The organism is Marinobacter gudaonensis, from assembly GCF_900115175.1.
In the GTDB taxonomy this organism is placed as follows: Bacteria; Pseudomonadota; Gammaproteobacteria; order Pseudomonadales; family Oleiphilaceae; genus Marinobacter; species Marinobacter gudaonensis.
This window is the reverse complement of the sequence record NZ_FOYV01000002.1, coordinates 1-55,893: the sequence shown is the minus strand read 5'-3', so window position 1 is coordinate 55,893 and position 55,893 is coordinate 1. Positions and strand designations below refer to the sequence as shown.

Here is a 55,893-nt window from a genome sequence, read left to right as displayed (position 1 = left end):
CTGCTGAGCGTGGCGTTGCCAGACGGAGGCTACTCCTATCTTCGCTTTTACTCTCCAAGGCAGCTTCGCCGCCTCATGTTAGCGCTCAATGATCAGGAGCGGGAGCGCTTCAGTGGGCCGGTCCGTGAGTGGTTGGCGTTTCAGCCAGAGGGAAACTGGCATTCTTTCCGGACGGGGACTCCGCAGCCGGCAATGACTGCCTCGGATGAAGGCTGGTTTGCGCTCACTGACAGGCACCTGGAAGCGTTGGCGGAAGACGCCCGGGAGGAGTTTCTGGGTAGACTTGGGCGCTTCCTCTCTATCAATGATCGACCTCGGCTGGCCAGACTGTTGCAGGAAGCAAACGAGCTGGGCTTTCGCTCGGAAAAGGATGTCAGCCGGTATGCGGAGCTGGCGGTGTTTCACGCCGAAAGGATTCGGCTGCCCGAATGCCGGGCAATTCTCTCGAATCCGAATCTAAGGGTCGCCGCGCGCCTGGCTGAACTGGATCAACATCTGGCCTACGGGTTGGCACAAGGAGGTGCCTGATGACGTCTGAATACACGGTTCGCTCCGGCGACACCTTGAGCGCAATCGCTCAGCGCCACCAAACCACGCTGACCAGCCTGCTAAGGCTGAATCCCGGCATCGAAAACCCGGATCGCATCTTCCCGGGACAGTTGCTGAAACTGCCGGCGGCCAACGATTCCGGGTTCTCCAGCTGTGAAGCCGGCGAGGTTGTGCAGGCACCCTCCTGTGCCGAGGAAATTGTGGAGGTGGTCCACGTAACCGGTTCCGACGAACTGATTCTCCTCACCGAGGACGAGCTCTCCGAATGGCTGGAGGAAGAAGAATTCGTTTGCAGGCCTATCAACGACTTCTACAAAAAGCTGGAAGGCCTTGATGATGGGGAAACCGACTCGGAACTGGCCGCAACCGAAGGTGAAGGGAAGCTGCTGACTGAGGTGCAGCAAGAAAAGGAACGACTGCTGACGGAGCTTGAGGCACGTTCCGTGTTGACCAATGACATGCAGACCCTGCCGCCCATCACCGAAATCAAAAGATTGGCTGGCGACAAACACGTCACCTTTGTGCGCTCTGACAAGATCGCGAATTCCCGTCGCCGTTATTCGATGGCATCGCGAGATAGGGATCGCAGCAAGGGTTGGTTAACCGACACCGGCGTTGATCCGGGGAGGCTGAGAGACGCTATCCGAAGCGAATTGAACATCAAGTTCAATACAACGCTCTGGGAGCCGGATAAGAATGGCGCGCTGATGACGACGTTGAACAAACTCTACGATGAGGCATCCTGGTCCATCTGGGGGGACGCCGAAGCCCGCCAGAAAGCCGTGGATGAGACCGGTTTTGATGCCTCCGCAGAAGCACAGTTAATGCGCTTCGCAGCCGGTGCGACAGCGTCTGGTGAATTCGATCCACGAAAGGGGATGGTGCATTTCCAGGCAAAAGCTGAGGCCCAATACGCGCTGGCTCAAGGCAAGGTGGGCATCGAACAGGCGTTCCCGGTTAACAACCGTTCGGAAATACGTATTCCATACCGTGTTGGAGGATGGAATGGGGAGCGAAAAATTGCATCGCTGGGGCATTTTCAGGCTGCGATTAATGCCGTGCTCTCAGGCTTTGCGGGTGCTTCTGCTCTTATCGCGGGAAATGTTCACGTGTCCACGAAGGATGGCCTCCCCACTCTCAAGGGAATTGCGTCGAGGAAAAGTAAGAGTGGACAGAGAGCAGGGGGCGAGGCGGGAGTATTTGCAGGCATTCGTGGCGGCTGTGAGGTGGCAGGTGAGTTGCGCTGGAAAGACGTGCTGACTGAGAAGCGTGAGTGGGAAAGGCTCTGTCGTGTAGGTAAGAAGGTCGAGGCGGCGTTGGGGGTTGGGGCCGAAGCCGAACTCAGGCTGTTATTCAGCCCGACGACTGGCAAATTTTATTTAAACGTACATGCCGGGCTTGTGCTGGGCGTGGGACCATCCGGGAGCTTCCTATTGGAAGTCGAAACTCAGAAAGTCATGCGGATGCTCCATTTCGTCTACAACGCACTATTGGATGTGGATTTCAGATATTTGGATCTCTTCGATCAACGTACCGACGCTTTCGAGTGGTATAAACGGATGGGGCTTTATGCTTTGGCGAGAGGCTTATCGGCATTTGAAGCTGCTAACGAGTTTGCTGGTCCTATCGCAAAGGAGCTGGCTACATACGTCGAGGAAGTTTTTGTCAATCGTTACCGAGAAAAGCAAAGCACTGAGATCGCGCAAAACGTACTCACTGATCTGCAATTGAAAGAGAGTTCCGTTTTTTTGCATTCCCCACCTGAGGTCAAAGGCACGGTTCTGGACAATATTCTTTATGACTGGTGGCTGACACCCGATCTGTTTGGTGACGATGACATCAAAATTACGGCTGTTAAGCAGATAATGGAAACCTTCCAGGGGTGGCGCGATTTTGAGGAAACCGTGACGCGAATGAACCCGGAAGGTTTTGCGAGGCAAGAGGAGTTTGACTCTAACGTTGAACGCCTTTTTGAGTTTATCGGAAAAAATAAAGCGGATCAGCGCATGTTCATGCTCGGGCTTCAAGGTCAAACAGCAATAGCGGGAAGGCCCGTGAAACTGGATCCTTTCGACGTCTGCCGTATTTGTCGGATTGGCTAGGGAAAACCACATATGTTTCCGAATAATGGTGTGCAACTAGGGTTGGTGCTGGTGCTTGCAACCTCATTAGCGGCTTGTGAGAGATTTGGTAATGGCTCGGCCGATCCGGTTGCGCGAATCAAGCAGAGAGCGATTGATAACCTGGTCTTTGTCGAGGGAGGTACTTTCAAGTTGGGTGATGTGGGACACCCGAATGGTTCACCATATGTCGTTTTAACTGAGCACGCTCGACCGGCAGTCGAGGTCAGCGTCGATAGCTACTCCATATCCAAATACGAGACAACTTGGGGAGAAATGCACGCCTACTACGAGAAAGTTGGACACATTTCCCTGTATGAGGGTTCAGTGTATGACGAGAAATTTATTGCTGAACCAAGTGAAGATCCCTTGTCTCCGTATTTTCATCTGAAACCTGCCAGAACGCCAAACTACCATGAAGCAGAAGGCTATTGTGCCTGGTTAGCTGATCAAACCGGGTTACCCTTTGCGTTGCCAACGGAAGCTCAATGGGAATTCGCTGCTCGAAGCCGGGGTAGAAATGTTCCCTTCGCCACAAATACTGGTACTGAAGATAACGATACATATTTGCAGAGGCCCAGGCAGTATATCGATCCAAGTATCCCTCCTTCCGGCAACATGCTAAGCCATTCTTCTCTAGTCATGGAGCGGAGACCGGTTGGTAGTTACCCCTCCAACCCGATAGGACTTCATGACATGTCTGGAAACGTTGCGGAATGGACTCAAGACTGGTTTCAGAAAGACTACTACCAGCATGCGCCACGCAACAATCCGAAAGGTCCCCAAAAGCCCATGGATCCAGATAGTCCGGAGAAAACTGTAAGAGATTGGGCTGGCCATGGAGACCACGTGGGTGGCAACGCTACAGTATTTGCGCGATCCGGCATGCCTGTTTCCAGTGGCGGCAACGGCTTCCGCTGCGTCGTCAATCATCCTGAGCCGATAAACTAAAGTGAGGTCAGATAGTCCTCGATAAAATCGAAGAGCCCAGTTGGGGCAAATTGACCGGCAGCCAACTAACCGTCTCTGCCTTTTATCATGATTCAAGGAGGAAAATTATGAATGACATGGAGTTGAAAGCATCCGCGCAAAAGAACCGCTTGCTGGCACTTTTTCTTGCAGGTTTCCTTGGGCTTTTCGGCGCGGATCGGTTTTACCTTGGTAAGTGGAAATCGGGCGTTGGAAAAGCTTTAACATTCGGGGGGCTGGGTATCTGGTGGTTCATTGACTGTGCTGCAATGCTGATCGACGCGTTTCTTCACTCGCTGGGCAGGGATACTGGCTTTGTGAAGGATGCCCGGGGGCTCGATCTGCGTTATGGCCTTTCAATGTACAGATTGAAGGACGGTCGTCTGCAAAGGGATTGGTTTACAGGCTAAACGTTTGATTTTCGATACTGTGGCTTTTGTTTCTAGTGAACCCCCCGTAACCCTCTCACGGGTGCACCCGTGCATTGGTGAGGGTAGACTGATCGCTAAAAATGCTGGCCCGGATTCTTCCGGGTCAGTTTATTTTCACGGTATTCAGGGTTCATCATGGACGGGCGAGCTACAGATAACGAACCGGCGGATAAAAACAAACGCCCACTGATTTCCTCAGATCTCGCCACGCCCATCTACGGCCTGTTCGGGCTTGGCATCCTCTACACCCTGTATGTGGCTCACCAGATTGTCCTGCCCATTTTGCTGGCGGTTCTGACCAGCCTGTTGCTGTCGCCGCTGGTCAAAAAGGCCTACGTGAAATGGCGGGTGCCCAGGATGGTGAGTTCGCTGGTGTTCGTGTTGCTGGTGCTGGCCGGTATCGTGGGTATCACGGTGGCGGTCGCGACGCCGGCGCTCAAGTGGGCGGAGGAGGTGCCGCAGGGTATTTCGCGTCTGTTGGTTGGCGAGAGTGAGATCAGCCGCCAGATCGCCCGGGTAACGGAGTCTGCCGAGCAGGTAGAGAAATCGGTTGAGGAACTGTCCGATTCGGAACGGCCGCAGCCCACCGCGGTGGTTCTGAAGACGGATTCCTGGCGCAGCCAGTTGATGAACAAGGTCCAGAACGGGGTTGCGGGGCTGGCATTGGCGTTGGCATTGACCTATTTCCTGCTGGTGAGCGGCGATCGGCTGATCAAGAACTTTGTGCGCCAACTGCCTATCGACCAGCGCAAGACGGTGCTGCGTATCACGCACGATTCCCAACATCAGATTGCCCAGTACCTGGGCGTGCTCGGTTTGAGTAACCTGTCCGTTGGGACCATCACCGGTCTGATCTGCTGGGCGGTGGGGCTGCCGGATCCGGCAGTCTGGGGGCTGGTTGCCGGGCTTGCCCGGTTCATTCCCTACCTCGGGGTGATTATTTCCATTTCCATGCTGGCGACCATTTCGGCCATCAGCCTGGACGAACTCTGGATGATGGCCATCGCCCCGCTGGGGTTTCTCGGGCTGACCACTCTGGTGGGGTTCTTCATTGAGCCGTGGATTCACGGTTTCCGCATGGCCATCAATCCGGTGATCATCTTTGTGTCGATCTTCTTCTGGGGTTGGCTGTGGGGGCCGGTAGGGGTGCTTCTGGCCGTTCCCCTGATGACCGTGATCCAGGTGGTGCTTAAACAGATCCCGAAACTACGGCCGGTGTACAAGGTCATCGCGCGATAGCGGCAGCGAAAACCTGCAGGGCTTCGCCTGTTGGGTAATGGATACCCGTAACACGCACTGACACCTTCCTGAAACTCACCTATCCTCTCTGAATACCCACACTTCAGGACGCAGGGAGGACTATCAGCCCATGTATCCCACTACCATGAAAGCCATGGTTCTGACCGGTCACGGTGGTATCGACAAGCTCGAATACCAGGACGTGCCGGTGCCCGGCCCGGGGCCTGGTGAGGTGCTGGTTCAGGTAACCGCGACGGCGAAGAACAATACTGATCGCAAGGCGCGGGAGGGGCTGTATCCCACCAAAAAGGGCGAGATGACCTCGTTCCAGATGGGTGGAAAGCCCACGCTGGTTTTCCCGCGCATACAGGGCGCCGATATCGCCGGTCGTATTGTTGCGGTTGGCGAGGGTGTGAGCGAATCCCGTATTGGCGAGCGTGGCCTGCTGGACTTCAACATATACGCCAACGATCGTCGCGACATCAACCTCACGCCAGATTACTACGGCCACGGCGCTGACGGTGGCTACGCGGAATACGTGGTGTTGCCCTCGGATCAGTTTCACCACATTCCCAACCCGGAGTTGGCCGATGCCCAGGTAGCGGCCATGGGTATGTGTTCCTACCAGACCGCCATGCACATGCTGACCTCTGCCGGCGTCAAGGCAGGAGAGCGTGTGCTGGTCACCGGTGCCAGCGGTGGCGTGGGCACCGCCCTCATTCAGCTCTGCCGCATCATGGGCGCCGTTCCCTATGCACTGAGCAAGCAGGATAAAGCCGAGCCACTGCTGAAGCTGGGTGCCGAGGCGGTGCTGGACCGTTCCGATATGGGCAGTTTCGTTGAGCGGGTGAAGGCGGAAACCGGCGGCAAGCCCATCGACGCGGTGATGGATCTGGTGGGCGGTGAGATGACCGACGTCTTCATCGACACCATGATCTTCGATATGAACGCCCGCAATACCTACCCGCGCCTGAGCATTGCCGGCGCCAGTGGTGGCAACATCAGCGAGATCCTCTGGACCCGGATCTACCTCTACCAGGTGCAGATCTTCGGTGTTTCCCATGGCACCCGGGAGGAGGCCGAACAACTGATGGCCTGGATCCGTGGCGGTCAGTTGAAGCCGGTTCTGCACGGGGCCTTCCGGCTCTCCGACCTGCACCGGGCGGAAGAGTACTTTGTCGACCGGGGCAGCAACTATCTCGGCAAGATCGTGATTGTTCCCGACGCCCAGTGGGAAGAACACGGCCAGCCCTGGTCTCTGGAGAATGCCCGATGAAACCGGAACTGACCATTCAACTGATGGACACCCACGCCGGCGGTGACGTCAGCCGGATTGTCACCGGCGGCATTGATCTGCTGCCCGGCGACACTGTGCGCGCGCAGATGGAGTACCTGCGCGACGATGCCGATGGCCTGCGCCGGCTGCTGCTGGAAGAGCCCTACGGAGTGCCGGAGATGTCTGTGGATCTCTTGGTGCCACCCACCGATCCCCGTGCGGCCGCCGGCTACATCATCATGGAAGTCATGGGGTATCCGATCTACTCGGGCTCCAATACCATCTGCACTGCAACGGCCGTGCTTGAGCTGGGTATCGTTGAGAAACAGGAAGGCAAGCAGAACTTTCTGCTGGAATCTCCCGCTGGCCTGGTGCAGATCGAGGCGACCGTAAACGACGGCGTGGTTGAGGCGATTACCTGCGAGGGCTTGCCGAGCTATATCCACACCTACAAAGCCACCATCGACGTGCCCTCGCTGGGCGAGATTACCTACAGCGTTGCCTACAGCGGTGGCTTCTATGCGCTGGTAGATGCGGCCAGCCTCGGGTTTGATCTTACCCTGGACGAGGAGCGCAAGCTGGCGGAGGCGGCCCACGCCATTGTCGAGGCCATCCAGGCGGAAGGCGGTTTCTCCCATTACACCCTCGGCGATGTCGGTCCGCTGCCGTTCCTGCACTTCATGGGGCCTGTCGAGCATGTGGCGGAGGGTTACTACCGTTCCCGGTCGGCTACCTATGTCCACCCTGGTGTCATTTGCCGCAGCACCACCGGCACCGGCACCTCTGCCCGCCTGGCGCTGATGAACTATGAGGGCAGTATTCGCCCCGGAGACAAGCTCGAAACCATCTCCCTGAGGGAAACCGGTTTTATCGGGGAGTTCACCTCGGTGGAGCAGGAAGGCGAGTACGAAGTGATCAAGAACAGTATCACCGGTAAGAGCTATGTCATCGCCCGCTCCGATATCGTGGTGAACTGTGACGATCCCATGGTGGAATGCGGTTCACTGCACCACATCCTGTCGAGCCGGCACACCAGCAAAATCACGCCGAAATCCTGAAATCTTCCCCGGCGCCGCCGACCGGTCGCGCCGGTTTCCCTGCCTCATAAAACGCCGCTGATTACTTCCGTTTTGGTCTAAAGTTTACCTTTACGTAAAGTGAAGCCTGTGCTAAACCTTGACCCGTGCTTTCAATGACAAAAACAACAGGAGTTGAAAATGGGTCTTCCGGAATACACCGACGTTTATAACAACTTCGATCCTGCTGCTCTGGAAGCGGACATCCTGGATGGACGTCTGGATAGCGGGCTCAACGTATGCCACGAGATCTGCGACAAGTGGGCGAATGACCCCAGCCGGGTCGCGCTCTACTACGAGAAGGAAGGCGGCGGCGATGGTGTACTGACCTTCGCGGAGCTCAAAGAGGCGTCGGCCCGCTTCGCCAACTACCTGAAATCAAGAGGGATTGGCAAAGGCGATCGGGTCGCTGCCCTGTTGCCGCGCACCCCTGAACTGCTGATTGTGATTGCCGGTACCCTGCGTGCGGGCGCGGTCTATCAGCCGCTGTTCACCGCCTTTGGATCGGGTGCCATTGAATACCGCTTCGAGCGGGCCAGCACCAAACTGGTGGTGACCAACCCGGAGAATTACCCCAAGCTGAACGACGTGAAGGTGTGCCCGCCGGTGTTGGGTGTAAACGCCAGCCAGATCAACGGTGACATTCCCGATTTCGAAGAGACGCTGGCGGCTCAATCCAGCGAATTTGAGCCGGTGATGATTACCGGTGCCGATCCGTTCCTGCAGATGTTCACCTCAGGCACGGTGGGCAAGTCCAAGGGCGTGGCCGTGCCGGCAAAAGCGCTGCTGGCGTTCTACGTGTACATGAAGTACGCCATCGACCTGCGCGATGACGACAAGTTCTGGAACGTGGCGGATCCGGGCTGGGCCTACGGCCTGTACTACGCCGTGGTGGGGCCGCTGCTGATGGGCCATGCCACTCACTTCAACCCGGGCGGTTTCACACCCGAAACCACCTACGACATGATCCGCAAGTACAAGATCACCAACCTGGCGGCCGCGCCCACGGCCTATCGTCTGCTCAAAGCGAACGATCACGTGCTGCCGGAGGGTGAGAATCTGGGCCTGCGTGTGGCCAGCAGTGCCGGCGAGCCTCTGAACCCGGAAGTGGTGAACTGGATCCGCAATCGCCATTTCTGTCCGGTGAAGGATCACTATGGCCAGACCGAAACCGGTATGACCTGCTGCAACTTCCACGGTCTTGAGCATCCGGTACGCCCGGGCTCCATGGGTTATGCCTCGCCGGGCCACAAGGTGGTTGCCCTGAACGAGAAGAACGAGGAAGTCGGCGAGGGCGAAGTCGGCCAGCTGGCGGTGGACGTGAAAGCCTCTCCGCTGTTCCATTTCGACGGCTACACCTGGGGTGAGAAAGACCCGTTCGTGAACGGTTACTACCTCACGGGCGATATGGTCATCAGCCATGGTGACGGTTGCTTCTCGTTCAGCGGCCGGGACGACGACATCATCACCACCGCCGGTTACCGTGTCGGTCCTGCGGATGTTGAAAGCACGTTGCTCGAGCATGCCGCGGTGGCGGAATCCGGTGTGGTGGGCAAACCCGATGAAAAGCGCGGCTCCATCATCAAGGCCTACGTGGTGATCAAGGGCGACTACCCGGTCGGTGACGAACAGGCCCTGAAGGATGAGCTTCAGGAACTGGTTCGCCGGCGCCTCTCCACCCACGCCTTCCCCCGGGAAATCGAATTCGTGGACGAGCTGCCGAAAACGCCCAGTGGAAAGATCCAGCGCTTTGTCCTGCGCAACCAGGCCAAGGACGAAGTCGGCGCATGATCATCACGTTCGAAGAGCTGCAGGCCTTCCTGGATGAGCAGTTTCCGCAGGGGGCCGCCTACGGCACCCTGCAGAAGCTCGGGGACGGCTGGGCGGAAATGAAACTTGAGGTGGATGAAGAGCACCTGCGGCCCGGTGGTACCGTCTCCGGGCCGGCCATGATGGGGCTGGCGGATGTGACCCTCTATGCGGCCCTGCTCAGCAAAATCGGGCTGGTACCGCTGGCGGTTACAACCAATCTCAACATCAATTTCCTGCGCAAGCCCGCGGCTCACAAGCCGATCTGGGCGAGGGCCACGATGCTGAAAGTGGGCCGGACCATGGGGGTAGGCGAGGTGTTTGTCTATTCGGAGGGTGGCGACGAGCCTGTGGCCCATTCCACCATGACCTATTCAATTCCTCCAGCAGATCGAAGGTCGTGAGATATAGCAAAAATACTATAATTAATTAGTATTAGCTTTATATATAGTTCTTGACCATCTAGGGTGAGTCCCGCTAGATTCAGGAATAAATGAGTTTTACAACAATAATGCAAGAGTAGCCCAAGTGAACATTCGCGATTCCCTGGTGCCGGTAGGCGACGGGGTGGTACTGGAGGCAAGGCAGATTCTGCACACGGATTCCCGGGGGCCGGTACTCGTGTTCCTGCACGAATCCCTGGGCAATATTGATCTGTGGCGGGCCTTTCCGGAAAAACTCGCCCGGGCAACCGGATGCGATGCGCTGATCTACAACCGGCTTGGCTATGGCCAGTCGTCCAATGAGCGCTTGCCGCGCCCCCATGACTATCTTGAGACTGCCGGCCACACCTGGCTGCCCCGGCTACTGGATGCGCTGGATATCGAAAACGTGGTTCTGGTCGGTCACAGTGACGGCGGCTCCATCGGCCTGATTGCTGCTGCCGCTCTCGGGCAGCGGGCCAGGGCGCTGGTCACCATGGCGGCGCACATCTATTCCGACCCTCTGACCCGGGCCGGAATGGATGAGATGGCCCGGCGGTTCCGCGAAACCGATATCGGTGACCGGCTGCGGCGCTATCACGGCGACCGCACCGACGAGCTGTTTACCGCCTGGCAGACGGTCTGGCGTGACGAAGGTTTTCTGGCGGCCATGGACTTCGGCCCGTGGCTCTCGGACATTCGCTGTCCGGCGCTGATCATCCAGGGGGAGAACGACGAATACGGCGTGCCCGAGCAGGTCACAGACATTGCAGCGGGTATCGGAGCCAGTGCAGAGGCCCTGTTTATCGAGGGGGCCGGCCACTCGCCGCACCTGGAAAAGCAGGACGAGCTGGTGGGCATTCTCTACGACTTTTTGTGCAGGGAAGTGCCGGGAATAAATTAAAATTAGATATTGACGTTTACGTATACGTCAATCTACTCTGTGAAGACGACAAAACGCACAACAATAACAAAGGTAAATTGGCTCATGAGTGAACAGTACGTTCTGGAGACCCGTAACCTTGTCAAAGAGTTCAAGGGCTTTGTTGCGGTCGACGACGTGAACCTGCAGGTTCAGAAAGGCCATATCCATGCCCTGATTGGCCCGAACGGTGCCGGCAAGACCACGGTCTTCAATCTGCTCACCAAGTTCCTCATTCCTACCCGGGGTCAGATTCTGTTCAAGGGCAAAGACATCACGCCTCTGAAATCGGCCGCCATCGCCCGCGAGGGTATTGTCCGTTCGTTCCAGATTTCCGCGGTATTCCCGCACATGACCGCCCTCGAGAACATCCGGGTGGCGCTGCAGACCTTCGAAGGCTCCTCCTTCAGCTTCTGGAAATCCGGCAAATCCCTGAACAAGCTCAATCAGCGTTGCATGGAGTTGCTGGACGCCGTGGGCCTGGCTGAGTTTGCCAACACCACCACCGTGGAGCTGGCTTATGGCCGTAAGCGGGCACTGGAACTGGCGACCACGCTGGCCATGGAGCCGGAAATTCTGCTGCTCGACGAGCCGACCCAGGGCATGGGCTCGGAGGACGTGGATCGGGTGGTGGAGCTGGTTCGCAAGGCTGCCCACGGGCGCACGGTCCTGATGGTGGAGCATAACCTGAGCGTGGTCAGCAAGCTCTGCGATCGCATTACTGTGCTGGCCCAGGGTGCTGTGCTCACCGAAGGCGACTACGCCGCCGTGTCTGCCGACCCGAAAGTCCGGGAAGTCTACATGGGAAGCGATGGCAGTGGTGAGCGTGGGTCCGCCGACAGTGAGCAGAAGGAGACCACACAATGAGCGCGAATCCGGATCGCGAATACGAGCAGTTGCGCCTGTCGGGCCTCCACGCGTTCTATGGCGAATCGCACATATTGCACGGCATCAACATGGTCGTGAACCGGGGCGAGCTGGTTACCTTGCTGGGCCGCAACGGCGCGGGCCGAAGCACCACGCTCAAAGCCATCATGAACATGGTGGGCCGGCGCACCGGCTCCATCATGATCAACGGTGAGGAGACCATGTCGTGTGCGCCTCACCATATTGCCAGGTTGGGTGTCGGGTATTGCCCCGAACATCGGGGCATTTTTTCCTCACTCAGCGTGCAGGAAAACCTCACCCTGCCGCCGGTGGTACGCAGCGGCGGCATGAGCCTGGAAGAAATCTACAACATGTTCCCCAACCTGTACGAGCGCCGTTTCAGCCAGGGCACCAAGCTGTCCGGCGGTGAGCAGCAGATGCTGGCCATGGCACGAATTCTGCGCACCGGGGCGAACATGCTGTTGCTGGATGAAATCACCGAAGGCCTCGCCCCGGTGATTGTGGAGAAGCTGGGAAAGGTCCTGGTCGCGCTCAAGAAAAAGGGGCTGACCATTGTCCTGGTAGAGCAGAATTTCCACTTCGCGGCACCGCTTGCCGACCGCCACTATGTGGTGGAGCACGGTCAGATTGTGGAAGAAATCAGCGCCAATGAACTGAGTGCTAAGCAGTCGGTGCTGGATCGCTATTTGGGGGTCTGATCCCGGATAGAACGAAAGCAGAAAGAGCAACAATAACCCGAACCAACGCAAGACAGTAGCGGAGATACAACAATGACAATGATGAAAAAGCTTCTGACATCAGCCGTTGCATCAGCCATGATGGTGGGTGGCGCCCAGGCGGCAGTTTCCAATGACACGGTCAAGATCGGTTACCTGGCAGACATGTCCGGCACCTACCGCGATCTGGCCGGTCCCAATGGCCTGGCGGCCCTGAACATGGCCATCAAGGATTTCGGCGGCACGGTTAACGGTGCCAAGATTGAAGTGGTCAGCGCCGACGACCGTAACAGCCCGGACACCTCCTCCAGCACCGTTCGCCGCTGGGTGGAGAACGAGAATGTCGATCTGGTGGCCGGCATGGTGGCTTCCTCGGTTTCCATCGCAGTGAGCAAGATCCTCGAGGAAAACGACAAGCTGGGTATCATCTCAGGCTCTGCCGCTTCCAGCATCACCAACGAGCACTGCACCCCGAACCACATCCACTATGTGTACGACACCTATCCGCTGGCCAACGGTACCGCCAGTGCTGTAGTCAAGGAAGGGGGCAAGACCTGGTACATGCTGACCGCAGATTACGCCTTTGGTCACGCCCTGGAAGGGGACGTTCGCCGCGTGGTTGAGGCCAATGGTGGTGAAGTGATTGGTGCCGTCCGCCATCCGTTCCCGACCCAGGATTTCTCTTCCTTTATCCTCCAGGCCCAGGCTTCCGGAGCTGACGTTATCGGTCTGGCGAACGCCGGTGCCGACACCACCAACGCCATCACCACCGCCAGTGAGTTCGGTGTCACACAGTCTGGCCAGACTCTGGCAGCCCTGCTGCTGTTCCTCACCGACGTGCACGCGTTGGGCGTCGAGACCGCCCAGGGCATTCAGCTCACCACTGGCTGGTACTGGGACATGAACGAGGAGACCCGCGCCTGGTCCGATCGCTTCCTCGAAGAGACCGGTGTTCGTCCCACCATGGTTCATGCCGGTATCTACTCCAGCACCATGCAGTACCTGAACGCGGTCAAGGCCACCGGCTCCGATGACGCCCAGACCGTCCGCAAGCAGATGATGGAAACCCCCATCAACGACATGTTTGCCAAGAACGGCAAGATCCGTGTCGACGGCCGCATGGTGCACGACATGTACCTGGCGGAAGTGAAGACACCGGCGGAATCCTCGGGTGAGTGGGATCTCTACAAGATTCTGCGGACCATCCCGGCCGATGAAGCCTACCGTCCGCTTTCCGAGAGCAAGTGCAAGCTGGTGAACAACTAAGACCAGCCTTCGGGCTCACCCGGCAACAGGGCAGGGTGAGCCCGTTCATCGGCAAAGTGAGAAAGAACAACAAACAACCCCTGTGCTGCTTCTGGAGTTAGCCCAATGTCCATGATTTTCGGCGTCCCTGTAGCTGTGCTCTCCGGCCAGCTCCTGATCGGAATCATCAACGGCGCCTTTTACGCCCTGCTGAGCCTTGGGCTCGCGGTCATCTTCGGTCTGCTGAAGATCATCAATTTTGCCCACGGTGCCATGTACATGCTGGGCGCCATGACCACGGTCCTGATGTTTGACTACCTCGGCGTCAACTACTGGGCAGCACTTCTGCTGGCGCCGCTGCTCGTCGGCGCTTTCGGCGTTGTCATCGAATATTTCCTGCTCCGTCGCATTGCCGGACAGGACCACATCTACAGCCTTCTGCTGACCTTTGGTATTGCCCTGATCATCACCGGCGTGCTGGTGAACTGGTTCGGTGTTTCCGGCCTTCGGTACACCATGCCAGACACGTTCAAGGGCGGCGTCAACCTCGGCTTCATGTTCCTGCCGTATTACCGGGCGTGGGTTATCGTGGCGGCGCTGGTGGTGTGCTTCGCTACCTGGTTCATCATTGAAAAAACCAAGCTGGGTGCCTACCTGCGTGCGGGTACCGAAGATTCACAACTGATGCAGGGCTTCGGGATCAACGTGCCCCTGCTGATCAGCCTGACTTACGGCTTTGGCGTCGCGCTCGCCGCGTTCGCAGGCGTGCTGGCTGCGCCCATTTACTCGGTGACGCCGGTCATGGGGTCGGCCACCCTGATCACCGTGTTCGCGGTGGTGGTGATTGGTGGCATGGGCTCCATCGGTGGCGCGATCATCACCGGCATTCTCATGGGGGTGATCGAAGGCCTGACCAAAACGTTCTACCCGCCGGCTTCCTCGGCGGTCATCTTCCTGGTCATGGTTCTGGTGCTGATGTTCCGGCCCAGTGGCCTGTTCGGTAAGGAGGCATAAGCATGAACCAGCCGACACAATCTACCGACATTCACAAGGCCATTGTGGAACAGCAGGCGGCCCAGGATCGCAAGAAGATGATGCTCAACGGCGTCCTGTTGCTGCTGTTGCTGGCCGCGCCGTTTGCGATCTATCCCGTCTTCCTGATGAAGATCCTCTGTTTTGCCCTGTTCGCCGTGGCCTTCAACCTGCTGTTTGGCTTTACCGGCCTGCTGTCCTTCGGTCACGCAGCGTTCCTGGCCACCGGCGGCTACACCACCGGTTACCTGCTGAGTAACTACCCGGGACTGACCACGGAGATGGGCATCATCGCCGGTACGCTGGCGGCAACGGTTCTGGGCCTCGGCTTTGCGCTGCTGTCCATTCGCCGCCAGGGCATCTACTTTGCCATGGTGACCCTGGCCCTGGCGCAGCTGGTGTTCTTTTTCTTTGTGCAGTCGGAATTCACCGGCGGAGAGGACGGCATGCACGGTATCCCACGGGGTCACCTGCTCGGCTTCATCAATCTCGAAGACAACCTGAACATGTACTACTTCGTACTCGCGGTCTTCATTGCCTGCTACCTGCTGGTGCAGCGCACCGTCAACAGCCCTTACGGTCAGGTGCTCAAGGCCATCAAGCAGAATGAACCCCGTGCGGTATCGCTGGGCTACAACGTGGATCGGTATAAGGTGCTGGCGTTTGTTATCTCGGCGGCACTGGCCGGCCTGGCCGGATCCATGAAGTCGGTGGTGTTCCAGCTTGCCTCCCTGAACGACGCGCACTGGCACATGTCGGGCGAAGTGATCCTGATGACCCTCGTCGGTGGCATGGGCACATTGCTGGGCCCGGTGGTTGGCGCCACCTTCGTGGTGAACATCGAGTACCAGCTGTCCCAAGGCGCGCTCCGGGACTGGGTAGATCCGATTCTCGGCGGCGTCTTCGTACTGACGGTACTGGCGTTCCGCAGCGGTATCGTGGGCGAAATCCAGAAGTTCATGAAGAAGAACCTGGGCTAAGCCATCGGCCCGGGGTGTTCCTCAAAAGGCCTCCTTTTCAGGAGGCCTTTTTGCTGAATACGAACGCATCCATGGCCAGCACGCCATGCTCAATGCCGCCCTCAATCAATGAGCCCGAACAACGCTCGCCTGCGGCGCCCGCGGCCACCAGCAGGGGCAGGAAGTGCTCGCTGGTGGGGTGCGACCGTTGGGCATGGGGTGCCGTTTCCAGGGCTTTTATCAGCTCCTGGTGGGCACCTGCCTGAACGCGTGAGCGAATCCAGTCGGTAAACTCCTGAGCATAGCGCGAGGCGTTTTTGTCACCCCAACGTACCTCGTACAGGTTGTGCGTCAGGCTCCCGGATCCAACAATCAATACGCCTTCCTGTTGAATGGGGCGCAGTGATTCACCCAGTTGCCAGGCGGATTCGGCATCAAGATCCCTCGGCATTGAAACCTGAAACACCGGCACCGAGTGATCGGGGAATAGGTGCATCAGGGGCACCCAGGCACCGTGGTCCAGTCCGCGGTTCGCGTCTGCCTGGGCCGGCCATCCATCCACCTCCAGCAGGGCCAGGGTCATTGCCGCCAGTGCCGGATGTCCCGGCGCCGGGTAGCTCAACGCGTAAAGCTCGGAAGGAAAGCCCCCAAAGTCGTGCAGGGTTTCAGGCTGCGCCGAGGTGCCTACCCGGATGCCTTCGGTCATCCAGTGGGGCGACACTACCAGTACCGCCTCGGGTCTGGGCAGTTGCCTGCCCAGCCTGGTCAGAGCCGGGCCAGCGAGGCCCGGCTCCAGTGCAAAGGTGGGAGCGCCGTGGGATACGAACAGACTCATGGCAGACACCTCCGGTTGGCCGTGTTTATCGGGCTGCGAGGGCCCGATCGATGGAAGCCCGGCCGGCACCGCTGAACACCAGTGACACAGATACCGCCAGCAGGGCCAGGCCAAACTCGTAACCATTGTTACTCATGAACAGGCCGTTGCCGATATGCACGCTGAAGATCGCGATGAGCATGGCAAACGCCAGTACCGCGCTGGCGGGGCGAACCAGCAGGCCGACAATCAATGCCAGGCCCCCGAAGAACTCCGCTCCACCGGCCAGCAGCGCCATCAGGTAGCCCGGGCTCAGGCCGATGGAGTCCATCCACTGGCCGGTGCCTTCCAGGCCGTAGCCGCCAAACCAGCCAAACAGTTTCTGGGCGCCGTGGGCGGCGAAAATAATGCCAACGGGAATGCGAAGGGCCAGGGCGCCCCAGCCTGCGTCGGTGGCGATCAGTTTGTTCAGGAATGCGTTGTTCATGGTCAATCTCCTTGGGTGTGTTTGAGCATGGAGATACTTTACAAATATCAAAAATCGGGATAAACGTGTCTTTAATAAATTAACTGTTGCAGATAGTGAAACAATGGATCGATTGCTGGAAATGCAGACGTTCTGCGCGGTGGTGGACGCCGGCAGCTTTGTGGCGGCCTCCGAGAGCCTGGGCATGTCGAAAGCGGCGGTTTCGCGGTATGTCAGCGAACTGGAGGGTCGGCTCGGGGTGCGGTTGTTGCAACGCACCACCCGTCGCCTGTCGCTGACGAGTGAGGGCGAGGTGTTCTATGTTCGCTGCCGGGAGCTGTTGGCGGGTGTGGAGGAGGCCGAAGCGGAAATCACCGCCCGCAATGAGGTGGCCAAGGGCATGCTTCGCGTGAACGTGCCGGTGAGCTTTGGAATCAGCCACCTGGCGCCTCTATGGGGCGAGTTCCATGCCCGCTATCCGGAGGTGGAGTTGTCGGTGGACCTGTCGGACCGGCTGGTGGATATTGTTGAGGAGGGTTTTGACTTGGCCATCCGCATTGCCACCCTGCAGAGCTCCACGCTGGTCAGCCGCAAGCTTACCTCCACAAGGCTGATGGCCTGCGCGTCGCCGGCCTACCTGGCGGCCCGGGGTATCCCGACTGCCCCGTCGGATCTGGCCAGTCACCGCATCATTGGCTATAGCAATTTCACCACGGGCAACGACTGGCCCTTCGACGGCCCCGAGGGAGCCACCAGCGTGCGGGTTCGGCCGTGGATGTACGCCAACAACGGCGAAACCTGCTGCGGCGCCGCCCTTGCGGGCCAGGGGATCGTGTTGCAGCCCGGGTTTCTGGTAGCCAAGCATCTGGCCGCCGGCGAGCTGGTGGAACTGATGCCGGGGTATCGGTCCACCGAGCTTGGGGTGTACGCGGTTTACCCCACCCGCAAGTTTGTCTCGCCCAAGGTGCGTGCTTTGGTGGATTTCCTGATCGCGGCCTTCCCGGCGTCGGTGTGATCGGCACCGGAAAGGCACAACCGGTCAGGCGTCTGGCTTCTCCAGCCGTTTGTGTTCGGCCCGACGCATCAGATACCAGGCAATGAATGCAATCAGCGAGACCGCCAGGATAATCAGCGTGGCCAGGGCGTTGATTTTCGGGGAAACGCCCATGCGCACGGAGGAGAACACCACCATCGGCAGTGTGGTGGCGCCGGGGCCGGACACGAAGCTGGCAATCACCAGATCGTCCAGGGAGAGGGTGAAAGCGAGCAGCCAGCCGGACACCAGCGCCGGGGCAATCACCGGCAAGGTGATCACGAAGAACGTCTTCAGGGGCGTGCAGCCCAGGTCCATGGCCGCCTCTTCGATGGAGCGGTCCACCTCCTGCAACCGCGCCGACACCACCACCGCCACGTAGGCACTGCAGAAGGTGGTATGGGCAATCCAGATGGTGGCCATGCCCCGGTCCGCCGGCCAGCCGATGGTTTGCGCCATCTGCACAAACAGCAGCAACAGCGACAGGCCGGTAATCACCTCGGGCATCACCAGCGGTGCGGTAATCATGCTCGAGAGCAGGGTACGGCCACGCATCTTCTTGAACCGGGTGATCACGAACGCGCACAGGGTGCCCAGGCACACCGCCATGCTGGCGGCGTAGAAGGCAATCCGCAGGCTCATCCACACCGCCGACAGGATTTGCTGGTCGCGGAACAGCTCGCCGTACCAGTGGGTCGAGAAGCCCGCCCACACCGACACCAGTCGGGAGGCGTTGAACGAGTATACGATCAGCACGAACATCGGCAGGTACAGGAACAGCAGGCCAAGTACCAGCATGGTCTTGGAGAAACCGGGCGTCCTGAGCTTAACCATTCTTTTCCATCTCCCGGGCCTGGAAGCGGTGGAACAGCACAATCGGAACCAGCAGCAACGCCAGCATCACAATCGCCAGCGCTGAGGCCACGGGCCAGTCGCGGTTGTTGAAGAACTCCTCCCACAACACCTTGCCGATCATCAGGGTATCCGGCCCACCCAGAAGTTCCGGAATTACAAATTCGCCCACCGCCGGAATGAACACCAGCATGGAGCCGGCCAGGATGCCTGCTTTGGACAGCGGCAGGGTGATCGCCCAGAAGGTGGTCAGGCTGCGGCAGCCCAGATCCGAGGCGGCCTCCAGAAGGCGCACGTCGAGCTTCACCAGGTTGGTGTAGATGGGCAGCACCATGAACGGCAGGTAGGCATAGACAATGCCCAGAATCACCGCGAAATTGGTGTTCAGCATTTTGAGCGGCTCATTGATCACGCCCAGCCACATCAGCAGGCTGTTCAGCAGGCCCTGGTTGCCGAGGATGCCCATCCACGCGTACACGCGAATCAGGAACGACGTCCAGGACGGCAGCATTACCATCAGCAGCAGTACCAGTTGCCAGTGTCTGGGCGCCCGGGCCATGGCATAGGCCATGGGGTAGCCAATCAGCAGGCACACCACGGTCGCCAGGAAGGCGGTTTTCACCGAGCCCCAGTAGGCGGCGATGTACAGGCTGTCGGAGGCCAGGAACAGGTAGTTGCCAAAGTTCACGACGACCGTGAGCGAGTTCTCCACCCACCGGAACACCGGCTCATAGGGCGGAATAGCCATCACGGCTGACGTCAGGCTGATCTTCAGCACCAGGGCGAAGGGCAGCAGGAAGAACAGCAGCAGCCACAGGAACGGAATGCCGAACACGGCCCGGCGATGGAACAGCACGGCACGCACGCGCTCGGTTATCGGCGCGGGCAACAGGCGTCGCTTCATGGGCTCAGTTCCACAACAGGATCGGGCTTGAGGCTTCCCAGGAAACGTAGACCCGGTCGCCCCAGGTGGGCCGCTCGCCCCGGCGTTCCACGTTGGCCATGGTGGCCTGCACCCGTTTGCCGCTGGCCAGCTTCACGTAATAGGACGTGATGTCGCCCAGGTAGGCAATGTTGTCTACGATGCCGCAGCTCCAGTTGTGCTCGCTTTCGGGCTTGTCCGCCGTGAGATAGATCTTTTCCGGGCGCAGGGCAATCAGGGTCTCGGTGGTCTCGGCGGGGGTGGTAACACCCCGGTCGATAAACACCGGCGCGTCCAGAAGGGCGCTGGACAGGGTAACGCTGTCGGCCTCATCCTCGCGGATGTTGGCCTCGAAGATGTTCACCGAGCCGATGAACTCTGCCGTCATCCGGCTGTTCGGGCTCTCGTAGATATCCACCGGTGACCCCACCTGGGCAATGCGTCCGTGGGACATGATGGCAATCCGGCTGGCCATGGTCATGGCCTCTTCCTGGTCGTGGGTGACCATCAGACAGGTGGCGCCTACATTCTCGAGGATGTCCACCAGCTCCAGCTGCATCTCGGTGCGCAGCTTTTTGTCCAGGGCACCCATGGGCTCGTCCAGCAACAGCAGCTTCGGGCGCTTGGCCAAAGAACGGGCCAGAGCCACACGCTGCTGCTGTCCACCGGAGAGTTGCTGGGGTTTGCGCCGGGCGTAGGGCTCCATCTTAACGAGTTTGAGCATGGCCGCCACGCGCTCGCGGATTTCGTCTCTCGGCAGTTTGTCCTGCTTCAGGCCCATGGCAATGTTCTGCTCAACCGTCATGTGCGGGAACAGGGCATAGGACTGGAACATCATATTGGTAGGGCGCAGGTACGGAGGCAGGCCTGTGATGTCCTGTCCGTCCAGTACGATGCGACCGGCGTTCGGTGTTTCGAAGCCGGCCAGCATCCTCAGCAGCGTCGACTTGCCTGATCCGGAACCACCCAGCAAGGCGAAGATCTCGCCCTTGTGAATGTCCAGATTGACATCGTCCACGGCCAGCGTGCTGTCAAAGCTTTTGGATAGACCCCGGATGCTGAGAAGCACCTCCGCTTGCGCGGAGGTGTTGTTGCCGTTTTCCACCGCTCAGCGACCAGACTTCACGCTGGTCCAGGTGCGGGTCATCAGGCGCTGGGCGTCCTGAGGCCGACCTTCCATCACATACAGCTTTTTCAGCACTTCCTCGGTGGGATAAATGCTGGTGTCGCTGAGGATTTCCGGGTTTACAAACTCATCGGCCGGCTTGTTGGGGTTGGCGTACCACACGTAGTTGGTAATGTCCGCGATGATTTCCGGACGCATCAGGAAGTTCATCAGCTTGTGTGCATTTTCCACGTTCGGGGCACCGGCCGGGATGGTCATCATGTCGAACCACAGCACCGCGCCCTCTTTGGGGATGGTGTAGCGAATGACGTTGCCGTTGCCGGCTTCTTCGGCGCGGGCAGCGGCCTGCAGGATGTCGCCGGAATAGCCGGCGGCCACGCACAGGTCACCGTTGGCCAGGTCGCCAATGTAACGGGACGAATGGAAGTAGGTGATGTTCGGGCGCACGGCCTTGATCACCTCACCGCCTTTTTTGATGTCGTCGGCGTTGTTGCTGTTCGGGTCCAGGCCGATGTAGGCCATGGCCGCACGCACCATCTCCTCGCCGGAATCCAGCATGGCGATGCCACAACCGCCAGCAGCCAGTTTGCCGGTGACTTCGGGGTCAAATACCAGGGCCCAGGAATTGGTGGGGGCGCTGTCCCCGAGGATTTCCTGAATGCGGCCTTCGTTATAGCCATAGCCGTTGGTGCCCCAGAGGTAGGGCAGTGAGTACTTGCTACCCGGGTCCACCTTTTCCAGGTCGTCCATCAGGTCCGGGTTCAGGTTGCTCATGTTCGGCAGTTTGCTGTGGTCCAGCGCCACGAAAGCGTTGGCAGAAATCTGCTTGGCCACGTAGTGGTTGGAGGGCACCACAAGATCGTAGCCGGAGCGACCAGAGAGCAGGGCGGCTTCCAGGATCTCGTTACTGTCGTAAACGTCGTAGATCACCTGAATGCCGGTCTCCTCGGTGAACTTCGCCAGGGTATCCTCGGCGATGTAGTCGGACCAGTTATAGACACGCACCTCTTCGGCCGCCATGGCAGAAGACGTACCCAGTGACACAGCAATAGCGGCAGCCAGTGCCGCGGGCTTACACAACTTCAACATCGGTGTTGTCCCTCACTTAAAAGGGATGGATACAAAGCGTGCAGGACGCACGCGGTGTTGTGCAGGTCTGCTGAGGGTGGCCGGAGGTGGCAGGTGGCCTTGCAGGGCACCGGACTGCCGCCTTTTGACTCCTTTAAGGCTTGTCCTGGAAACGGTGGTGGAGAACCGACCGTGTTCGCGCGATATTTATCACGAGTTTTCGGCCGGCGCTACAGATATTTTCCAGAGCCGCTTAGGGGGATGTGCTTATGCCGTCCCGGGCATTTAGAGGAATCATCTACTACAGTGAGGGGTGTCAGCTTTTCACGTTGAACATTCGGGAGCAGAAACCTCGTCATGAGTATCAAGCTCAAGTTGTTCAGTATCACCGCCGTCGGTTTGTTTGTCCTGGCCACCATCGGTGGTGTGGGATACTGGGGGAACCAGCATCTGGGTTCCGCCACCGCCGACATGGGCCGCAACACGTCCATCCTCCGCAATCACCTCACCGCCGATATGATGCACGACGCGCTCAGTTCCGATGTGATGACAGCGCTTGTGGCCGGCGGCAGAAACGATTCAGACATGCTTGCCGAAGCACGGGCAGCGCTGGAGGAGCACTCCGGGACCTTCGTTGAGATGCTGGAGGCCAACAGGGAACTCATTCGGCAGGATGAGATTCAGGTTGCGTTGAACCAGGTTCTGCCGGCGCTTAACGGCTATATCGCATCCGCCACCAACATTGTGGAACAGGCAGGTGAAGACAGGGCCGCCGCGCTGGGGGCATTGCCAGGCTTTCGCGATGCCTATGAAGAGTTGGCGGTCAGAATGGAAAGCCTCACCGAGCTGATCGAGGCCCGCAGCGCCAGTGTCTCGACCACGGCCCAGACTGTGAGCGCACGTGCCAACCAGGTAATCGTGACTGCCACGCTCGTGGGTTTGCTGGTCCTTGCTGGTATCGCCTGGAGTATCAGCACCGGAATCACCCGGGCGCTCGGAGAACTGGTCGAAGGTGCCCGTTCAGTGGCGGACGGCGACCTGACGCAGGCGATGACCGTCCGGGGCAATGACGAAATTGCCCAGACCGCAGATGCCCTGGAGACCATGCGAAAGAACCTCAGCAGTATGGTCGCATCCATGGACGCTTTGGCTGCCCGTTTGGGTGAGGCATCGGACAGCCTGATTGCCGTGTCTCGGGAGACTCACGATGGCATGGTAGAGCAGGAATCAGAGACGGCGCAGGCGGCAACGGCCATGCAGCAGATGGCGGCCACCGCGCAGGATGTCAGCCGGAACATAACACAGGCGGCGAATGCGGCCTCGCAGGCCCACACCTCCGCGTCTGAGGCCAATACCGTCGTGGAAACCTCCATTGCGGCGATGAAGAAGCTGGCAGTGCAGATTCAGCAGACCTCAAATGTGATCAACCAGCTGAACTCCGACAGCAGCGAAATTTCCCAGATTCTGGATGTCATTAACAGTCTTGCCGAGCAGACGAACTTGCTCGCATTGAACGCGGCCATCGAGGCAGCCAGAGCGGGCGAACAGGGCCGCGGCTTTGCAGTAGTGGCCGACGAAGTGCGCAACCTTGCCGCCCGAACCCAGGAGTCTACGGACCAGATCAAGCAAACCATTGAAAAGGTTCAGACCGGTTCGGGATCGGCGGTCGATTCCACGCAGGCAAGTGAAAGTCACTCAAAAGAGGTCGTTGAAAAGGTCCGTCAGGCTGGCGAGTCCCTGGCCTCGATTAGGGCCAGTGTTGATGATATCAACGGCATGAACAGCCAGATTGCCAGCGCGGCCGAACAGCAAAGTGCGGTAGCGGATGACATCAGTAGATCCCTGGAGGCCATCAAGGACCGGACCCGGTCCACCACGCAAAGTACCGAGCGAACCTCCGAGGCAGCGGGCGAGGTGGCCGACATCTCGGGTGAGCTGCAAAAGGCAGTGAAGCGCTTCCAGGTAGGCTCCTGACAGGCGCCTGTCCATTCCTTCAGGAATCGGGCAGGCAAACCCGTTTGCTCTGGTCGGAGAGCGCCTGCCATTTCTGTGGATCGCTGGCGCGCACCCGCTTCAGATACTGCACTACGTCCGCGAAGTGCTGTGGCTCCGCCTGTAAACGCCGGGCCGCGGTGCGGTGCATGCCGGAGAGGTATTCGAGTGCCTGGTATTCATCTCCATCCTTGTCCAGCGATTCACTGACCACCGCCAGGTGCGAGGCGCAGAAAATATGCAGATTGCGCTGGTCGTAATCGATGGTTTGCGCCAGGCCCGCCGGGCTGAATGCAAGCAGGCAAAGCGACAGGCATAGGGAAAATTTCATGGGGACTCCCGAGCACGACGGTGAATTGCGTTTTCCGAGCCGAAGTTCAACCATACCGTTTATGGCCGCACGTCTCCATGGCTTTCCGGCGCTTGCCCGGGGCTCATACGGTATATGCCTATCTTGCAAAACACCCGGAAAAACAGGATAAAGGAGCGATCGGTCCTCCTGTGCCGGCCCTTCGCCACAGGCCTGACGGAGTTTTTGTAAGGCGTTCCCTATGGATTCTGGTTTTGCTGGCGCTGAGGCATTCCTGCAGGCGCACCCCGAGCTGCAGTTTATTGATCTTCTGATCCCGGACATCAATGGCATTGTCCGCGGCAAGCGGGTTGATCCTTCCACTCTTGCGAAGGTCTTCGAACGGGGCGTTGCCATGCCCGCCTCCATCTTTGCCCTGAATATTCAGGGCACAACGGTTGAGGAGACTGGCCTGGGTCTGGATATTGGCGAGGCTGACCGGGTCTGCCTGCCCATCGAGGGCACACTCACCATGGAACCCTGGCAGAAGCGGCCGACCGCCCAACTGCTGCTCACCATGTATGAGCTGGATAGGGAAACGCCGTTCTTCGCAGATCCCCGGGTGGTGCTGCAGAACATCGTCGAGCGCTTCAGGGAGTTGGGGCTGACACCCGTGGCGGCTTTCGAGCTGGAGTTCTACCTGATTGACCAGGAAAACCTCTCGGGTCGCCCGCAGCCGCCCAAGTCACCGATTTCCGGCAAGCGGCCCGCCGGCACCCAGGCCTACTCCATCGACGATCTGGATGAATATGCCGAGTTCCTGGCCGACGTTCTGGATGCCGCCCACGAACAGGAGCTGCCGGCGGATGCGCTGGTGGCCGAATCGGCGCCCGGGCAGTTCGAGGTTAACCTGCATTATGTGAACGACGCGGTGCGCGCCTGCGACCACGCCACCCTGCTCAAGCGGTTGATCAAGAACATGGCCTACGACCATGAAATGGACACCACCTTCATGGCCAAGCCCTACCACAACCAGGCAGGCAGCGGCATGCATCTGCACGTGAGCCTGGTGGACAGCGAGGGCCGCAACGTGTTTGCCGGCGACGCCGAGCAACCCAACGATATGCTGCGCTGGGCCGTGGGCGGTCTGGTGGCCACCATGAACGACGCCATGGCGCTGTTCTGCCCGAACATCAACTCTTACCGGCGCTTCAGCCCGGAGTATTACGTGCCCAGTGCCGCGACCTGGGGCGTGGATAACCGCACCGCGTCCTTGCGCCTGCCGGGCGGCGATCCCGATGCATTGCGCATCGAGCACCGGGTGGCCGGTGCCGACGCCAACCCCTACCTGCTGATGGCGGCGGTGCTGGCGGGCATCCACTACGGCATTTCCAACCGGATTGAACCGCCCCCTGCCACTGTGGGCAATGCCCATGAGCAACACGAGGCCACCCTGGTGAACAACCTCCGGGATGCGTTGCGGGAGCTGGGGCAATCGGCGGTGATGGCGGACTACTTCGGCAGTGCTTTCCTGGATGTGTTCGTCGCCTGCAAGGAGAACGAGCTGAAGGAATTCGAGATGACCATCTCGGATCTGGAATATCTGTGGTACCTGCACACGGTGTGAGCGCGGCGGTTATACGCTAACCGGATACAAAAACGGCGCCCAGTGGGGCGCCGTTTTTCGTTCTGGCGTTTATTCCAGAACCAGCCAGGTGGCCTTCAGTTCGGTGTACTTGTCGAAGGCATGCACGGACTTGTCCCGGCCGTTGCCGGACTGCTTGAAGCCACCGAACGGGGCAGTCATGTCGCCACCGTCGTAGTGGTTGATCCACACGCTGCCGGCGCGCAGGGCTTTGGCCACCTTGTGGGCGGTATTGATGTTGGCGGTCCACACCGCCGCTGCCAGGCCATAGATGGAATCGTTGGCAATGGCGATGGCCTCATCCATGGTGTCGAACCCGATCACCGACAGCACCGGGCCGAAGATTTCCTCAGAGGCAATCCGCATGCGGTTGTTCACCCCGTCAAACACCGTGGGCTGTACGAACAGGCCGCCGGTTTCCTCCATGATGCGCTGGCCGCCTTCCACCAGGGATGCACCCTCGGACTGGCCGATGCCGATGTAGTCGATAATGCGGTCAAGCTGGGCCTGGTCGACGATGGCGCCGCAGGTGGTTGCCGGGTCCAGCGGATGGCCAGGGCGCCAGGTTTTCAGGGCCTCGCAAATCAGCCCGACGAACTCGCCGCGAATGCTGTTTTCCACCAGCAACCGGCTGCCCGCCGTGCACACTTCGCCCTGGTTGAAAGCAATGGCGCTGGCAGCCTCGGCGGCGGCCTTCTTCAGGTCTGGGGCATCGGCAAAGACGATGTTGGGACTCTTGCCGCCGGCCTCCAGCCACACCCGTTTCATGTTGGACTGGCCAGCATAGATCATCAGCTGCTTGGCCACGTTGGTGGAGCCGGTGAACACCAGACAATCCACGTCCATGTGCAGTGCCAGGGCCTTGCCCACCGTGTGGCCGTATCCGGGCAGCACGGTGAACACCCCGGAGGGAATGCCCGCTTCCTCGGCCAGGGCGGCCAGGCGAATGGCGGTAAGTGGCGATTTCTCGGAGGGCTTGAGAATCACCGAGTTGCCGGTGGCCAGGGCCGGGGCAATCTTCCAGGACGCCATGATCATCGGGAAGTTCCAGGGCACGATGGCCGCCACCACGCCCACCGGCTCCCGGGAGATCATGCCAATCTGGTTGTGGGGCGTGGGTGCCAGCTCGCCGTACACCTTGTCGATGGCCTCGGCGGTCCAGCGGATAGCTCGGGCCGTGGCCGGCACATCGACCGATCGGGCATGAGAGATGGGCTTGCCCATATCCAGGGTTTCCAGCAGAGCCAGCTCATCGCCGTGGGCCTGTATCAGGTCAGCAAACCGCAGCAGTACCGCCTTCCGCTTGCCGGGGGGCAACTGGCTCCAGACACCGCTTTCGAAAGCCGACTTTGCCGCCTCAACGGCCAGGTCAGCATCGGCGTCATCGCAGCTGGCGATGGCGGCAAGCTCCCGTCCGTCAATCGGGCTCACCGAGGCAAAAGTCTCACCCCGGGCGGCCCATTGATAGGCACCGTTGATGTAGGCCCGGCCTTCGATGGTGAGCTTTCCGGCCAACGCCTGCCAGTCGGAAGTGGAGGAGGGCGTTGACGAACTGAGGGGTTGGTTCATGTGTGTCTCGCAGGCAAGGTGATGGCCCCATCATAGCAGTACTTTCAGCCACAATCGCCCGTACGGCAGGCGATGGGCTATAGGTAGAAGAACGTGTCTTCCCGAACGCGAGACCTGGCATAGACTCTGTTCTGCGAGCGCCCGCGCAGCGCCTTTGCTGCGTTCCCGCGAAACCAGAGGAAGCCCCCACGATGCAGTATCCCCCGGTCCCGTCCTATTACGCCGCCTCGGCCAATCCCGCGCCCGTACGCCCCGCGTTGCGCGGAACCTGTGAGGCGGATGTCTGCGTTGTCGGTGCCGGCTATACCGGGCTGTCCACGGCCCTGTTCCTGGCGGAAGCGGGATTCCGGGTGGTGGTGCTCGAGGCGGCAACGGTGGGTTGGGGCGCCTCTGGACGCAACGGCGGACAGATCGTCAACAGCTTCAGCCGCGATCTGGACCACATTGAACGCCAGACCACACCGGACCACCTGAACCTGCTGGCCAGCATGGCCTTCGAGGGCAGTCAGATCATCCGTCAGCGGGTGAAAAACTACCACATCCGCTGTGACCTGAAAGAGGGCGGTATCTTTGCTGCCCTCAATGCCCGGCAGCTGGACCATCTGGAGGGTCAGCGGGCGCTCTGGCAACGCTTCGGCTACGAGCAGCTCGAGTTGCTAGATCGGGATGGCATCCGGGAGAGGGTTGGCACCGACCGGTATGTGGGCGGCGCCATTGACCACACCGGTGGCCATATCCACCCGCTCAACCTGGCGCTGGGCGAGGCCGCGGCCATTGAATCCCGCGGCGGCGTGATTCACGAACACTCACCGGTGGTAAAAATTGTGCCGGGCAAGATCGCCACGGTGCAAACCGAACAGGGCGAGGTGAAGTCCCAGTACGTGGTGCTCGCGGGCAACGCCTACCTGGGCGGCCTGGTGCCGGCGCTTGGCGCCAAATCCATGCCCTGTGGCTCGCAGATCATCGCCACCGAGCCACTGAACGAAGCGCTGGCTGCAAAGCTTCTGCCGTTCGACAACTGCGTTGAGGACTGCAACTACCTGCTGGATTACTTCCGGCTGTCCGCCGACAAGCGCCTGATCTATGGCGGCGGCGTAGTGTACGGCGCCCGGGATCCGGCCAACATCGCGCGGCTGATTCGTCCCAAGATGCTGAAAACCTTCCCGGAGCTGGCCCGGGTAAACATTGATTACGCCTGGACCGGCAACTTCCTGCTCACGCTGTCGCGCCTGCCGCAGATGGGCCGTTTGCAGGACAACGTGTTCTACTCCCAGGGCTGCTCCGGCCATGGTGTAACCTTCACCCATGTGGCCGGCAAAGCGCTGGCGCTGGCGGTCCAGGGCCAGGCGGAGCGGTTTGATGCCTTCGCCAGCCTGCCCCATTACCCGTTCCCGGGTGGCCGGGCCTTCCGGGTGCCGTTCACGGCGCTTGGCGCCTGGTACTACGCATTGCGGGACCGACTCGGCGTTTAAAAAATCAGTGTGCGTGCGGGCTGCCGTATATCGACAGCTCGCGGGCATGGCGCTCCGGCTTCGGATCATCAATGGATGACACTGCCTCAATCCAGGCAATGTAGTCCGCGGGTAAGCCGTTCTCTCTTGCACCGATCAGCACATGATCCTTGTACCAGTGAAAGGGCTTCAGCGTCTTGTCGATGCGGGTGGCGTAGTACATCCAGGCCTCGATCATCCCATCTGACGTGTTCAGCGCCACCGGTTTCTCATCGTAGCCGAACCCCAGCGCCTCGTGCCGATCCAGCTCGGGCTTTTCGGCATCGTCTATCTCGTAAACGACACCGATCACCCGATCGCTCGGGTTGCCGGTTTCCTGTGCATCGCACTTGGCAGAGCCGTCGCCCGCCGCTTTATGGAACCGGAGTCGATGCCCGGGTAGTTCTGCCACGGCCACGAAGCGGGCAGAGGGCACCCGAGCCTGGATTCTGCGGGCTGACATGTTTGATCCGTAGCTGAAACAGAGCATGGCGGGTGTTGAATCTCCGTCGGAGGGGAGTTATCCGTAAAAAACTGTGAAATGGCTCGCGCTTGAACAACGTTTTAATTTGTAATCAGAGGCCGGGCCATTGGGGCGCTGCGCCCGAATCCATTACCAGCCTAGTTCACAGTAGCCCGAAAAAACAACGCCTTAAGCCTCTGTTCATGGTGGCGACGCTGTTACCTTCCATCACAACGTGTATCTCTCCGTAAACGACAAATTCCTGACGGATTTTGCAGAAAAATCCGGAACCAGAGCGCATATAACCAAAAACCGCCGCTGTAAGATTTGCCCATCGTAGTCAAATAATTGGTGCAAAAAGATGTCATATCGCGGCAAAAAAATGTCTAAGCAGGGAGTGCTGATGTTGTCCATGGCGCTGCTGCTGTCAGGCTGCGGCTTTGACTTATCCGAAAAGGATACCAGCGCCAACAGCACGACGGCCGATCCCGGTGTCCAGATCGCAGGTTCGGCGGTAAAGGGTGTGATTCAACGGGGCCTGGTGGTGGCCAATCGTCTGATTGCCGACAAGGACGGTTACTATGCCCCTCAGCGCCAGGCCTCCAAGCCTGTGTTGACTGCAGACGACGGCAGCTACACCTGGCAGCTTCGTGGCAAGGCCGACGGCTGGGCGCTGGTGGAGCTTACCGCGGATAATAACACGCGGATGATCTGCGACGTCGTGCCCGGCTGTGATCAGCCCGGCGGCGAGACGGTCGCCTTCGGCCAGGGTATGCCGGTGGACAGCAGCTTTGCCCTTCGCGGTGCCGGGGACCTGAAACTGGAAACCGTTAACCTCACCCCCTTGACCCACCTGGCAGTGACCCTGGCAGAGCGTGGCGCGGACGGTCTTTCTCCGGGAGCTATCTCCGGCGCCTATACCACGGTAGAGAACTGGTTTGGCCTGCCCGCCGGCGCCCTGCGGCTGACGCCGCCGGATCTGACCCGTCTTGACGAGATGACCAGCGTTTCCGCCGACGCCATCCAGGTGGCCATTGCGAACGCCGCCTTCCTGGCCCTGGTCAACGACAACAGTCAGTGGAATTCCATTTCCGACGTACTTGCGGATGTCACCAGCCAGATCCGCGCCACCGGTCAGATCAGCATTATGGGCGACGGTACCAACGTGGCGCTGGCCGACCTGATCAGCGCTGCCGCCCTGCAGTCGTCTGAACTCCAGGCTGTGGTGAGCTCCAGCGTGATCAGCCAGAAGCTGGTGGTGGTTGAATACCGGAACGTAACCCGGTTCAAAACCATTGACGAGGTGGATGGCGGTGAAACCAGTGTTGCCGATTCCGGCAGTAGCACCGACACAGGTAGCACCACCGAAACAGGCAGTACCACAGAAACAGGCAGCACCACAGAAACCGGCACGGAGTCTGGCACCGGATCCACCACAGGATCAGGCACCGGGGAAACCGCCACCACAGAACCGACGATCCCCGCCAATGCTGCGCTCCTGAGCTGGACAGCGCCCCTGACCCGGGAAAATGGCGAAAGCCTCAGCATGGGTGAGATTGCAGGCTACGAAGTGGTCTACGGCACCAGCCCCGAGAACCTGGACCAGAGCCTGGCCATTGGCGATGCCTCGGTTGATGAACTGCTGGTGGATGAACTGGCTGAGGGTACCTGGTACTTCGCCATCCGCACCCTCGACACCGATGGCAACCGCAGCCGGCTGTCCGAGGTTGTCTACAAGCAGATCTGAACCTTATGAAAAAGGCAGCCACGCCGCCCCGGGCGTGGCTGTCGGCCTGCAACTATCCTGCTACTATGTCAGTGTCCGTTGTCTGATATTGAGTTCATAGTGGCCACTTCCGATGATCGTTCCGCGCTCCTTGAGACCATTCCCGATGTCCGGGACGGACTGACCCGCACCGAGCGCGTGATTCTCTACGTATTGCGTGAGACCCAGCGGGAGCTGGGTGGCCGCAACGTGCCCACGGCGATGCTCTATGGCCGGGTGCTGGAATATGCCGATATGAGTGAAAGGGAGCTTCATCTCTATCTGGACCGGCTCGGCGTGAAGGGGGACGGCCGTTGAAGGTGGATGCAAGCGCGTTTTACCCGAAGCTCGTAAACCTGTTGCTAGACACCGTCTTCGCGGTGGATGAGCACGGTGAGATCGTGTTTGTCAGTGAAGCCTGCGAACAACTGCTGGGCTATACGCCTGAGGAAATGATCGGCACCCGGGTGCTCAGTTACCTGCACCCGGATGATTTTGAGCGCACCCGGGCTGCCGCTGAGCGGGTGATGTCCGGTCAGCCCCACATTGATTTCGAGAATCGATACCTGCACAAGGCCGGGCACGTGGTTCACATTCTGTGGTCCGCGCGCTGGTACGAGGAAGACCGCCTGCGGATCGCCGTGGCGAGGGATGTCACAGCGCTCAGGCGTTCCAACAAAACCCGGGATGCGCTGTACCGCATCTCCGAGGCGGCCCACGAGGCACCGACCATCCGCGCCCTGTGCGACGGCGTGCGGGGACTGATTGGCGAGCTGTTTCCCGAGTCCGCCTTCTTCCTGATTCTCCAGGACCCGGATACCGGCGCGCTCAGGTCGCCCGACTGGCACACCGCCGCCGACTGGACCGATCAGGCGCTGACACCGGGCACCGGCCTGGCCGACGTTACCCTGGCCAAACGCTCATTGTTGGCAACTGTAGACCCGGCAACGCCGGGCGTTGGCATTGCCGACACGGATGGCGCCAATTGGCTCGGCGTGCCCATGACAGTGGGGGAGCGATTGCTGGGAGCCCTGGTGATTGAAACCCGGGAGCCTCGCTCGGGTTACGACCGGGGCGATCAGGATTTGCTGCAGTTCGTCGCCACCCAGGTGGCAACGGTGGTGGATCGAAAACGGGCAGAGGAGCGCCTCCGATTCCTGGCCCACCACGATGGATTGACCGGTTTGACCAACCGGGCACTGTTCTACGATCGCCTGGAAACCGCGCTGCGCTCTGCCAATCGCCATGAAAACCGCATTGCGCTTCTGTTTCTGGATCTCGACGGCTTCAAGGGGATCAACGACACCCGCGGACACGAGGCGGGGGATCGCATCCTCGTTGAGGTGGCCCGTCGTCTTGAAGACGGCACCCGGGATACGGACACGGTGGCCCGAATGGGCGGGGACGAATTTACTGTACTGCTCACCAACATTGGTGACCGAAACGACGTCGAGACGGCAGTCAGCAAACTTCGAGAACTTCTGACCCTGCCTGTGGATCTGGGCGGGGAGTCCATTCGCATCGCCTGCAGCATTGGCGTGGCGATGTATCCGGAGGATGGGACAACAGCGGGGGAGTTGCTTGGTCGCGCCGACACCAACATGTACGCCGGCAAAAGGCCTGACCGCAAGGGCCAGGCCCCGGCGCACGCGAACGGCCGCTAACAGCCGTTCAGCGTTGGCTGGCTCACTTTGCTGTGATGGTCGTCATCACCAGATTGCCATCCTTGCGGATCGGGCCGTCTTCCTTGGCACCCAGGGTGTACTCGAAAATCCCTGTTTTCATGCCGCCGGCCTCACTGTGCACCATCAGCATCAGCATATCGCCGGGCATAACGTCCTCGGTAAGGATGGCTGCCACGTCCATGTTCTGGCCTGCGCGAAGCGGCGCATGGGCAACCACGGGACCGGGCTTCATGGCTTCATCGGTTCTGTGAACAACCAGCCAGCCATTATCTTCGGCCACCACTTTGCGGGCCGAGACCACGCCATTGGCGACCGACTGATCGTTACTCCATACGCCGGCCTTGTGCTCACCAGCAACGGCTGCGCCGGCGGTCAGACTACCAGCGACCAGGGCAGCCAGAAGGGTAGACAGTTTCACGTGCTTGTTCATGGAATTCTCCTTATCTGTCAGTGTTTCCCATTCCCGTTTTCGGAAGCAGGATACTGGCAGCTACGGAGCAGGAGGCGCAGGGTTTCAGCCACCTGATAAAAATTTTCAGGGTGTGGCGTTACCCGCCCCCGTGCCGGCCGGGTACAGGTAACCATGAATGGCCGGGCCCGTGGGCTGGCCGGTGGGAGAGCCTCCGGGCGGCTCCAGGCTGATGCCGAAAGTAGCGCGCTTGAGCAGCGCCGGGTCGTATTCCTTCAGGGCGTCGTCGCTCAGTGTGAAGCCATCCCCGAGAACGCCCACAGAGCGGGGGTTGGGGCCCAGTTCGTCGTCTTTGATCCAGAGCTGATAGGACTTGTCCTGCCGGGGCTCGGCAGTGATTGGCCGGATATCCAGCCGACGGTTCTGAAGATCCACCGACAGCAGGAAAGCCGGTTGCTCATCGTTGTGCTGGAACACCGCGACAAACGACTGCGGGGAGGGCGTCGGGGCTGGCTGGAACACCAGCACGGCCACCAGGACCAGCGCCGCCGCCGAGGCAAGGGCGGTACTCAGGCGCCAGTTGCGAAGCTGCCTGCGCAGGGTGACCACATTGCTCTCGCCAGGGCTTTGGACAGTGGTCTTGGCGGAGTTCGCGGCCGCGGGCTGATCCGCCCCAAGCTGATCCAGCGCTTTCTCGATCCTGGGGAACAGCTCGGGCGATGGCTGCACCTCCGGCGTTTCCTCGGCCAGGCTACCCAGGCGTTCCTGCCACTGCAGGATCAGGTTGTCGAGCTCGGTGTCGGTTTGACGACGCTTCTCAAGGTCGTCCCGCTCGTTCGCTGGCAGCGTGCCCAGAACGAACTCGGCAACCAGCATGTCCAGGTCGTCTCGTTCAGTCATGGTTCCAGGCACCTTTTGATCTGTTTCAGGGCACGGTGCAGCCAGGTTTTCACCGTATTCACCGGCTGGTCAAAGTGGCTTGCCAATTCCTCGCGGGACCAGCCGTTCAGGTAGGCCAGGCGCACCATATCCTGGCGGTCTTTTTCCAGCTCGTCGATGCACCGGTTCAGGTGATTCACCGCCTGCCGGCCCTCCAGGTGCTCCTGGGCAGTGGCCTGTTTTCCCGCCAGGTCGTCCAGCTCATCGCTGGTGGTGGTGCGCCCGGTTGGGTGTTTGCGCAGTTCATCAATGGCCTTGTTACGAGCCACCGACACCAACCAGGTAATGGGTGAGGAACGGCCGGCATCGAACTGCTCGGCTTTCTGCCAGATATTCAGATAACTTTCCTGCACAACATCGTCCGCCCAACCCCGGTCTCTGAGGATACGCAACACGGTACCCAGAAGTTTCGGTGCGGTCTGCCGGTATAGCTGTTCGAAGGCCTGACGGTCCTGGCGGGCGACCCGGGCAATCAGTGAGGCCACCTGTTCGGGCGTCGCCAGAGCTGCTGCCGGCTGCTGGCCCTCAGATGGGGTGTTGAAAGGCGGATTAGGGTCAGACTTCATGGGGCCCCGGGCGTTGGTGTCTGATCAGAAGAGTACTGGTTGGCTGTCTTCTGCTCAACACCAAATTCCAGTCACCCGAAATCTGGCCGGTTCGGCAGGTTGCATAGATTGGGGAGCGAGCCGAAGAGGGCCGCGGGGCGAAAGCACGCAGTCCCGCAGCCCTTATGCTGCCGGCGCGTCAGCCAGTGACTTGCCTCCCGATATGGTCGATTACTTCGCCGTGCTCGTGCTGGGGACTGAACATCACGATGTCGGTGTCTTCTTCCGCCCTCACACTGTGACCGGGCGGCCAGTAGAACAGATCACCACGACGGGAGGTTTCTTCCGTGCCATCGGAGAAGATGGCGGTAATCGCACCGTTGATCACATAGCCCCAGTGTGGGCTCTGGCAATTGTCGTGCTCAAGGCCGTGCAACAGCTCGGTGATATCGGTGCCGGCGCCAAAGGAGAAATACTCAGCGCCAATCTTGCCGTAGCCCGTAACATCGCCAAAGTCGGTTTTCTGGCGGGCTATGGCACCGGGTGAGTCGATCCGAACAGGTATATCTTCTTTTGCAATGTGCATAAAGAATACCTCCGTGTCGATTGATGGCAGGGCAGAACCCACTGCATGCTTACGTCGGGCCCGCCCTGTCAGTCAAGGTAGCACAGATCGCTCGATGCCGTGACCGGGTTACGCGTCAACAACCACGGAGAAGCCGCCGTAGATGAGTCGCTTGCCGTCAAACGGCATGGGGTTAACGTCCGGGTGCAGGCGGGGGTCCTCCATGATCCGTGGCATAGCCTGGTCTCGCACCTCCTTTGACGGCCAGAACAGCCATGCAAACACCACGGTTTCATCGGGTTTGCACTTTACCGCCATGGGGAACGAAGTTACCTCCCCCTCAGGAACATCATCGCCCCAGCACTCCACCATCTGCAGGACGCCGTGTTCCTTGAAAACGACAGCAGCATCGCTGGCGTGCTTGATGTATTTCTCCTTGTTTGCGGTTGGCACAGCGGCAACAAATCCGTCGACATAGCTCATGGTTATTCTCCGTTTCAGTCTTTCGGCGGCAGCTCCCGCGCTGGCCGCACTTCAATACTCCCGAAGCGGGCCGGCGGGATACGGCTGGCCAGTTGCACCGCTTCGTTCAGGTCATGGGCGTCCAGCAGGTAGAAGCCGGCCAGTTGTTCCTTGGTTTCAGCAAACGGGCCATCAGACACTAATACGTCATCTTCGCGGACCCTCACTGTCGTTGCTGTCTCCACCGGTTGCAGGGGCTGGCCGGTAATGAACTTGCCCTGATCGATCAGGCGCTCCACGCCGGCCACGCATTCCTGATTGAGGTCGTGCCATTCCTGCTCGGTCATGGCGTTGATAATGCTCTCCTGGTAATACACCAGGGCAACGTATTTCATGGGTGATCCTCCGTTTCTTGGTGGTGTTCTGAGAGGTAGTCGTATGGCTGGCGCGGAAATCGACAGGGGGTAAGAAATCAGGGTGATTTTTCGAGCTCTGCCAGTCTGCGCTCAAGAAACCGACGCTCGGGCCCCTGGGACACGAGCGCAAGAGCCCGCTGGTACGATTGCCGGGCGTCTTCGGTATGGCCGCTACGGCGTTGCAGGTCGGCGCGAGCCGCGTGAAACAGGTGATAGCCGGCCATCGCCCGCTGGCCCATCAACGTCTCCAGCATTTCCAGGCCGACAGCGGGTGAGTCCCGCATGGCAACAGCCACGGCCCGGTTCAGCGCAATCACCGGTGATGGTTGCTGCTGGTAGAGCGCGTTGTACAGGCGGACAATGCGGGCCCAATCGGTTTCTCCGGGAGTATCGGCGTCTGCGTGGACAGCGGCAATCGACGCCTGCAGGGTGTACGGTCCGGTCGGTGTGCGGTCCAGAGCGGCTTCGAGCCAACGAAACCCGGAATCGATGCTGGCACGATCCCACAGGGAGCGGTCCTGATTTTCCAGGGTAATCAGGTTGCCCCCGGCATCCTGGCGGGCCTTATCCCGGGACCTCTGCAGCAGCATCAGGGCGAGCAGGCCAAACACTTCCCCATCCGGCAGGAGTCGGGCCAGTACTTCGGCCAGGCGAATGGCCTCGGAGGAAAGCTGAACATCAACAACCTGATCGCCGTCGCTGCGGGAATAACCCTCGTTGAATACCAGGTAGATTACCCGTAGAACGCCGGGCAGGCGTTCGGGCAGTTCCTTCGCCTCAGGCACCTCATAGGGAATGCCTGCGTCCCGGATCTTGCGCTTGGCCCGGACAATCCGTTGGGCCAGGGTGGCGGGTTTCTGCAGCAGGCCGCTGGCCACCTGCTCGGTGGTCAGCCCGCACATTTCGCGCAGGGTAAGGGCAATTCTGGCGTCCAGTGAGAGGGCCGGGTGGCAGCAGGTGAACAGCAACCGGAGTTGATCATCATTGATGGTTTCTTCATCGGTCTCGGGATCGTCGGTCTCGGGTTCGGCTACGAGGTGGGAATAGCTGCGCGCGGTCTGCGCTTTGCGAATCTGGTCGATTCCCCGGCGTTGGCCGGTGCGTATGAGCCAGGCGGCAGGATTATCAGGAATGCCGTCAACTGGCCATTGTCGAACGGCGGCGGCAAAGGCCTCCTGCATGCACTCTTCCGCCAATGAGAAATCCCCAAGCAGGCGGATCAGGGTGGAGAGCACCCGGCGTGACTGTTGCTGGTAGATTTGCCCAATCCATTGGTCATCGGTAATCATCGTGGTATCCCGTTTTCGCGGCCCGAAAGGTGAACGGCCGCCCGGCGTTTCTCGTACTCGACAGTCTTTACCAAAACGCAGGAGGTTTCCATGACAGACAAGAGAACCGTAATCATCACTGGCGCCAACCGGGGCATCGGTCTGGAGCTTGCCCGCCATTACGCGGGCGAAGGCTGGCAGGTAATCGGCGTGTGCCGCCAGTCCTCCGGCGAGCTCACTGAGGTAGCAGCCCGGGTAATTGATGGCGTGGACGTAACCACCGACGCGGGCATTCGCAAGCTCACCAGCGAACTTGATGGCCAGAGCATCGACCTGCTGATCAACAACGCCGGCCTGCTCCAGGACGAAAAGCTCGGCAGCATCGATTTCGACTCCATTCGTACCCAGATGGAAATCAACGCCTACGCTCCCTTGCGGGTGGCCGAGGCGCTGGTCTCCCTGATTCCCTCAGGAGGCAAGATTGCCAACATCACCAGCCGCATGGGCTCCATTGCCGATAACGATTCGGGCGGCCGCTACGGCTACCGCGCCTCCAAGGCGGCCCTCAATGCCTTTGGCAAATCCCTGGCCATGGACCTGAAGCCCCGTGGTATTGCCGTGGCCCAATTGCACCCGGGCTACGTTAAAACCCGAATGGTGAACTTCGGCGGCCTGATTACCCCGGAGGAGTCTGCCAAGGGCCTGGCGGCACGCATAGAAGGACTTACCCTGGAGAACACCGGGTCGTTCTGGCACAGCAATGGTGAAGAACTGCCCTGGTAACCTGCCCCAGGGCAGAGAATCAGTGGCAGAGCTGGCTGACAAAGCTTGTGACCGGCGGGTGGTTGGCGAAGGCCTCCGGACACACCACCATCAGGTGCTTGGCCAAGCCCGGAGCGCTGACCGGTATCGCCCTGAGGCTGCCATTGCGGACTTCTTCCCGCACGCAGGCTGCCAAAACCAGTGAGATGCCCAGACCAGCCTTGACGGCCTGTTTTACGGCTTCCGTGCTACCCAGTTGCATGGAAACGCTCGGGAAGGGTCCGTTCGGCCCAAAGAATTCCGCAAGCACCCGGCCGGTGCCTGTGCCGGGTTCGCCGCCCAGTAGCGTCATGCCCGCCAGCGTTTCCCGGTCAATTTCGGTCAGGTTTTCGGCCGGATGATCCGGTGGCACGATCAGTACCAATTCTTCCTGGCGCCAGTTCATTGTCCGGAAACCAGGTGTTGGCTGCCACCACTCCACGACGGCTACATCCAGCTCCCCATTGGAGAGCTGGCGGGCAATCGCCGGGTTGGTGTCGATCACCAGATCCACCGCCGGCGCTGAGGGCGAATCCCGGAACGCTCGAATGCTCGGCTGCAACATGTAAATGCCGATGTTGGAACTGGCGCCTACCCGAATGCCGGAGCCGTGAACCGCCTCCCGGGCCTGCCGGTCCAGCCGGAGCATGCTGTCGGCGAATGGAACCAGTGCCAGCGCAGCGCGAGTGGGCTCGCAGCGGGCTTTGCCACGAAGAACGAGCATTACGTCGAGCTGCTGCTCCAGCTTCTGGATGTGTTGGGACAGCGTGGGCTGGGCAATCCCGAGGCTGTCTGCTGCGGCCTGAAAACTCCGGTGGCGGACCAGTGACAGAAAGCTCCTGAGCCAGACCAGGTTCAGCATGCGGTGCCCTCGCCGCCGGCAGGCGTGTTGATGGCATCCATTGGTCGCTCGCCGGCAAGGGCCTGCAGGATGTTATCGGCGGCGCGGTGTTCAATGGCCCGGCGCACTTCCCGAACGGCCGAGCCAATGTGCGCGGTGAACAGCGTGTTGGGATGGGACAGAAGGGCAGTGTTAATCTGCCGTGGCCGGTCGGCCCGGGCCCAGTCCTCCATCTCGAAGACATCTGCGGCATAGCCTCCAAGCTGCCCGGATTCCAGTGCCACCGACACGGCCTGTTCGTCCACCACCGAGCCGCGACAGGGGTTGACCAGGAAGGCGCCAGGTTTCAGCTGTGCCAGGCGGTCGGCGTTGATGGTGTGGAGCGTGTGCTCGTTCAGGGCCAATGCCAGGATAACAATGTCTGCACGAGCCAGCAGAGCCTCCAGGCTGACCCGGCTGACGCCCAGCTGAGATTCCTTCGCCGCATTCAGCGCTTCGGGTTGCGCGTAGAGCAGCTCTGCGCCCCAGCCTCGGAACCGACTGGCCACGGCCTGGCCGATGGCGCCCATGCCGACAATGCCGATAGTGCTGCCTTCTACTCCAAGGCCATAGAACCTCGGTTGCCAGCCCCGAAATTCGCCGGAGCGGACAAATTCGTCGGCCCCACGCACCTGGCGGGTCAAACCAACCGTCAGGCCAATGGTCAACTCCGCCGTGGGCACCGTCAGCAGGTCGGGCACAAAAGTGAGCCACACGCCGTGGCGGGTACAGGCTTCCACGTTGAAATTGTCAAAGCCCTTTAGGGCTGCGCCGATGACTTTCAGGTTCGGGCAGGCCCGCAGGAATTCCTCCCCGACGGTGTCCGGCATGAAGGCCATCATGGCGTCGGCGGTGGCCACGCGGGCGCGCACCGAATCTGCCGGCAGGGTGGCGTTGGACTGATTAGTGACCAGTTCACAGTGGTGTGCCAGTTTAGAAAGAACGTCCTCGTGCACCCGGTGGGTTATTACAACTCTGGGTTTCATCCATTGTCCTTACTTGAAGCGTTTTCGCAGATGACCGCTGAGGCTGTCCACCAGGGTGACCATCAGCAGGATAACAATCAGAATGGCACTGACTTCCTGGTACTGCATGATGCGCAGGGAACCCATCAGCTCAAAGCCAATACCGCCGGCGCCCACCATGCCCATCACGGTGGAAGCCCGGAAGTTGTATTCCCAGCGATAGATCGAAACATCGGCAAACTGAGGCAATACCTGGGGCAGCACCGCATGCCAGAGCACCTGAAGCCTGGTTGCGCCGGCGGCATCGGCGGCTTCAACCGGAGCTTCATCCACATGTTCGATGGCCTCGGCAAAGAATTTGCCGACCATGCCAATGGAATGCAGGCCCAGGGCGAGTACACCTGGCAGGGCACCAAAGCCAACGGCGGCAACAAAAATGATGCCCATAATCAGCTCGGGCACCGAGCGCAGGCCGTTGAGCAGGGTGCGGGTAACGTGGAAGACGGCCGGGTGAGGGGAAGTGTTGCGCGCCGCCAGGAAAGCCAGTGGAACCGACGCGGCCACCGCAATGGCGGTGCCGGCAATGCTCATGGCCAGAGTGTCGATCAGTGGCGCCACCCAGTTCATGATGTTGGTGAAATCCGGCGGCAGGGACTCGCCGAGCAGAGTGCCAATGGCCGGTACACCGTTAGCAAGTGTGGTGAAATCGAGCAGCCCCACGTACCAACTGGCAACAACAATCACCGCCAGAACAAGGCTTGCCCGCATGAGTTTCTTCCGCCAGCCCCGGGCATGATCATCCAGAACGGAGGCTGACGGCGCCGGCGACAGGGTCGCCGGGTCCGTCGTGGTCTGTGTCATCAGACTGCTCACATCTTCGCGAAGTCGAGGTTCAGAAGGCCACCCATGCGGCGGATGACGTCGTAGTCGGAATCGCTGATGGCGGCAAAACTTTCGGCCTTGAGGTTGTTGAGGATTTCCTCATCGTCAATGCTCAGGAAGGCGTTCCGCACCTTTTCCTTCAGCTCCGGATCCAGATTCGAGCGCATGGCCCAGGGGTATTGCGGGAACTCACCGCTGTATCCCAGAACCCGCACCTTGTTACGGTCGATCAGGCCGCGGTCCATCACGTGCTCGAAGATAACTTCCGACAGCCCGCCGGCTTCGGCATTGCCGTTGGCTACGTTCACCGCAACCGAATCGTGGGAGCCAACAAAGTGGGCCTCGTAGTCGTCACCGGCTTTAAGACCTGCATTCTCCAGAAGCACGGTCTTGGGAATCAGATGGCTGGACGTTGATGCGCGGTCGCCATAGGCCATCTTCTTGCCCTTGATGTCGGCGTAGGACTCTACTCCCGAATCGGCGTTGGCAATGATGATGGAGCGGTAGGTGGGCTTGCCGTCCACCACCATGGCGGCAAAGGGCTCAATGTCGCTCTTGCTCTTGGCCATAACGTAGGAGAGCGGGCCAAAGTAGCCCAGATCAATTCGCCCAAAGCGCATGGCCTCAATCATTGAGGAGTAATCGGTGGTCACAATCAGCTCGATTTCCTTACCGAGTGTGCTTTCCAGGTAGTCTTTCAGGGGCTGGTTACGCTTGATCAGCGCGGAGGCGTTTTCATCCGGGAGCAGGGCGACTTTCAGGACATCCGGGTCAGGGTCCGCAGCCATGGCCTGCGTATTGAAGCCTGCGATCAGACACAGGGCCATCAAGAGGTTGAGTATTGGTTTCATCGGGCTATCTCCAGTTTCTTGGGTTGGGATGTGGCGGTTTTCTGGGTGGTCGGGTGGATGAACGCAGCCGGTGACGCCGGCGACTGGCCATGGCCGGCCGCGGGGTTTTCCTGCTGGTGGTAAATCTGGTTCAGGTGCTCCTGCCGCAGCAGGGCAGGTGCGGCGTCAAACACAATCTGGGCGTTGGCCAGCCCGACAATGCGATCGGCAAATCGGCGGGCGTATTCCAGCTGGTGCAGGGAGATCACCGCGGTAATGCCGTCTTCGCGGCAGATATCCCGTAGCAGGCCCAGGACCCTTTCCGACGTTGCCGGGTCCAGGCTGGCTACTGGCTCATCGGCCAGGATCATCGACGGCTGCTGGGCCAGGGCGCGGGCAATGCCCACCCGCTGTTGCTGCCCTCCGGAGAGCTGGTCTACCCGGGCCAGGGCCTTGTCTGCCAGCCCCACCCGCTGCAGGCAGTGATAGGCAAGTTCCAGATCGGCTCTTGGCAGGGGCAGCAGGCTTCGCCAGGTACCGTGATAGGCCAGTCGGCCGGTAAGAACGTTCTGCAGGGCGGTGTGGCGTTCAATAAGTTGATGATGCTGGAACACCATGGCGGTACGGCTGCGGTGCTGTCGTACTGTGCGGCGGTTATCCAGTACGCCGAACTCGGTCGAAACTACCTGCCCCGACGTTGGTTGTACGAGGTGATTGAGGGACCTCAGCAGCGTGGACTTGCCAGCGCCGGACAGGCCCAGCAGCACGGTAAATTCGCCCTTGTGGAACTCGATGGTGGTGGGCTGCAGAGCCAGGACATTGCCAGGGTAGGTGACCCCCATATCCTTGATGCGCAGCATGGTGTGTTGGGGAGAAGCGGGTGTCATAAGATCACCTTTTGCAATGAATAAGCGCGCTTGATTGCGACTTACAATGCAAAGGTATGCCCGGCAGGTGACAGTGCCGTGTCACCGAGGTGACAGGTCAGTGATCTTTCTGTTGCAGTTCGATTGCTCTAGTTATGTGTCCGCTGCTTGCGCCAGCGCACCGGCGGCAGGCCGGTCCAGCGCTGGAAAGCGCGGTAAAAGGTGCTGACTTCGGCAAAGCCCAGGGCTTCGGCGATCTCAGGCAGGGGTGTATCGGTGCTGGCCACCGCATGCAGTGCCCGCTCGCGCCGAACGTCGTCCAGCAGTTGGTCGAACGTGTGGCCCTGATCTTTCAGGCGTCGGGCCAGGGTGCGTTCGCTGATGCCCAGAGCCGCCGCAGCGTCTGCCCTGCGGGGTAGCACCGGCCCGATTCGGGCAGCCAGCCAGCGCCTGAGTTCGGGCGCCGAGGCGCTGTTCATGGACAGCGCTGCCAGGCGCGCGGTGGTATAGCGCTCATGCAGCTGGGCCAGTTGCGGGTCGGCCTGGGGCAGGGGCTGATCCAGAACGGCGTTGTCTACCAGGATGCCACTGAAGGCCTGCTCGAATTCCACCGGGCAGTGAAACACCGTTTGATAACCCGCCAGAGGCCCAAGCCGTGGCTGGCTGAATTGCACCCGCGCTGGCTGCATGCGGGTGCCGGTCACCCAGCTGCCAAAACCCACCACCGACGCCAGCACCGCCTCAATCTGATGGGGGCTGAACGCCAGCCGGCCCTGGCGAGGATGGTACACCAGCCAGGTGGCGGCATTGCCTGCTACCACCTGGAAACGGCCGCCATCGGAGATCAGCCGCTGGAAGCGCTGCACCATCACAATGGCCTCGCGCAGCGTGGCCGCGGACTGGAGCGCGAACCCCACGCCGCTGATGCTCATGGGGGAGAACTCCGCGCCCACCTTCAGGCCGAAGCCCGGGTCTCCGGTGCAGCGTTCCGCCGCATGCCAGAGCCGGGTGATGTCATCAATGGGCCAGCGTTCCAGCTCATTGGCGGAGGCTGGGATGCCTGCCTCAGCAAGCAGGTGATCGGCCGTTACCGAGAGTCGCTCCGCCGCGCTGATCACCGTATTCACCCAGCCAATGGAAACCGTGGCCTCTAATGTCAATTTTTCTGGCCTATGAGGTCAATTTTAAAGCCATGGTAGCGGTATATCTTTGACGCTGACAACAACAACGTGGCGAGCGGATTCAGATTATGGCCAAGACACTCTCTTCGGACATTGTGGTGATCGGAGGTGGCCTCGCGGGCATTGTAACGGCGCTCGAGGCGCTGAGGGCGGGCAAATCCGTCACCCTGGCCGACCGGGATACCCCCGAGAGAATCGGTGGCCTGGCCCGCTGGGCCTTCGGCGGCATGGCCCTGGTAGGCACCCCGCTTCAGGCACGAATGAAGATCGCCGACACCCCCGAGATCGCCCTGCAGGACTGGCTCAGTTTTGCGGAACTGTCTGAAGACGACGAATGGCCGCTGCAATGGGCCCGCTATTACGTGGAGCATTCCCGTACCGAGGTTTACGACTGGCTCCGCAACGAAGGCATCAAATTCCTGCCGGCGGTTAACTGGGTGGAGCGGGGCCGGTTTGGCGACGGTAACCGGTTGCCCCGCTACCATGTGGTCTGGGGCACGGCCAGGGAACTGGTGTCTTGCCTGATGGCCGCGCTTCACCGCGAAAACACGGCAGGCCGGCTGACTCTGCTGCACGGGCACCGCATCACCGCGCTGGATCACCAGGCCGGCCGCGTGTGCGGGGCCCTGGCGATCAACGAAGCCGACGGCGAGGAAGTGACCTTGGCGGCGCCTGCAGTCGTCATGGCCACCGGCGGCATCAACGGCAGCCACGAGGAATGCCGCGCCAACTGGCCGGCGGATCGCCCGATGCCCACGCAGATGCTGAACGGCGCCCACCCTTACGCCGACGGCCGCATGCATCACTGGGTGGCCGACCATCTCAAAGGGCAGATTACCCACGCCGGCGAAATGTGGAACTACGCGGCGGGGTTCGCGCACCCGTACCCGCATTTCCCCGGCCATGGGCTTTCCACCATCCCCTGCAAATCCGCCCTGTGGCTGAACCACCGGGGCGAGCGCATTGGCCCCGAACCTCTGGTTACCGGGTTTGATACCCACTGGCTGTGCCAGCGGGTGGCCGAACAGGAAAAACCCTGGACATGGCACCTGCTCAACTGGCGCATTGCCGCCAAGGAGTTTGCCATTTCCGGTGCCGAGCACAACGCCCGCATTCGCGACAAGCAGTTCCCTCAGTTCGTGAAAGAGCTGCTGCTGGGCAACCACAACCTGGTTCGGCAGATGCAGCACGAAAGCCGGGATTTCCTGGTGGCAGACAGCCTGGCCGAGCTGGCGGGTAAGATGAATGCGCTGACCTGTTCCCACGATGTCAGCCCGGCAACGCTGCAGGCCACGGCGGATGCCTTCGATGCCAACTTCACCAACGGCACCAGCCTGCACAACGACGCCCAGATCCGCATGATCCAGCACGCCCGGGAATGGAAGCCAGACCGACTTCGCACCTGCAAGCCCGCGCCGTTACAGAAATCCGGTGCCGGCCCCTACATTGCCATCCGCATGCAGCTGATTACCCGCAAGAGCCTGGGCGGCCTGCAAACCGATCTGCAGAGCCGCATCCTGAACGCCGGGGGCTCGCCGGTGCCAGGCCTGTACTGCGTGGGCGAAGCGGCCGGTTTCGGCGGCGGTGGCGCCAACGGCAAGCGCTCCCTGGAAGGCACCTTTTTGCCCGGCTGCATCCTGACAGCCCGGGCGGCGGTACGCGCCATTGTGGCGGGCGGCTGAACACCATGGCCGGCGTACTTAACCGAACACTCGAATTTTCAAAGGCGGGAGAACAACAATGACAAACGGCGCACAAGCCCTGATGAAAACCCTGGTGGATGCCGGCGTGGAGGTGTGCTTCAGCAACCCCGGCACCAGCGAGATGCACTTTGTGGCGGCCCTGGATGACGAGCCGAAGATGCGGGCCGTGCTGGCCCTGTTCGAGGGGGTGGCCACCGGTGCTGCCGACGGCTACGCCCGCATGGCCGACAAGCCGGCCGCCACCCTCCTGCACCTGGGCTGCGGGCTGGGCAACGGCCTGGCCAACCTGCACAACGCCCGCAAGGGCAAGGTGCCGGTGCTGAACATTGTGGGCGACCACGCCACCTACCACGTGAAGTACGACGCCCAGCTGCAGTCAGACATTGAGACCGTGGCCCGCAACGTCTCCCCGGGGTTTGTGCGTACCGCCAAGAGCACCGAAACCCTGTGCCAGGACGCCGCCGAGGCCATCGCGGCCGCCCGCACCGCACCCGGCCAGGTGGCTACGCTGATCCTCCCGGCCGATGTCTCCTGGGGCGAGGGCGGTGTGCCCAGCGCGCCTGTGGCGCCGCCAACACCTGAGCCCGCGGACGATGCCACCGTGGAAGCCATTGCCAAGGCCATTCGCTCCGGCAAGAAGACCGCGCTGCTGATGGGCGGCCACTCCCTGCGGGAGCCAAGCATGCTGGCAGCCGCCAAGCTGGCCGCCCACAGCGGCGTAACGTTGCTGGCGGAAACCTTTCCCACCCGCATGGAGCGGGGTTCGGGGCTACCCTACATTGAGAGGTTGGCCTACCTGGCCGAACTGGCCACGGTACAGCTCACCGATGTGGAACAGCTGATCCTGGTGGACGCCAAGGCGCCCGTCTCGTTCTTTGCCTACCCCGGCAAGAAGAGCTATCTGGTACCGGAGTCCTGCGAGGTGCATACCCTGGCCGCGCCGGACCAGGACATCCTGGCCAGCCTCAACAAACTGAACGAGGCCGTGGGCGCCAGCCAAGCCCAGCCGGTGCTGCAACCGGCCAAACGCCCGGGCCGCCCCCGCGGCAAACTCACTGCTGAAAAAGTCTGCAAGGCCGTGGGCGAGCTGATGCCGGAGAACGCCATCATTGTGGACGAGGGCATCACCTCCAGCCTCATGCTCTCGGTGATGACCGCAGGCGCCCCCCGCCACGACATGCTCACCCTCACCGGTGGCGCCATCGGCCAGGGCCTGCCCAACGCCGTGGGCGCCGCCGTGGCCTGCCCGGACCGGCCGGTAATCGCCCTGATCGGTGATGGCACCGCCATGTACACCATCCAGGCCCTGTGGACCATGGCGCGGGAACAACTGAACGTTACCTCCATCATCTTCAACAACGCCTCCTACTCGGTGCTGAACATCGAGCTGGAGCGGGTGGGTGCTGAGGAAGTGGGTAACAAGGCCAAATCCCAGCTGGACCTGCGCGGCCCGGTGATCAACTTTGCGGAAATGGCCAACGGCATGGGTGTGCATGGCGTGCGCGTGCACAGCGCCGAGGAAATGGCCAAGGCTCTGGAATACGCCCAGCGCATGCCGGGGCCGCATCTGATTGAGGCGATGATTCCGGAATCTCTCAGCGGCGTGAAACGCCGGGTGCTGCCCTGGATGCTGCGGGCGTTGCCAAGCCTGCCGGTGTCGGTATCGCGGGCGCTGAAGCGCAAGCTGGCGCCCTGAGTAAACTGGCCTAAGCGTCGTCCTCGCCGTTGTCTTCCGTGCGCTCTCCGGCTTTCTTTTTTGAGAAGTCGGCGTTGGAGAAGACTTCGGAGAGGATGGCCTGCTCGATGTAGCTGCGCTGGCCGGACTTGGCTGGCAGCCGCACCACCAGATGGATTTCGCTCGCGACCGGCGCCTGGATGGTCACCCTCGGGTCCACCGATGGCACTTCCAGCCCCCGCGAGACGCCCACTTTCTTCATGTATTTGCGCACTGCCTCAAGGTAGGGCGCACACTGCCTATTGGCCGCCTCCAGTAGCGCCTTCTGGGCACCCTGCCAATCGTCCTCGCGCTTGAACGGCACGGTGAACACGTGGAAATCCCAGTGGTCAGTGAAACTCTCGTTAATCACCGGTTCCGAGACAAACAGGGCATTGGGCAGAACAATCATCCGACCCGTTCGTTGATGCCCTGTTTTGCCTGGCCCCACCTCCAGGATGGTGGTGGCCAGCAGGGTCTGGTCGATCACGTCGCCCCGGAAATCCTTGATCTGTATCCGATCTCCCAGGTTGAACGAGCCAGCGCCGCTTTTCAGGATGGCCCCGGAGATGCACAGGATCAGCTCCTTGGTTGCCACCACAAAAGCGACGGCAATCGCGACAATCGACAGCGCCAGGGAACGAATCTGGTCGCCCCAGATCAGCGCCACACCCAGAACGCCGAGTAGCAGGAAGCCGTTGCGGAAGTTCACCAGCAGGCGACCGCGCAGCTCTGAGGAAGCCACGCTCCGGCGAATGAACCGGGCCGTCAGCGTCCGCATGATGATAATGGCCAGGATCAGCAGGGCCGTACTGACGAGGGGCCGCAACAGGGAAGCCGGCAGGGCCAGATTTTCCGGTATCAAAGAGATTTGTTCGAGCATGGAGCGAGTTCCTGACGTTCTGGTACGGGCCCATTGTCAGGGGAAAGCGGGGTGGTAACAAGTGAGGCTGCCCGAGGGCAAATAACGGCTTTGGTGATGCCGGTTTCCCCGGAGCACCCTGGGGCGCTCCGGGGACCGAGGGTGTTATAGCCAGGTCAGGCCGGCGCTGATGATAATGCCGGTAATGATCAACAGCATCAGGCAGTAGCCCATGATGTCCTTGGCCTTCAGCCCGGCAATGGCCAGCACTGGCAGGGCCCAGAACGGCTGCAGCAGGTTGGTCCAGGCATCACCCCAGGCTACCGCCATGGCCACCCGCGGAATATCCGCGCCCAGCTCCAGGGCCGCTGGCAGCATCACCGGCGCCTGCACGGCCCACTGGCCGCCGCCGGAGGGCACGAAGATATTTACCACGCCGGCACTGATAAAGCTCCAGAAGGGCAGGCTCTCGGCGCTGGCAATCGACACAAACCCGCTGGAGATGCTGGCGGCCAGGCCGGAGGCGGTCATCACGCTCATGATGCCGGCGTAGAACGGAAACTGGATAACAATCCCCGAACCACCCTTAACCGCCTCGTTCAGGCTGTCCAGCAGCCGCTTGGGGGTCTGGTGCAGGATGATGGCAATGAACAGGAACATGAAGTTCACGATGTTCAGGTTCAGGCCGCCGTTGTCCATGAAGTACTGGAAGATAAACGCCAGACCACTGAAGCCAATCAGCCAGGCCAGGGTGCGGCTGTTTTCCAGGTAATCGGCCGGGCGGTTGATCACCACGGAGGTGTCCGGCTCGTCGTCCAGTACTTTCGGGTCGGCGTAGATGCTGTCCCGCTCGGCCGGCAGCATCAGGCGGTTCACCAGCGGCACGATGATGAACAGGGCCACCACGATGGCCAGGTTAAAGAACGCGAAGATGGTTTCGCCGGTGCCGATGATGCCGATGGTTTGCTGGGTGAAGTGGCCCTCGGTGGCAATGGTCAGCGGAATGGAGCCCGCCAGGCCGCCGTGCCACACGATAAACCCGGAGTAGGCGCTGGCGATCAGCAGCGGGTAGTGAACGCGGATCTGGCGCGCCAGGGCCTTGGCGAACAGGGCGCCCACCACCAGGCCGAAGCCCCAGTTGATCCAGCTGGCAATCAGCGCGATGAAGGTCACCAGAACAATCGCCTGGCCCGGCGTTCTGGCCAGCCCCGCAATTTTGTTCAGGATTCCCCGCACCAGCGGCGTGCTGGCCATCATGAAGCCGGTGACCAGCACCAGCAACATCTGCATGGAGAAGGTAAGCAGGTTCCAGAAGCCGTTGCCCCACATCTCCACCACCGCCATCGGGCTGTGGCCTTCAAACACCATGGCAGCCACGAATGCCACCAGGGTCAGGATGATCACGAACAGGTAGGGGTCTGGCAGGTACTTGTCCACCAGGCTCACCATGGGTTTGGATGCTCTGTCTAGCATGCGATACCTCTTTGTTTTTTTGGGAACTTTTTGAGTGTAGCAAGCTAAACGAAAAGCACCTCATTCACCCATTAGGCTTTGGCAGTATTGTTTTTTGCCTCCATCAGGCGTTCAGATGTGAACCTTTGGCCCAGCGGCTATGCTTTTACAAAACGGTGACCGGTGGGACACGAATCGGCGACTGTGATTCGAGCCTCGCACGCCTGCATTGCCCGCCCGCATTGAGAGGTGATCATGACTGACACGGAAAAACGCCCGCTTTACATACCCTACGCCGGCCCTTCGTTGCTAGAACTGCCGTTGCTGAACAAAGGCAGTGCCTTCAGCCACGAGGAGCGCCTGGACTTCAACCTGATTGGCCTGTTGCCCCAGCACGTGGAAACCATCGAGGAGCAGGCGGAGCGGGCTTACAGGCAGTACCAGCTGTGCCAGAACGATCTCGATCGCCACATCACCCTGCGGGCGATTCAGGACGACAACGAGACCCTGTTTTTCCGCTTGCTGGAAGACCACCTGGAGGAGATGCTCCCGATCATCTACACCCCCACGGTGGGGGACGCCTGCCAGGAGTTCTCCAACATTTACCGCAACCACCGCGGCTTGTTCGTCTCCTACCCGGACCGGGAGCACCTGGACTACATCATGCACAGCGCCACCAAGCAGCGGGTGAAGGTGATCGTGGTTACCGACGGCGAGCGCATCCTCGGCCTGGGCGACCAGGGCATCGGGGGCATGGGCATCCCCATTGGTAAGCTCTCCCTCTATACCGCCTGTGGCGGCATCAGCCCGGCCAACACCCTGCCGATCATGCTTGACGTGGGCACCAACAACCAGGAGTTGCTGGACGACCCCATGTACATGGGCTGGCGGCACAAACGCATCGGCCAGAAAGAGTACGACGCCTTCGTGGCCGACTTCCTGGCGGCGGTGAAGCGACGCTGGCCCGACGTGCTGGTGCAGTTTGAGGACTTTGCCCAGACCAACGCCATGCGGCTGCTGAACAAGTATCGCGACGAAGCCTGCTGCTTCAACGACGACATCCAGGGTACCGCCTCGGTGTGCCTGGCCACGCTGCTGGCGGCCTGCAAGGCCAAGAACGAGAAAATCAGCGAGCAGACCGTGGCCTTCGTGGGCGCGGGTTCTGCCGGCTGTGGCATTGCCGAGCAGGTGATTGTCGCCATGACCAGCGACGGGATGTCCGAGCAGGAGGCGCGCAAGCGAATCTTCATGGTGGATCGGGACGGCCTATTGACCACCGATCAGGAGGGCCTGCAGGATTTCCAGAAAGCGCTGGCGCAAGACCCGGAACGCATCAAGGACTGGCAGGGCCGGGAATTGATCGACGTGGTCAAGCAGGCAAAGCCCACGGTGCTGATTGGCGTTTCTGGCCAGCCCGGCCTGTTCACCGAAGAGGTCATCAAAACGCTCCACGGACACTGTGACCAACCGGTGGTGATGCCCCTCTCGAACCCGACCTCCAGGGTTGAGGCCACACCCGAAGATATCCTGAAGTGGACCAAAGGCAAGGCCCTGGTGGCCGCTGGCAGCCCCTTCAAACCGGTGGAACTGGACGGCAAAACCTACGCCATTGCCCAGTGCAACAACGCCTACATCTTCCCGGGTATCGGCCTGGGCGTGGTGGCCGCCGGAGCCTCACGGGTGACCGATGCCATGCTCACCGCCGCCTCCAACGCCCTGGCCAAGCAGGCGCCGATTGTGCAGGGCACCGGCACCGAGCTGCTGCCGAAGCTGCGCGACATCCAGGACATCAGCCGCGCTATCGCCTTCGACGTGGCCAAACAGGCCCAGGAAGAAGGCGTGGCGCTAGGCTCCGATGACGACACCATTCGCCAGTCCATCGAGCGCAATTTCTGGCGACCGCGGTACCGGAGTTACCGCAGGCGCGCGGTTTGATGTGAGGAAGAAGGAGCCCGGCTACGGGCTCCGGTGATCGCCGCCGGTTAGTGAACGGCGGTCTTGGAAAACACGTTGATCACCGCAACACCGCCGATGATCATGGCCATGCCGATCACGCTGGCGGCATCCAGAGTCTGGCCGTAGATCAGCCAGCCGATCAGCGCCACCAGCACAATGCCCAACCCGGCCCAGATGGCGTAGGCCAGGCCAACGGGAATGTCCTTCAGGCTGATCGACAGGAAATAGAACGCCACCGAGTAACCGGCAATCACCAGCAGGCTGGGCCACAGCCGGGTGAAGCCCTCGCTGGCTTTGAGGCCGGAGGTGGCCACCACCTCGGCAACGATGGCGACACCCAGAAAAATCCAGCTCTTCAACATGCTCAACTCCTGCACCGGGTTGCTCACGCCCGCACTCACGGGCCCTGATCTGAAAACCCGCCAGTCTAGCAAACCCCACAGGCGGCAAGCCGTGCGTGAAAAACCGGATGTGCAAACAGGTATCCGTTACTCCGGCCAGATGGCGGGCCACTGGCCGTGGGCCTGGATAAACTGCTCGATGGGCTTGCTCCGGTAACCGGAATCGTACCGGGCTTTAACGCTGGGGTGCACCCAGGTGGGGTTGGTCTCCGGCGGCGGTATCTCACGCACGCGCTTGCCCAGCAGCTTGTACTTGCCCTTGTACTCGTTATGCTGCTCGGCGCTGGGGTGCGTCTGCGTGGGAAGGTGATCGTTGAACACCAGAGCCTGCTTCTGCGCCTCCTCTTTCATCCACAGCAGGGGGATATCCGCCAGGGTACGGCCCTGTTTGTCTGGCCCGTAGCCGCCGCCCACGTCGGAATGCACGCCAGCAAACCACACCTGCTCGAGATCGGTACCCTCGCGCGGGTCCCACAGCGTGGGCTCGAAATCCTCCCGCTGTTCATCCAGCGAGAGCGCATGGCGGGCCACGTGGATGTTGCTGCCGATCTTGCGGTCGTAGAACAGATCCCGATCCTTGATCAGCCCAAAAAAGGTAAAGGGCAGACCCAGTGCACCCACCGTATCCCACACGCCCACAAACTTGATGGGCGTGCGCTGCTCCACCGAATGGCGGGCCTTCCACTCCATCGAGTGATCACCGTTGGCGGTGTGCTTCTTCGTCTTGTAGAGCCGGAACGCCTCCTCGATCAGGCTGGCGTTTTCCTTCCGGAGAATACTGCAGTTATTGATCATCCCGCACAGGCTGCGGGCGGTGTAGGCGCCCCGACTGAAGCCGAACAGGAAGATGTCATCACCGGGCTCGTAGTTGTGCACCAGAAACCGGTAGCCATCCATCACGTTCTTCTCCAGCCCGTACCCGGTGGCGCCGGCGCGAATCTCATCGTGATAGGAGCCGATGCCCCAGTCATAAAACACCACCTGCTCCACTCCGTGACCATCGGTGGGCCGGATGGCGCGGGCAAACTGCAGAACATTGGTGGGGAAATCCTCGCCCAGGATCTCCTCCGGGCGGTTCCAGGTGCCATCAAAGCAGATAGCGATCCGTTTCATGGGGGTGACCTCCTGTCACATGCCTTCCTTTCAGACTATCGTCGTTTATGGATCCTGCCAGTGCCTGGGCAATATATTGGTAGCCTCGCTGCCCCGGGTGGTAACCGTCACTGGCGAGCAGCCCCGGATCGGTAATCACCGGGTAGTGCAGGTAACCAAAATCCGCCGGGGACCGCCGAGCGAGACGAACGTAGACTGTATCCAGCTGCCGTGCCCGCCAGCCCACCACGTACCGCAGCGGTGCCGGCAGCGCGGTAAACAGGTGCATGGGCGGTACGCTCAGAAGCTGCAAGGGACTGGCATAACGGACTGCCAGCCACTGGCGCAATTCGATCAACTGCCGGCGGAAACGAAAGCGGGGCGTGAATCCCGTGGTGTCGTTCACCCCCATGCTCAGCAGCACCACGTCTGCCTCCGGCAGCTCGGCTTTTTTCAACGCCACGATCAGATCACCAAGCCGAACGCCGTTAATACCAAACGTATGCCAGGCAACCGTCTGGCCCGTGCGCTCATGAATCCGCCGCGCCAACTGGCTGGCCAGCCCCTGCTCGTGGGTTTCAACACCGACACCGGCAGCCGTGGATTCACCAATCACCAGGATACGCTTCGCCGGTAACCCCAACCCGTACTGGCCAGCCCTGGGCCCCCCAGCCTCCGGCAGCCTGGGCGTGCTGCGCCGTACCCGCTTGCCCTGGTAGAGCAGCACCGGAAAGAGCAGGGCAGTGGTCAACCAGAAGGGAAGGTGCATGGTGCGGCTCCGGAGTCGTCCGTTATCAAGCGAATGGGTGCAGGGCCATATCATCGCCGTTAAGTGGACATTAATTACAGGCACCCATGATACGGTCACCCGCCCGGAGTTATACGAACGCGTTCGCAAAAGTCCGAGGCATTTCCTGAGAAATTGAGGTAACTATCTGATAGGGTTGAAATGTTAGGAATCGACGGCTGGTGTTATACGCCCATCGGGGCAGCCAGAGTGGAGTGCCTGCGGGCGTATAACTCCGATGATAGTTGTGGCAATGAGTGGGTAAGGTGCTAGTTTTGTTGGGGAATCCCCATTTTTGGGGGATTGGTTGGATGGAGTTTTACGAATGGGTGATATACGAACGCGTTCGTATAATTAGCTGTTATGTCAGAAGCTATATGAAGAAATTGACCGCTTTATTGCTGAGTATGTTTATGTCAAATGCCACCGCAGATGAGCAATGGATAGCTCAAATCACAGAGGCTCATAACTTCCTGTCGGAGCGTCAAAACGTTTTGATGGAAGATTATAAGTTGGGAGAACATGAGCGTTTCGATTGGGACCAAGATACGAGTTCACTGGTTTTTTCCAACGATGGCGTTCCCGCTGTCGTGGCCAAAGTTCAGTTCGTAGGGTCAATTTCAACCAGGTCCAACACTTGGCTGTGGTCTTGGGCCAACCCCTCAATCATCGATGAAGCCAAAGATCAAATGTACCGAGTGAGAAGCTTTGGCGAAAAGCACGGTTACGATGCGCTCACCGTTGATAAATGGGAAGGTGATGAGGTTGATGGTTGGGAAATGACCTCAATAGCGGCTTTTGTTTTGAACGCCAAAGGGGCTTATCGAACCAGTGTTGATAATGGATTCACCTACATGGTCATCACAGACATCGAGTGGGTGCAAAACTAGACATAACCAAGGGCTGCAGCGGACCGGTATTCCGGCGCGGTGCGCCTCCAAACCGGCCGCTGAGCCCAGGCGTTAGTCACATGAATGAAGGGAGTTCTATGACACCTCAAGGGATTACGGTAGTGGCGATAAAATTCTTTGCCCTTTATCTGGGGTTCAACATTCTTTGGTATGCCCCAACAATCAGCGTCTATGTTTCAACCTACACAGAGCTATTGGAAACCAGCTCGACTCAAAATTTCCTTATCTATTTGGTCGCAATTTTCATCGCCATAGGGTTAATCGCTGCGGTGGGGATGATCTTGGTTGCCAACTCGATCATTCGAAAAGTCCCAACTGACCCAATTGAAACTACTGAAGGTTTTTCTCCACAACTCCTTTTCCAGCTCATAGGTCTGTACTTCGTTGTAACGGCGCTATCCGAATTTCCCATGGCAACTCTTCAAGCTTTTCAGGGAAACACCGAACCGGTGACAAGTTCGATGTATTTTGGCGGCTCGTTGGTTCAGTTCGCGATTGGCCTTTATTTAGTCATCAAGCCTGGATCATGGCTTGGATGGTTCTCTAAAGGGGAGCGCTCGGTCCGTGCTGACTAACCAGTCAATTAAGTTCGTGCCCGGCCTATCGGCCGTCCACCGGACGCCCCTGTCGGGGCGCCGCTTATCATTGGCGTTAAATTCAGGGAGGAATATGAAACATTTTCTTTTGGCTTCTACAGTTGTTTTGTCTGCTTGCTCTGAGCCACCACCAGGCTGTGATAGTGACTTTGCCCAAATGGTTGGCGAGGCAGTTTCATCAGGGGAAATTTCCAGCGTGCTCGACATGTATTACATGGAGGGAGTCGACGAGTTCACCCGTGATTCAATTAAACGAAGCTTTGAGCGGAACTTCGAAAAAACCGTTGTTGGCACTGAGATTGTCGACTTCCCGGAAGACGGTTTGACCGAGTATGAGATGAACGGCGTACGCTACAAAATAAACCTAAAGCCCGAGAAAGAGCTCATTATTCATTTTGCAGAAGAGACGGACGGTGAGGGTGGTATACATCAGAGTTCGATGAGCCTGCCACTTGGAGAGTACGAGGGCCATTGTTACATAGCGACGGCAGCGAAAGTCTCGGATTGAATTTAACCAAGTGGTCAACGGGACGCCTACTACGCTGCGCTCCGTAGCCGCCCATTACCACCGGCGTTAT

The 55,893-nt window shown here is 60.1% G+C and carries 56 protein-coding genes (1 of these 56 only partly in view); 29 read left to right on the top strand and 27 right to left on the bottom strand.

The window, feature by feature from the left end; all coding sequences use genetic code 11:
* The 15 genes from BM344_RS13325 to BM344_RS13255 form a co-directional block, all read left to right on the top strand.
* On the top strand, window positions 1-528 hold the 3' portion of the coding sequence (locus BM344_RS13325; protein ID WP_091991274.1) for a DUF4123 domain-containing protein. It extends 279 nt beyond the left edge of the window; 528 of the gene's 807 nt are visible here — the last part of the coding sequence; its start codon lies off the left edge, out of view; its stop codon occupies window positions 526-528.
* Window positions 528-2,651 (top strand): LysM peptidoglycan-binding domain-containing protein, encoded by a 2,124-nt coding sequence (locus tag BM344_RS13320; RefSeq protein ID WP_091991271.1) that lies wholly within the window; start codon window positions 528-530, stop codon window positions 2,649-2,651. The genes BM344_RS13325 and BM344_RS13320 overlap by 1 nt, the downstream gene beginning before the upstream one ends.
* Window positions 2,652-2,663: 12 nt before the next feature.
* Window positions 2,664-3,620 (top strand): formylglycine-generating enzyme family protein, encoded by a 957-nt coding sequence (locus BM344_RS13315; RefSeq protein ID WP_091991268.1) that lies wholly within the window; start codon window positions 2,664-2,666, stop codon window positions 3,618-3,620.
* A 107-nt stretch (window positions 3,621-3,727) separates the two neighbouring features.
* Window positions 3,728-4,048 carry a TM2 domain-containing protein gene (locus BM344_RS13310; RefSeq protein WP_091991265.1) on the top strand — a complete coding sequence of 107 codons (321 nt, stop codon included), beginning with the start codon at window positions 3,728-3,730 and terminating at the stop codon, window positions 4,046-4,048.
* A 156-nt stretch (window positions 4,049-4,204) separates the two neighbouring features.
* Entirely contained in the window at window positions 4,205-5,308 is a 1,104-nt protein-coding gene (locus tag BM344_RS13305; RefSeq protein WP_091991262.1) for an AI-2E family transporter, read from the top strand.
* A 130-nt stretch (window positions 5,309-5,438) separates the two neighbouring features.
* Window positions 5,439-6,584: a zinc-binding dehydrogenase gene (locus BM344_RS13300; protein ID WP_091991259.1), complete on the top strand. Its 1,146-nt coding sequence runs from the start codon at window positions 5,439-5,441 to the stop codon at window positions 6,582-6,584.
* Complete coding sequence (locus tag BM344_RS13295) at window positions 6,581-7,642, top strand: proline racemase family protein (RefSeq protein WP_091991257.1); 1,062 nt, start codon at window positions 6,581-6,583, stop codon at window positions 7,640-7,642. The genes BM344_RS13300 and BM344_RS13295 overlap by 4 nt, the downstream gene beginning before the upstream one ends.
* A gap of 159 nt (window positions 7,643-7,801) precedes the next feature.
* A complete protein-coding gene (locus tag BM344_RS13290) occupies window positions 7,802-9,451 on the top strand; it encodes an AMP-binding protein (RefSeq protein ID WP_091991254.1) in 1,650 nt (549 codons plus the stop codon).
* Window positions 9,448-9,873, top strand: a complete 426-nt coding sequence (locus BM344_RS13285; RefSeq protein ID WP_091991251.1) for a PaaI family thioesterase — start codon at window positions 9,448-9,450, stop codon at window positions 9,871-9,873. Before BM344_RS13290 ends, BM344_RS13285 begins: the two co-directional genes overlap by 4 nt.
* Window positions 9,874-9,997: 124 nt before the next feature.
* On the top strand, window positions 9,998-10,795 hold the full coding sequence (locus tag BM344_RS13280) for an alpha/beta fold hydrolase (RefSeq protein WP_091991248.1): 798 nt from the start codon (window positions 9,998-10,000) through the stop codon (window positions 10,793-10,795).
* Window positions 10,796-10,879: 84 nt separating this feature from the next.
* The gene (locus BM344_RS13275) at window positions 10,880-11,680 is read left to right on the top strand and encodes an ABC transporter ATP-binding protein (protein WP_091991246.1); all 801 of its coding nucleotides are present in this window, start codon (window positions 10,880-10,882) and stop codon (window positions 11,678-11,680) included.
* A complete protein-coding gene (locus BM344_RS13270) occupies window positions 11,677-12,399 on the top strand; it encodes an ABC transporter ATP-binding protein (protein ID WP_091991243.1) in 723 nt (240 codons plus the stop codon). The genes BM344_RS13275 and BM344_RS13270 overlap by 4 nt, the downstream gene beginning before the upstream one ends.
* 72 nt (window positions 12,400-12,471) lie before the next feature.
* On the top strand, window positions 12,472-13,683 hold the full coding sequence (locus BM344_RS13265) for an ABC transporter substrate-binding protein (protein ID WP_091991240.1): 1,212 nt from the start codon (window positions 12,472-12,474) through the stop codon (window positions 13,681-13,683).
* A 105-nt stretch (window positions 13,684-13,788) separates the two neighbouring features.
* Window positions 13,789-14,676: a branched-chain amino acid ABC transporter permease gene (locus BM344_RS13260; protein ID WP_091991238.1), complete on the top strand. Its 888-nt coding sequence runs from the start codon at window positions 13,789-13,791 to the stop codon at window positions 14,674-14,676.
* Window positions 14,677-14,678: 2 nt separating this feature from the next.
* A complete protein-coding gene (locus BM344_RS13255) occupies window positions 14,679-15,674 on the top strand; it encodes a branched-chain amino acid ABC transporter permease (RefSeq protein WP_091991235.1) in 996 nt (331 codons plus the stop codon).
* Between the two features lie 37 nt (window positions 15,675-15,711).
* Here the strand turns inward: BM344_RS13255 and BM344_RS13250 are convergent, their stop codons facing one another.
* Both BM344_RS13250 and BM344_RS13245 read right to left on the bottom strand, forming a co-directional pair.
* Window positions 15,712-16,488 (bottom strand): DODA-type extradiol aromatic ring-opening family dioxygenase, encoded by a 777-nt coding sequence (locus tag BM344_RS13250; RefSeq protein ID WP_091991233.1) that lies wholly within the window; start codon window positions 16,486-16,488, stop codon window positions 15,712-15,714.
* 25 nt (window positions 16,489-16,513) lie between these two features.
* On the bottom strand, window positions 16,514-16,954 hold the full coding sequence (locus BM344_RS13245) for a DoxX family protein (RefSeq protein ID WP_091991230.1): 441 nt from the start codon (window positions 16,952-16,954) through the stop codon (window positions 16,514-16,516).
* A 103-nt stretch (window positions 16,955-17,057) separates the two neighbouring features.
* Between BM344_RS13245 and BM344_RS13240 the strand changes: the two genes are divergently transcribed.
* Window positions 17,058-17,948 carry a LysR family transcriptional regulator gene (locus BM344_RS13240; protein ID WP_091991227.1) on the top strand — a complete coding sequence of 297 codons (891 nt, stop codon included), beginning with the start codon at window positions 17,058-17,060 and terminating at the stop codon, window positions 17,946-17,948.
* A 24-nt stretch (window positions 17,949-17,972) separates the two neighbouring features.
* Here BM344_RS13240 and BM344_RS13235 read toward each other — a convergent pair whose 3' ends face one another.
* From BM344_RS13235 to BM344_RS13220, 4 genes are read right to left on the bottom strand one after another with little or no spacing between them, the layout of a single operon-like run.
* Window positions 17,973-18,800, bottom strand: coding sequence for an ABC transporter permease subunit (locus tag BM344_RS13235; RefSeq protein WP_091991224.1), 828 nt, complete (start codon window positions 18,798-18,800; stop codon window positions 17,973-17,975).
* On the bottom strand, window positions 18,793-19,722 hold the full coding sequence (locus BM344_RS13230; RefSeq protein ID WP_091991221.1) for an ABC transporter permease subunit: 930 nt from the start codon (window positions 19,720-19,722) through the stop codon (window positions 18,793-18,795). The genes BM344_RS13235 and BM344_RS13230 overlap by 8 nt, the downstream gene beginning before the upstream one ends.
* A 4-nt stretch (window positions 19,723-19,726) precedes the next feature.
* A complete protein-coding gene (gene potA, locus BM344_RS13225) occupies window positions 19,727-20,809 on the bottom strand; it encodes a polyamine ABC transporter ATP-binding protein (RefSeq protein ID WP_407656865.1) in 1,083 nt (360 codons plus the stop codon).
* 39 nt (window positions 20,810-20,848) lie between these two features.
* Entirely contained in the window at window positions 20,849-21,955 is a 1,107-nt protein-coding gene (locus tag BM344_RS13220; protein ID WP_091991215.1) for a polyamine ABC transporter substrate-binding protein, read from the bottom strand.
* 336 nt (window positions 21,956-22,291) lie between these two features.
* On the opposite strand from BM344_RS13220, the gene BM344_RS13215 reads away from it, so the two are divergent.
* Window positions 22,292-23,908: a methyl-accepting chemotaxis protein gene (locus tag BM344_RS13215; RefSeq protein ID WP_091991212.1), complete on the top strand. Its 1,617-nt coding sequence runs from the start codon at window positions 22,292-22,294 to the stop codon at window positions 23,906-23,908.
* 19 nt (window positions 23,909-23,927) lie between these two features.
* Here the strand turns inward: BM344_RS13215 and BM344_RS13210 are convergent, their stop codons facing one another.
* Entirely contained in the window at window positions 23,928-24,257 is a 330-nt protein-coding gene (locus tag BM344_RS13210) for a hypothetical protein (RefSeq protein WP_091991209.1), read from the bottom strand.
* A 220-nt stretch (window positions 24,258-24,477) separates the two neighbouring features.
* Between BM344_RS13210 and BM344_RS13205 the strand changes: the two genes are divergently transcribed.
* Window positions 24,478-25,842, top strand: a complete 1,365-nt coding sequence (locus tag BM344_RS13205) for a glutamine synthetase family protein (protein WP_091991206.1) — start codon at window positions 24,478-24,480, stop codon at window positions 25,840-25,842.
* Between the two features lie 69 nt (window positions 25,843-25,911).
* Here the strand turns inward: BM344_RS13205 and BM344_RS13200 are convergent, their stop codons facing one another.
* Window positions 25,912-27,429 (bottom strand): aldehyde dehydrogenase, encoded by a 1,518-nt coding sequence (locus BM344_RS13200; RefSeq protein WP_091991203.1) that lies wholly within the window; start codon window positions 27,427-27,429, stop codon window positions 25,912-25,914.
* A gap of 191 nt (window positions 27,430-27,620) precedes the next feature.
* On the opposite strand from BM344_RS13200, the gene BM344_RS13195 reads away from it, so the two are divergent.
* Window positions 27,621-28,901, top strand: a complete 1,281-nt coding sequence (locus BM344_RS13195; protein ID WP_091991200.1) for an NAD(P)/FAD-dependent oxidoreductase — start codon at window positions 27,621-27,623, stop codon at window positions 28,899-28,901.
* A gap of 4 nt (window positions 28,902-28,905) precedes the next feature.
* Here BM344_RS13195 and BM344_RS13190 read toward each other — a convergent pair whose 3' ends face one another.
* A complete protein-coding gene (locus BM344_RS13190) occupies window positions 28,906-29,409 on the bottom strand; it encodes a gamma-glutamylcyclotransferase family protein (RefSeq protein WP_091991198.1) in 504 nt (167 codons plus the stop codon).
* A gap of 355 nt (window positions 29,410-29,764) precedes the next feature.
* Here BM344_RS13190 and BM344_RS13185 point away from each other — a divergent pair, with 355 nt between their 5' ends.
* The 3 genes from BM344_RS13185 to BM344_RS13175 all read left to right on the top strand — a co-directional run bounded on the left by BM344_RS13185 (window position 29,765) and on the right by BM344_RS13175 (window position 32,811).
* Complete coding sequence (locus tag BM344_RS13185) at window positions 29,765-31,129, top strand: fibronectin type III domain-containing protein (RefSeq protein WP_228143646.1); 1,365 nt, start codon at window positions 29,765-29,767, stop codon at window positions 31,127-31,129.
* A gap of 99 nt (window positions 31,130-31,228) precedes the next feature.
* The gene (locus tag BM344_RS13180) at window positions 31,229-31,465 is read left to right on the top strand and encodes a hypothetical protein (RefSeq protein WP_091991193.1); all 237 of its coding nucleotides are present in this window, start codon (window positions 31,229-31,231) and stop codon (window positions 31,463-31,465) included.
* 2 nt (window positions 31,466-31,467) lie between these two features.
* Window positions 31,468-32,811 (top strand): sensor domain-containing protein, encoded by a 1,344-nt coding sequence (locus tag BM344_RS13175; RefSeq protein ID WP_228143654.1) that lies wholly within the window; start codon window positions 31,468-31,470, stop codon window positions 32,809-32,811.
* Between the two features lie 22 nt (window positions 32,812-32,833).
* On the opposite strand, the gene BM344_RS13170 is transcribed toward BM344_RS13175, so the two are convergent.
* The 7 genes from BM344_RS13170 to BM344_RS13140 form a co-directional block, all read right to left on the bottom strand.
* Window positions 32,834-33,262, bottom strand: a complete 429-nt coding sequence (locus BM344_RS13170) for a DUF7282 domain-containing protein (protein WP_091991188.1) — start codon at window positions 33,260-33,262, stop codon at window positions 32,834-32,836.
* A gap of 105 nt (window positions 33,263-33,367) precedes the next feature.
* Complete coding sequence (locus tag BM344_RS13165; RefSeq protein WP_091991185.1) at window positions 33,368-34,141, bottom strand: anti-sigma factor; 774 nt, start codon at window positions 34,139-34,141, stop codon at window positions 33,368-33,370.
* Window positions 34,138-34,746 (bottom strand): sigma-70 family RNA polymerase sigma factor, encoded by a 609-nt coding sequence (locus BM344_RS13160; RefSeq protein ID WP_091991182.1) that lies wholly within the window; start codon window positions 34,744-34,746, stop codon window positions 34,138-34,140. The genes BM344_RS13165 and BM344_RS13160 overlap by 4 nt, the downstream gene beginning before the upstream one ends.
* A gap of 178 nt (window positions 34,747-34,924) precedes the next feature.
* Window positions 34,925-35,311 carry a cupin domain-containing protein gene (locus tag BM344_RS13155; protein ID WP_091991179.1) on the bottom strand — a complete coding sequence of 129 codons (387 nt, stop codon included), beginning with the start codon at window positions 35,309-35,311 and terminating at the stop codon, window positions 34,925-34,927.
* Between the two features lie 108 nt (window positions 35,312-35,419).
* Window positions 35,420-35,773 (bottom strand): DUF1428 domain-containing protein, encoded by a 354-nt coding sequence (locus BM344_RS13150; protein ID WP_091991176.1) that lies wholly within the window; start codon window positions 35,771-35,773, stop codon window positions 35,420-35,422.
* A gap of 14 nt (window positions 35,774-35,787) precedes the next feature.
* Complete coding sequence (locus BM344_RS13145; RefSeq protein ID WP_091991174.1) at window positions 35,788-36,147, bottom strand: YciI family protein; 360 nt, start codon at window positions 36,145-36,147, stop codon at window positions 35,788-35,790.
* 77 nt (window positions 36,148-36,224) lie between these two features.
* Window positions 36,225-37,457: an RNA polymerase sigma factor gene (locus BM344_RS13140; RefSeq protein ID WP_091991171.1), complete on the bottom strand. Its 1,233-nt coding sequence runs from the start codon at window positions 37,455-37,457 to the stop codon at window positions 36,225-36,227.
* A gap of 90 nt (window positions 37,458-37,547) precedes the next feature.
* Between BM344_RS13140 and BM344_RS13135 the strand changes: the two genes are divergently transcribed.
* Window positions 37,548-38,219 (top strand): SDR family oxidoreductase, encoded by a 672-nt coding sequence (locus tag BM344_RS13135; protein ID WP_091991168.1) that lies wholly within the window; start codon window positions 37,548-37,550, stop codon window positions 38,217-38,219.
* A 19-nt stretch (window positions 38,220-38,238) separates the two neighbouring features.
* Here the strand turns inward: BM344_RS13135 and BM344_RS13130 are convergent, their stop codons facing one another.
* The 6 genes from BM344_RS13130 to BM344_RS13105 all read right to left on the bottom strand — a co-directional run bounded on the left by BM344_RS13130 (window position 38,239) and on the right by BM344_RS13105 (window position 43,820).
* On the bottom strand, window positions 38,239-39,099 hold the full coding sequence (locus BM344_RS13130; RefSeq protein WP_091991166.1) for a LysR family transcriptional regulator: 861 nt from the start codon (window positions 39,097-39,099) through the stop codon (window positions 38,239-38,241).
* Window positions 39,093-40,103 carry a phosphonate dehydrogenase gene (locus tag BM344_RS13125; protein WP_091991163.1) on the bottom strand — a complete coding sequence of 337 codons (1,011 nt, stop codon included), beginning with the start codon at window positions 40,101-40,103 and terminating at the stop codon, window positions 39,093-39,095. Before BM344_RS13125 ends, BM344_RS13130 begins: the two co-directional genes overlap by 7 nt.
* A gap of 9 nt (window positions 40,104-40,112) precedes the next feature.
* The gene (gene phnE / locus BM344_RS13120) at window positions 40,113-40,943 is read right to left on the bottom strand and encodes a phosphonate ABC transporter, permease protein PhnE (protein ID WP_091991159.1); all 831 of its coding nucleotides are present in this window, start codon (window positions 40,941-40,943) and stop codon (window positions 40,113-40,115) included.
* Between the two features lie 8 nt (window positions 40,944-40,951).
* Complete coding sequence (gene phnD, locus BM344_RS13115) at window positions 40,952-41,815, bottom strand: phosphate/phosphite/phosphonate ABC transporter substrate-binding protein (protein WP_091991157.1); 864 nt, start codon at window positions 41,813-41,815, stop codon at window positions 40,952-40,954.
* Window positions 41,812-42,681 (bottom strand): phosphonate ABC transporter ATP-binding protein, encoded by an 870-nt coding sequence (phnC, locus tag BM344_RS13110; RefSeq protein ID WP_091991154.1) that lies wholly within the window; start codon window positions 42,679-42,681, stop codon window positions 41,812-41,814. The genes phnD and phnC overlap by 4 nt, the downstream gene beginning before the upstream one ends.
* Before the next feature lie 128 nt (window positions 42,682-42,809).
* Entirely contained in the window at window positions 42,810-43,820 is a 1,011-nt protein-coding gene (locus BM344_RS13105; RefSeq protein WP_091991152.1) for an AraC family transcriptional regulator, read from the bottom strand.
* 89 nt (window positions 43,821-43,909) lie between these two features.
* On the opposite strand from BM344_RS13105, the gene BM344_RS13100 reads away from it, so the two are divergent.
* Together BM344_RS13100 and BM344_RS13095 are read left to right on the top strand one after the other, a co-directional pair.
* Entirely contained in the window at window positions 43,910-45,523 is a 1,614-nt protein-coding gene (locus BM344_RS13100) for an FAD-dependent oxidoreductase (RefSeq protein ID WP_091991149.1), read from the top strand.
* A gap of 58 nt (window positions 45,524-45,581) precedes the next feature.
* Window positions 45,582-47,240, top strand: a complete 1,659-nt coding sequence (locus BM344_RS13095) for an acetolactate synthase large subunit (protein WP_091991146.1) — start codon at window positions 45,582-45,584, stop codon at window positions 47,238-47,240.
* Between the two features lie 10 nt (window positions 47,241-47,250).
* Here the strand turns inward: BM344_RS13095 and BM344_RS13090 are convergent, their stop codons facing one another.
* Both BM344_RS13090 and BM344_RS13085 read right to left on the bottom strand, forming a co-directional pair.
* Complete coding sequence (locus BM344_RS13090) at window positions 47,251-48,141, bottom strand: mechanosensitive ion channel domain-containing protein (protein ID WP_167363248.1); 891 nt, start codon at window positions 48,139-48,141, stop codon at window positions 47,251-47,253.
* A 144-nt stretch (window positions 48,142-48,285) separates the two neighbouring features.
* Window positions 48,286-49,593, bottom strand: coding sequence for a short-chain fatty acid transporter (locus tag BM344_RS13085; protein WP_091991144.1), 1,308 nt, complete (start codon window positions 49,591-49,593; stop codon window positions 48,286-48,288).
* Between the two features lie 234 nt (window positions 49,594-49,827).
* On the opposite strand from BM344_RS13085, the gene BM344_RS13080 reads away from it, so the two are divergent.
* On the top strand, window positions 49,828-51,507 hold the full coding sequence (locus BM344_RS13080; RefSeq protein ID WP_091991141.1) for an NAD-dependent malic enzyme: 1,680 nt from the start codon (window positions 49,828-49,830) through the stop codon (window positions 51,505-51,507).
* 47 nt (window positions 51,508-51,554) lie between these two features.
* Here the strand turns inward: BM344_RS13080 and BM344_RS13075 are convergent, their stop codons facing one another.
* The 3 genes from BM344_RS13075 to BM344_RS13065 form a co-directional block, all read right to left on the bottom strand.
* On the bottom strand, window positions 51,555-51,887 hold the full coding sequence (locus BM344_RS13075; protein WP_091991872.1) for a DMT family transporter: 333 nt from the start codon (window positions 51,885-51,887) through the stop codon (window positions 51,555-51,557).
* A gap of 129 nt (window positions 51,888-52,016) precedes the next feature.
* Entirely contained in the window at window positions 52,017-53,042 is a 1,026-nt protein-coding gene (locus BM344_RS13070; protein WP_091991138.1) for a DUF2235 domain-containing protein, read from the bottom strand.
* Window positions 53,017-53,790 carry an SGNH/GDSL hydrolase family protein gene (locus tag BM344_RS13065; RefSeq protein ID WP_091991136.1) on the bottom strand — a complete coding sequence of 258 codons (774 nt, stop codon included), beginning with the start codon at window positions 53,788-53,790 and terminating at the stop codon, window positions 53,017-53,019. Before BM344_RS13065 ends, BM344_RS13070 begins: the two co-directional genes overlap by 26 nt.
* A gap of 395 nt (window positions 53,791-54,185) precedes the next feature.
* On the opposite strand from BM344_RS13065, the gene BM344_RS13060 reads away from it, so the two are divergent.
* The 3 genes from BM344_RS13060 (at window position 54,186) to BM344_RS13050 (ending at window position 55,823) form a co-directional block, all read left to right on the top strand.
* Window positions 54,186-54,698, top strand: coding sequence for a DUF6882 domain-containing protein (locus tag BM344_RS13060; protein ID WP_208603434.1), 513 nt, complete (start codon window positions 54,186-54,188; stop codon window positions 54,696-54,698).
* An 80-nt stretch (window positions 54,699-54,778) separates the two neighbouring features.
* Window positions 54,779-55,294 carry a hypothetical protein gene (locus tag BM344_RS13055; RefSeq protein ID WP_139229644.1) on the top strand — a complete coding sequence of 172 codons (516 nt, stop codon included), beginning with the start codon at window positions 54,779-54,781 and terminating at the stop codon, window positions 55,292-55,294.
* Between the two features lie 94 nt (window positions 55,295-55,388).
* Window positions 55,389-55,823, top strand: a complete 435-nt coding sequence (locus BM344_RS13050; RefSeq protein WP_139229608.1) for a hypothetical protein — start codon at window positions 55,389-55,391, stop codon at window positions 55,821-55,823.
* Window positions 55,824-55,893 lie beyond the last annotated feature (70 nt).

What these genes read in the sequence shown, in the direction of transcription:
- BM344_RS13310 (WP_091991265.1), top strand. Translation starts at nt 3,728, where the DNA reads ATGAATGACATGGAGTTGAAAGCATCCGCGCAAAAGAACCGCTTGCTG.
- BM344_RS13055 (WP_139229644.1), top strand. Translation starts at nt 54,779, where the DNA reads ATGAATGAAGGGAGTTCTATGACACCTCAAGGGATTACGGTAGTGGCG.
- BM344_RS13270 (WP_091991243.1), top strand. Translation starts at nt 11,677, where the DNA reads ATGAGCGCGAATCCGGATCGCGAATACGAGCAGTTGCGCCTGTCGGGC.
- BM344_RS13095 (WP_091991146.1), top strand. Translation starts at nt 45,582, where the DNA reads ATGACAAACGGCGCACAAGCCCTGATGAAAACCCTGGTGGATGCCGGC.
- BM344_RS13170 (WP_091991188.1), bottom strand. Translation starts at nt 33,262, where the DNA reads ATGAACAAGCACGTGAAACTGTCTACCCTTCTGGCTGCCCTGGTCGCT.
- BM344_RS13300 (WP_091991259.1), top strand. Translation starts at nt 5,439, where the DNA reads ATGTATCCCACTACCATGAAAGCCATGGTTCTGACCGGTCACGGTGGT.
- BM344_RS13195 (WP_091991200.1), top strand. Translation starts at nt 27,621, where the DNA reads ATGCAGTATCCCCCGGTCCCGTCCTATTACGCCGCCTCGGCCAATCCC.
- BM344_RS13140 (WP_091991171.1), bottom strand. Translation starts at nt 37,457, where the DNA reads ATGATTACCGATGACCAATGGATTGGGCAAATCTACCAGCAACAGTCA.
- BM344_RS13305 (WP_091991262.1), top strand. Translation starts at nt 4,205, where the DNA reads ATGGACGGGCGAGCTACAGATAACGAACCGGCGGATAAAAACAAACGC.
- BM344_RS13250 (WP_091991233.1), bottom strand. Translation starts at nt 16,488, where the DNA reads ATGAGTCTGTTCGTATCCCACGGCGCTCCCACCTTTGCACTGGAGCCG.
- BM344_RS13150 (WP_091991176.1), bottom strand. Translation starts at nt 35,773, where the DNA reads ATGAGCTATGTCGACGGATTTGTTGCCGCTGTGCCAACCGCAAACAAG.
- BM344_RS13200 (WP_091991203.1), bottom strand. Translation starts at nt 27,429, where the DNA reads ATGAACCAACCCCTCAGTTCGTCAACGCCCTCCTCCACTTCCGACTGG.
- BM344_RS13065 (WP_091991136.1), bottom strand. Translation starts at nt 53,790, where the DNA reads ATGCACCTTCCCTTCTGGTTGACCACTGCCCTGCTCTTTCCGGTGCTG.
- BM344_RS13130 (WP_091991166.1), bottom strand. Translation starts at nt 39,099, where the DNA reads ATGCTGAACCTGGTCTGGCTCAGGAGCTTTCTGTCACTGGTCCGCCAC.
- phnD (WP_091991157.1), bottom strand. Translation starts at nt 41,815, where the DNA reads ATGAAACCAATACTCAACCTCTTGATGGCCCTGTGTCTGATCGCAGGC.
- BM344_RS13155 (WP_091991179.1), bottom strand. Translation starts at nt 35,311, where the DNA reads ATGCACATTGCAAAAGAAGATATACCTGTTCGGATCGACTCACCCGGT.
- BM344_RS13275 (WP_091991246.1), top strand. Translation starts at nt 10,880, where the DNA reads ATGAGTGAACAGTACGTTCTGGAGACCCGTAACCTTGTCAAAGAGTTC.
- BM344_RS13260 (WP_091991238.1), top strand. Translation starts at nt 13,789, where the DNA reads ATGTCCATGATTTTCGGCGTCCCTGTAGCTGTGCTCTCCGGCCAGCTC.
- BM344_RS13245 (WP_091991230.1), bottom strand. Translation starts at nt 16,954, where the DNA reads ATGAACAACGCATTCCTGAACAAACTGATCGCCACCGACGCAGGCTGG.
- BM344_RS13165 (WP_091991185.1), bottom strand. Translation starts at nt 34,141, where the DNA reads ATGACTGAACGAGACGACCTGGACATGCTGGTTGCCGAGTTCGTTCTG.
- BM344_RS13100 (WP_091991149.1), top strand. Translation starts at nt 43,910, where the DNA reads ATGGCCAAGACACTCTCTTCGGACATTGTGGTGATCGGAGGTGGCCTC.
- BM344_RS13080 (WP_091991141.1), top strand. Translation starts at nt 49,828, where the DNA reads ATGACTGACACGGAAAAACGCCCGCTTTACATACCCTACGCCGGCCCT.
- BM344_RS13235 (WP_091991224.1), bottom strand. Translation starts at nt 18,800, where the DNA reads ATGGTTAAGCTCAGGACGCCCGGTTTCTCCAAGACCATGCTGGTACTT.
- BM344_RS13185 (WP_228143646.1), top strand. Translation starts at nt 29,765, where the DNA reads ATGTCTAAGCAGGGAGTGCTGATGTTGTCCATGGCGCTGCTGCTGTCA.
- BM344_RS13060 (WP_208603434.1), top strand. Translation starts at nt 54,186, where the DNA reads ATGAAGAAATTGACCGCTTTATTGCTGAGTATGTTTATGTCAAATGCC.
- BM344_RS13290 (WP_091991254.1), top strand. Translation starts at nt 7,802, where the DNA reads ATGGGTCTTCCGGAATACACCGACGTTTATAACAACTTCGATCCTGCT.
- BM344_RS13160 (WP_091991182.1), bottom strand. Translation starts at nt 34,746, where the DNA reads ATGAAGTCTGACCCTAATCCGCCTTTCAACACCCCATCTGAGGGCCAG.
- BM344_RS13085 (WP_091991144.1), bottom strand. Translation starts at nt 49,593, where the DNA reads ATGCTAGACAGAGCATCCAAACCCATGGTGAGCCTGGTGGACAAGTAC.
- phnE (WP_091991159.1), bottom strand. Translation starts at nt 40,943, where the DNA reads ATGACACAGACCACGACGGACCCGGCGACCCTGTCGCCGGCGCCGTCA.
- BM344_RS13090 (WP_167363248.1), bottom strand. Translation starts at nt 48,141, where the DNA reads ATGCTCGAACAAATCTCTTTGATACCGGAAAATCTGGCCCTGCCGGCT.
- BM344_RS13315 (WP_091991268.1), top strand. Translation starts at nt 2,664, where the DNA reads ATGTTTCCGAATAATGGTGTGCAACTAGGGTTGGTGCTGGTGCTTGCA.
- BM344_RS13320 (WP_091991271.1), top strand. Translation starts at nt 528, where the DNA reads ATGACGTCTGAATACACGGTTCGCTCCGGCGACACCTTGAGCGCAATC.
- BM344_RS13255 (WP_091991235.1), top strand. Translation starts at nt 14,679, where the DNA reads ATGAACCAGCCGACACAATCTACCGACATTCACAAGGCCATTGTGGAA.
- phnC (WP_091991154.1), bottom strand. Translation starts at nt 42,681, where the DNA reads ATGACACCCGCTTCTCCCCAACACACCATGCTGCGCATCAAGGATATG.
- BM344_RS13210 (WP_091991209.1), bottom strand. Translation starts at nt 24,257, where the DNA reads ATGAAATTTTCCCTATGCCTGTCGCTTTGCCTGCTTGCATTCAGCCCG.
- BM344_RS13145 (WP_091991174.1), bottom strand. Translation starts at nt 36,147, where the DNA reads ATGAAATACGTTGCCCTGGTGTATTACCAGGAGAGCATTATCAACGCC.
- BM344_RS13230 (WP_091991221.1), bottom strand. Translation starts at nt 19,722, where the DNA reads ATGAAGCGACGCCTGTTGCCCGCGCCGATAACCGAGCGCGTGCGTGCC.
- BM344_RS13285 (WP_091991251.1), top strand. Translation starts at nt 9,448, where the DNA reads ATGATCATCACGTTCGAAGAGCTGCAGGCCTTCCTGGATGAGCAGTTT.
- BM344_RS13240 (WP_091991227.1), top strand. Translation starts at nt 17,058, where the DNA reads ATGGATCGATTGCTGGAAATGCAGACGTTCTGCGCGGTGGTGGACGCC.
- BM344_RS13135 (WP_091991168.1), top strand. Translation starts at nt 37,548, where the DNA reads ATGACAGACAAGAGAACCGTAATCATCACTGGCGCCAACCGGGGCATC.
- BM344_RS13215 (WP_091991212.1), top strand. Translation starts at nt 22,292, where the DNA reads ATGAGTATCAAGCTCAAGTTGTTCAGTATCACCGCCGTCGGTTTGTTT.
- BM344_RS13265 (WP_091991240.1), top strand. Translation starts at nt 12,472, where the DNA reads ATGACAATGATGAAAAAGCTTCTGACATCAGCCGTTGCATCAGCCATG.
- BM344_RS13220 (WP_091991215.1), bottom strand. Translation starts at nt 21,955, where the DNA reads ATGTTGAAGTTGTGTAAGCCCGCGGCACTGGCTGCCGCTATTGCTGTG.
- BM344_RS13125 (WP_091991163.1), bottom strand. Translation starts at nt 40,103, where the DNA reads ATGAAACCCAGAGTTGTAATAACCCACCGGGTGCACGAGGACGTTCTT.
- BM344_RS13070 (WP_091991138.1), bottom strand. Translation starts at nt 53,042, where the DNA reads ATGAAACGGATCGCTATCTGCTTTGATGGCACCTGGAACCGCCCGGAG.
- BM344_RS13205 (WP_091991206.1), top strand. Translation starts at nt 24,478, where the DNA reads ATGGATTCTGGTTTTGCTGGCGCTGAGGCATTCCTGCAGGCGCACCCC.
- BM344_RS13050 (WP_139229608.1), top strand. Translation starts at nt 55,389, where the DNA reads ATGAAACATTTTCTTTTGGCTTCTACAGTTGTTTTGTCTGCTTGCTCT.
- BM344_RS13295 (WP_091991257.1), top strand. Translation starts at nt 6,581, where the DNA reads ATGAAACCGGAACTGACCATTCAACTGATGGACACCCACGCCGGCGGT.
- BM344_RS13190 (WP_091991198.1), bottom strand. Translation starts at nt 29,409, where the DNA reads ATGCTCTGTTTCAGCTACGGATCAAACATGTCAGCCCGCAGAATCCAG.